Genomic DNA, 57,671 nt, shown 5'->3' with positions numbered 1-57,671 from the left:
ATATAGTGTTCAAGAGATTATTCAAGAACAAATGCCAGAAGCTGAATTTATAGTTGTTCCTTCATCATATACAGAGAAAGGACAATATGATCAAGAGATAGCATCAGCAAAAGGGTTGTATATAAATATGTTAGAATCATGTGATGCTCTTTATGTTCCTAAGTTTGGACTAGCTAAAGATGAGGAAGTTTTACGATATATTCAACAGTATACGGAGAAGCAAGTTATTCAAATTCATGTAGGAGAAATATCAACAATGGGAGGCGCAATGAATTGTTTAACGTGGTATTGTCCAAGCCATTTGTTACCTTCGAAAATGAGAAGATTGAAAAATCAGAATGAAGATTTTTCAATGAAGAAGATTTTTGATTGGTTTTAATAAATAAGTAATGAAAAGAAAATATATTCAAGGAGTATTGATATGTATACCATCGCTGAGTTTTCTCGGATTTGTAAAATGAGTACGCGGATGTTAAGACATTATGACAAAGAGGAGATATTAAAACCGGCATATGTGAATCCGGTTAATGGGTATAGGTATTATGAACAAGAGCAGCTGGAAGTAGCATTGAAAATAAAAAAGCTAAGGGAGTATAAATTTCCTCTTCCAAAAATTAAAATTGTTTTGCAGTCATCGGATCAAGATTCGTTTGTTCAACATATACAATCACAAATTATCGAGTTGTCTCATGAAGTGAAGCAAAATTTACAGGTTATTTCAGAAATGAATGAAATGGTAATGGTGAATAGTAGTCTAAATATTGCTCGCCATAGAAGTTACGATATATTAATGGGAATGAGGAACGAAGTAACGATAATTACTCAAAGAGTAAAAATAGATATAGATGATATAGATGATTATTTTTATGACTTATATGAAGAGGTACAAAAAAATAACTTTCAAATAGTCGGTTCGCCATCTGCAGTCTTTTATGATGAAGAATATATTCCAAGTAACAGTGATATTGAATTAAGAATCCCGGTTATGCAGGGGAATGATGAAGATGTAGTACAAGAATATGAAATGAAAAAACTAAGTCCACATCAAATCGTTACTACTATGCATTATGGAAGTTACGACTATATAGGTTACGCTTATATAGCGTTAGAAGAATGGGTTGAAAAAAATGGGTATGTAATAGTTAATTCGCCATATGAGGTTTATATAAAGGGACCTGAATGTGATTGTTTAGCAGAAGAGTATGTGACACAAATTTGTTTTTTAGTTACGAAAATAGAATGAGAATAAGGATTGACATTAACATTATGTCAATCCTTATTCTATGTACGAAAGCAATTTATCATAATAAAAAGGCGAAATAAAGAGTCACCTTATAAAGTTGCTACAAGTAAATGAAGATATTCCTGTTGACCTTAACACGATGTCAAAGTATAGACTGTACGTACATTCATATAAGGGGTGAACACGTATGAGAAATATAGAAAATAGTTTGTTTTATATGCCTGCGGAATGGGAGAAACATGAAGGTACATGGCTCCAATGGCCACATGATAAAGCACATAGAGGTGAAGGTTATAGAGCTAAGTTAGATGATATTTGGATATCGATGGCAAAGGAGCTTCACTATGGAGAAAATGTCCATATTGTTGTATGTGATGAAGAAGAGAAAATACATGTCCAATCGAAGTTAATGGAAGCTAATGTAAATATGGATAAAATTGATTTCTTAATTCAAGAAACTGATGATATTTGGATAAGAGATAACGGACCAATCTTTGTAACGGATAAGGAAGGGAATCGCTGCCTAACGCACTGGATATTTAATGGTTGGGGAAATAAATATCCGTACGAAAAAGACGCTAATATTCCGAATAAAATAAGTGAAATGTATCGCATTCCAAAAGTTGAATCTAGTGTCTGTCTAGAGGGCGGGGGAATTGAGATAAACGGAAACGGGACCTTAATGGCGGCGAAAACGTCTATTATAAATGAAAATCGAAATCCCACACTAAGTCAGAAAGAAATTGAAATGGAATTAACGAAATATTTAGGAGTAACGAATTTTATATGGATAACTGGTATACGCGGAGAAGATAATTATGATGAAGATACGGATTATCATATTGATGGCGCGGCACGGTTTGTAAATGAAAATACGATACTGTATGAATATGATCCTTTCGGTGAAGGAGAGCCATACCTTTTGGAGGCGTACGAAAAGCATTATCAAGAATTGCGACAAGCGAAAAATATAGATGGAAAGCCATTTCAGCTCATTCCAGTACCAGTAACAAGAAAAGTGGTAAAAGAAGCAGACTGTAAGGGTTCATATTTGAATTTTTATATTGGTAATGAAGTCGTATTAGTTCCTGTATATGGTGATGAACATGACAAGTTAGGGCTGCAAATTATTGAAGGTCAGTTTCCAGGAAGAAGAATTGTCGGTATTTATGTGAATGAATTGTATGCGTATGGTGGTATGATTCACTGTGTGACGCAGCAGCATATAGAATAGAGTAATTCAAATGAAAAAGCATGCAGAGCATATACTCTGCATGCTTTTTATAATGCTGAAAACTCCTCAACAAGTTGAGTGAATTGTTTCAATGCACTTTCAATCGGTTCTGGCGTAGTTAAATCAACACCAGCTTTTTTCAATAGGTTTAGTGGATAATCAGAACTTCCACCTTTCAGGAATTCAATATAATTTTTCTGAGCATTCGGATCACCGCTTAATAGTTTATCAGCGATTTGAATGGCAGATGCGAATCCAGTTGCATATTTGTATACGTAAAATGGGCGGTAGAAATGAGGGATTCTAGCCCATCCGTATTTTACTTCTTCATCAAATACAAGTGAATCACCGTTATATTCTTTAAATAGTTTTTCATAAATTTCACTGAAGACTTGTGCATTTAATGGTTTACCTTGTTCCGCCATTTCATGTGTGATTTTTTCAAATTCTGCAAACATAATTTGTGTAAAGAAAGTACCTTTGAATTTTTCAATAAAATGGTTAACTAAATGGTTACGCACGTTCGTTTCTTTTGCTTCTTTTAATAAATAGTGAATTAATAACACTTCATTTACTGTAGAAGCGACTTCTGCCACAAAGATAGAATAATGTGCAGAAATTCTTGGTTGGTATCCATGTGAATAGTGCGTATGCATACCGTGCCCGCATTCATGAGTAAGAGTGAACAGGCTATTTAAATCATCGTGATGATTTAAAAGAATGAAAGGATGAACACCATATACACCAAAGTTATAAGCACCAGAACGTTTTCCTGGTGTTTCTCTTACGTCTATATATTGTTTATCTTTAAAACTTTTTAATGTCTCAATATATTCTTCTCCTAAAGGAGCTAGTGATGCAATCATAATGTCAAATGCTTCACTATATGGGATGTCTTGTTTTGCACCTTCTACTAAATCGACGCCTAAGTCGTATTGTCTTAGTTCATCTACGTTTAATTTTTCTTTTCGAATTTCATTGTATGTATGTAATGTTTGAATGTTTTTTTTCGTTGTATCAATAAGGTTTTCATATACTTCTTTCGGAACCATATCGCCAAATAATGATTTCTCTAGCGCTGATGGATAGTTTCTTAGCTTCGAAACGGTAACATTATTTTTAATAGCAGCGGATAAAGTAGATGCGATGGAATTCTTTAACTGAACATATGGTTTGTAATATGCTTTATAAGCTTCTTTACGCTTTTCACGATTCGTATCTTCTATTAACTTTGCATACATTCCGCGTGTTAAGTTCACTTTTTCTCCATCGTCAGTCGTCACTTCACCAAATAATATATCTGCATTGTTTAACATACCAAATGTGTGCTGTGGAGAAGAAAGAGCTTCACCCATCTGTGATAAAATTGCTTCTTGGTCCTTATTCAATACGTGTTTTTTATAACGATATAATTCAAATAAGTCTTCTTTATAATATTGTAAGCCTTCTGTTTCTTCTATGTAAGAATGTAATGTGCTTTCGTCTATGCTAAGTAAGAAGGGGGAAAAGAAAGATTTAGCTGCACTTACTTTCACGTGTAATTGTGATACTTTATCGACAAGAGATTGCGCGTCAGTATCGCGTGTATCAAGGTCAGATTGTAATCGTGCATAAGCGAATATTAAAGATATTATGCTAGAAATTTCTTCACTCTTCGTTAAATAAGCTAATAAACTATTGCCATCGTGAATATTGCCATTAAACTCGTGTAATTCCTTCGTTAATACTTCAATTTTATGAAAATCACTTTCCCAATCTTCAATTGTATGGTAAATGTCTGTTAAATCCCATTTTTCTATATCAGCTACTTGTAATCGATCTTTAAGTTCTGTCATAATCATTTCCTTTCTAAACATGTAGTTATATTTCTATATAACTATGAAATACAACAAATTGCAAAAAATCCCTGCTGAAAATTGAAAAGCCTTGCTAAAATAACAAGGCTTACATACTTATAGTGTAATTCCAAATTTTGAATGTAAAAGGTTTGTAAATTGCATGTCTGTAACGGTTTCTTTCGTTTTTTTACCATTTTTCGCTACTGTAAGGCTATCTTTCGTTAAAGAGGCATGCCCATCTTCAGTTAGTTTTACAATAAGAGGTAGTTTATTAAAGGGTGACCCTTCATGTTCAACGATAATTTTTTGTGCTGTATTTGCTTTTTCTTCATCCACTTCTTCTATATAAAATGCATAGCCTAACGTCCAATCATCAGCAGAAAATTGATCCAAGAACTCATTGTTTTTCCGCATCTCTAAAATGTAGTTTCCCTTTTCGGTCATTTCTTTACGAATACGATAATCTCCTGTAACAGAGTGAATGACTTCACCTGAGAAAGGGACAGGGGCAAGAGGTAAGTATGATCCGAATCCTACTTCAATTAAATAAAGTTCATTATGATGTGTTAAAACGGTTGCAATATGACCAGAATCAACAGCCCATATGGAGTTTGTAGCGTTATAAACTGTTCCTGAAACGAGATGAACATCGAATCCAGAATCTTTCAGGAAGTAATACATAGTAGGATTGAGTTCATAACAAAGACCGCCACGGTTATTTACTAAAATTTTCTCTTTCAAATTTTCTTTTGATATTTCTTTAAAATTCTTTTCGAGAATATTTAAGTTTTCAAAAGGAACAGTTTGTGCCATTGCGTACATAATGTTAGATAAATCTTCAAATGAAACTGTGTCTTTTTCTTCTATATATAATCGTGCGAAAAATTGTTTTTGAAAGTCTGTCATAGAAATCCCTCCGTTATGTTTTTATAGGTAAATTGTAAACAATCTTGAATAGGATGTGAAATTAAAACTACGTTGAATATTTGAAGTGAGATTAAAAATAATGTGGGAGAGTGAGAGATTGCTACTTTACTAACGGTGGAACGAATATTATAATAATTCTGATAAACTATGCAAACGCTTTCTTAGAAGGGGATGGTGTACAGATGTTTAAAAGAGTAACAATAGTCGGATTGTCAGTTGTTATGTTTTTACCTAGTATATATGAGGGGAGTAAAGCATATGCAGATACAGTTAACAATGGAACGTTAATGCAGTATTTTGAGTGGTATGCTCCGAATGATGGGGATCATTGGAATCGTTTGCGTACTGATGCTGAAAATTTAGCGCAAAAAGGAATTACATCTGTTTGGATACCACCTGCATATAAAGGAACTACGCAAAATGACGTAGGATATGGAGCATATGATTTATATGATTTGGGGGAATTCAATCAAAAGGGAACAGTGCGGACGAAATATGGGACGAAAGCACAATTGAAGTCTGCAATTGACGCTTTACATAAGAAAAACATCGATGTATACGGTGATGTAGTTATGAATCATAAAGGTGGGGCTGATTATACAGAAACTGTCACAGCAGTTGAGGTAGACCCAAGCAATCGAAATGTTGAAGTATCAGGTGATTATGAAATTAGTGCTTGGACAGGATTTAACTTTCCAGGGCGTGGAGATTCTTATTCTAATTTCAAATGGAAATGGTATCATTTTGACGGAACAGATTGGGATGAAGGAAAGAAATTAAACCGAATTTATAAATTTAGGGGCATAGGTAAAGCGTGGGACTGGGAAGTGTCTAGCGAGAATGGGAATTATGATTATTTGATGTACGCGGATCTTGATTTTGATCATCCAGATGTTGCGAATGAAATGAAAAAATGGGGAACGTGGTATGCGAAGGAATTAAATTTAGATGGCTTTCGTTTAGATGCTGTTAAACATATTGATCATGAATATTTGCGCGATTGGGTAAATCATGTTAGACAGCAAACGGGGAAAGAAATGTTTACAGTAGCTGAATATTGGCAAAATGATATCCAGACTTTAAATAATTATTTAGCGAAGGTCAATTATAATCAATCTGTGTTCGATGCACCACTTCATTATAATTTTCACTATGCTTCAACAGGAAATGGGAATTATGATATGAGAAATATTTTAAAAGGAACGGTAGTTGCGAATCATCCTACACTTGCGGTTACTCTAGTTGAAAATCATGATTCACAGCCTGGTCAGTCATTGGAATCTGTAGTGAGCCCTTGGTTCAAACCGTTGGCATATGCATTTATTTTAACGCGTGCAGAGGGATATCCTTCTGTTTTCTATGGTGATTACTATGGTACAAAAGGAAATAGTAACTATGAAATTCCAGCGTTAAAGGACAAAATTGATCCGATTTTGACGGCACGAAAAAACTTTGCATATGGTACGCAGCGGGATTATTTTGATCATCCAGATGTAATTGGCTGGACAAGAGAAGGTGATAGTGTACATGCTAATTCTGGTTTAGCAACATTAATCTCTGATGGACCAGGAGGGTCAAAGTGGATGGATGTTGGGAAGAATAACGCAGGGGAAGTATGGTACGATATTACGGATAATCAAACAAATACTGTAACAATTAATAAGGATGGTTGGGGACAATTCCAAGTAAGTGGAGGATCAGTTTCCATATATGTTCAGCAGTAATTTGGTGATGAAAAAGAAGAGGTAGACTGAAATATAAGTTTTCCTCTTCTTTTTATATTGTGCATATTTATCCCGCTATTTGTGGTCAGTCCGATTGGTGAGGGCTTATTAAAGTTTCACTTTATTTTTCCTGAATCTTTATTGTAATAAAAGAGTTAGTCGACCTTTATAACAACAAGAGAGGCATTGGAGTATATAATGTCACCCGTGGCTTCTCTTATTCGTACTCGAAGAACATCCCCTTGATTTAAAGATAGTAAATCAGTTCTGGCGGATGTAGCTCTTATCCCAGAATCACCACCAACTCGCGTTTCGATTGCGAATTGAATGGAATCGTTTATTGTAAGATTTAATATACTAGACGATATAGCTTGTATTACAAATACAATTGAAAAGGATACAGAGTACACGCCAGTGGTATCAATTGTAATAGAATTATTTAATGGATTTATAGTAGTTCCACTAGCAGGTCCTGGAATGGTAAAATTAACATTTGTATTAACTACTGCTGAAAAACCGATTCCTACTTCAGAAGTTATTGTTCCAAATACGGGAAGGATCCCTAAACCGGTTGCGCCAGTAGGACCAGTTATTCCGATTCCGGTAGGACCTGTACCCCCAGTAGGACCAGTTATTCCGATTCCGGTAGGACCTGTACCCCCAGTAGGACCAGTTATTCCAATTCCGGTAAAACCTGTCGCACCGGTAGGACCTGTGATTCCAGTAGGTCCGGTGGGTAATGTAAATGGTGGAATTGATGGTAGTGTGGGACCGATTAAATTTGGTTCTAGAGCAGTTCCATGTAAAATACTATATTCTTCACTCATATAGTAAACCTCCTATTATTGCTTGTCATAATTATTAAATGTATCAGGGGAAGGAAATGACATTCGCAATAGCGGAGGCGCTTCTTATAATTTCTCCTCAGCGAATATAGGTCTAATTTAAGAAATATTGAAGTGTAGAGTTACGTACTACTGAAGTATGGCACCTTTACTTCTCACGTAACATATAGTATGATGATTTCAATAAATTAGATTTCAATGACTATAATATAAATTAATGAGAGGTGCTTTTTGTGAGTGCGGTAGGTACTAAATAGGAAAAATTTAATGAAATAAATCAGATAAGAACAGGGGATTTTTATGTATACCATACCCCTAGCTTTGTCATGGATTTATTTCAATACCTATGAAGATACCTACAATACTTTATAAAGCGTGTAATAAGGGGATTGCCATCTGTTTTTTATGGCTTATTTCCTCATATGTTATTACTCATGCCTTGTAAATGTAAAAGCTGCGGTATCCCCGCAGCTTTTTTGTATATATTTTTAATGTATAAAAATGGTAATTAAATAATGTAGAGCTCATTGGAATCTAATGAGTAGGTATCTTCATTTATGATAAAAATCAATCATAGTGAGGAGAAACAAAATGAATACGATGACTTTTGAAAAGTTACAATATAACGAATTAAAGGATATAGTGAAATCTTATTGTGTAAGTGGATTAGGTAAGGAATTAGTAAACAAATTAGAGCCGAGTACGAGTATAAAAGTAGTGAGAAATCGCTTGAATGAAACGACAGAAGCACGAGCTATATTAGATGCAGAAGGGCATGTTCCTTTCTTCGGCATTTCTAATATTGCTAGTACAATTCAAAAATTAGAAAAAGGAATGATTTTAGATCCAGAAGAATTAGTAAGTGTTTCAGACTTTTTACGTGGGTGTAGAAAGATTAAAAAGTTTATGTTAGATAAAGAATTTTTTGCACCAGTATTAGCTTCTTATGCAAATTCAATGACTGAATATAAAAGTATTGAAGAGGAAATTAACTTTTCAATTAAAGGAAATAGTATTGATGTAGCTGCAAGTAAAGAGTTAAAACGAATTCGAAATAATATCGATTCTGTAGATGGGAAAATAAAAGAACGTTTAACGAAGTTTTTAAATAGTAGTGCAAATAAGAAATTCATTCAGGAATTCTTTATTAGTAAAAAGGATGACCGTTATACGATTCCAATTAAATCTTCCTATAAAAATCAAGTTGCTGGAAGTATTATTGAAGCCTCGGCAAAAGGTTCTACTGTATTTATAGAACCGCATACGGTTACGAAATTGAATGCAGAATTAGCAGGTTTGAAAGCAGATGAAGCGGTTGAAGAGTATCAGATTTTAGCGACTTTATCAGGAATGGTGTTAGAAAACATTTATAGTATAAAGATTAACATGGAGCTAATTAGTCAGTATGATATGGTATTTGCGAAAGCGAAGTTTAGTAAATCGATTGATGGAATAGAACCGAAGTTAAACGATCATGGCTACATTCATTTAGTGAATTGTAAGCATCCGCTTTTAACAGGGCAAGTTGTACCGTTACATTTTAAAATTGGTCAAGAGTATCGTAGTTTAATTATTACAGGGCCGAATGCGGGCGGAAAGACAATTGTGTTAAAAACGATTGGATTGTTAACATTAGCTACAATGTCAGGTCTTCATATTGCAGGAGATAAAGGTACAGAAATCGCTATTTTCGAAAATGTATTCGTAGATATTGGTGATAATCAAAGTATTGAAAATGCACTAAGTACATTTTCGTCTCATATGAAAAATCTTTCTGAGATTATGAGGATGTCAAATAATAATACGTTACTTTTATTTGATGAAATAGGGAGCGGTACAGAACCAAATGAAGGTGCAGCACTTGCAATTTCTATTTTAGAAGAGTTGTACTTTGCGGGATGTATTACCGTTGCGAGTACGCATTACGGAGAAATTAAACGATTCTCAGAAATGCATGATGACTTTATGAATGCAGCGATGCAGTTTAATAGTGAAACGCTAGAGCCGCTTTATAAATTAGTTATCGGAAAATCAGGAGAAAGTAATGCACTTTGGATTGCGAATAAAATGAGCGTAAAAGAACATGTACTGAAAAGAGCGAAAGAGTATATGGGAAATAAAGAGTACGCATTAGAAAAAGTGAATGAAAGTAAAATTAGAAAACCGAAATTTGTACAAGAAAAAAGAGAATCTCATTATGAGTACAAAATCGGCGATCGTGTTAATTTATTGGATCATGATGATTTTGGTATCATCTATAAGGAAAAAGATAATTTTTATAACGTTGTTGTATATTATAACGGTGAATTCGTTGAAGTAAATGTAAAACGTATTACTTTAGAAGTAGCAGCGAAGGAGTTATATCCAGAAGGATACGATTTAAATACACTATTTGTTGATTATAAAGAAAGAAAAATGCAACACGATATTGAGCGCGGATCGAAAAAAGCACTGCGTAAAATTCAAAAAGAAATAAGAAAGAATAGAGGATAAGTTAAAATGGTAACGATTAGACAAGAACAAAAAAATGATTATAGAAAAACAGAAGAAGTCATAAAAGAAGCATTTTTAAAGGAAGAATTTAGTGATAAAACAGAACATGAACTTGTAAAACGTATTAGAGAATGTGACGCGTTTGTTCCAGAGTTATCAATTGTTGCGGTAGATGAAGATATAGTTGGTCACATTATGTTATCGAAAATTACAATAGAACAAGATGGAACTTCTGTAGAATCGTTAGCACTTGCACCAGTTTCAGTTGCTAGGGGTCATCAGAAAAAAGGAATTGGTGGAAACCTGATTGTAGCTGCATTAGAAAAAGCGAAAGAACTTGGATACGGATCAGTTGTAGTATTGGGACATCCAGAGTACTACCCGAAATTTGGTTTTAAGAAAGCAAGTGAGTGGAATATAAAAGCACCGTTTGAAGTGCCTGAAGAGGTATTTATGATAATGGAATTAACAGAAAATTCTCTTCGAGGTGTAGAAGGAATTGTACAATATTCGAGTGCTTTTGCTGAGTAGGAGTAACGGTTAAGAAATGTAATCATAAAAGATGCTATCTTTTTGTATGGATATACAGAAAGATAGCTTTTTTATTAAGCGGATCTACTGACGTATATTTTGCTCAATGAATAATTGAGGTGGTAAAATTGATATAGAAACGTAAAGGGAGAGAATGAAATGAATAAGCGAGAAACAGATAGCAATGAGAATGCAGTTACTTTATATGTTACAAGACACGGTAAAACAATATTAAATACGAATCATCGCGCGCAAGGTTGGGCTGATTCTCCATTAGTAGAAAAAGGTGTTGAAGTTGCCACAAATTTAGGAACAGGATTAAAAGATATTCATTTTATGAATGCGTATAGTAGTGATAGCGGCCGAGCGATTGAAACTGCTAATTTAGTATTAAAATATAGTGAGCAATCAAAATTAAAACTTGAGCAAAGAAAAGATTTGCGAGAATTAAATTTCGGTATTTTTGAAGGTGAAAAACTTGAGAATATGTGGGATGTGGTTGGAAAAGCTGCAGGCGTTCCATCACCAGAAGAACTTATGAAGTTTTCTATTCAAGAAGTGATTAATCTTATTAGAGTAGCAGATCCTACAAAACAGGCGGAAGATTGGGAATTATTTTCTACTCGCATAAAAGCTGAGATAGATAAAATTAGTGAAGAAGCTGCTGGAAATGGTGGCGGTAACGTTTTAGTTGTCGTTCATGGGCTTTTGATTACTACCTTAATAGAAATGTTAGACAGTAGCAAAACAAAACTTGGGGTGGAAAATGCTAGTGTGACGAAGATTGTATACCAAGATGGAACATATACAGTCGAGTCGGTTGGAGATATGAGTTATGTTGCAAAAGGGAAAGAAAGTGTGGAAATATAATTAAATCTCAAATAGAAATAAGAAAAGGAAGGTAGAGAAATCTAGCTTCCTTTTCATTTTGTGAATTATGGGATTAATAAAATCTTCCCTGTGCTTTTACGGCTCTCTAATAATTCATGAGCAAGAGCACCGTCTTGTAAAGAGAATGTAGTAGGATTTGAAATGTTTAATTTTCCAGTTGTGATCCAATCGAATAATTGAGTAGATCGTTTTTTACGTTCTTCATAAGTGGTAAGCACGTTCCAAAGGTCTCCACCAGTTAAAGTTTTTGAAGTATCCATAAGCATACGCGGATCAACTGGCGCAGGATTACCACCAGCCATTCCGTAAAATACGACAGTACCGCCAATTTTAGTAGCGTTAAAACTTTCCCCTAATGTAGAACCTACTGATTCATACACAACATTTACTCCAGTTCCATTAGTCATTTCAAGTACTTTCGTATGCCATTCTTCGTTATATAAAGATACGCGATCGGCACCAGCTAATGTAGCTATCTTTGCTTTTTCTTTTGATGATGTAAGACCAATTACTGTTCCGCCCTGTAGTTTAATCATTTGAATAAGAAGTTGACCGACGCCACCAGCTGCAGCGTGTACTAAAGCTATATCACCTTGTTTTAGTTGATAGCTATCGTGCGTTAAATAATGTGCAGTTAATCCTTGTAATAAGACAGAAGCGGCTGTTTCAAAAGAAATAGAATCTGGTAGTGGGATTACTTTTTCAGATGGAACGGCAACTAGTTCTGCATTTGCAAATGGGACGTCCGCAAATGCAATACGGTCTCCTAGGTTGATAGTAGTAACGTCAGCTCCTACTTTTTCAACAATTCCAGCTCCTTCATAACCTAATACATAAGGCGGATTGCCAGCAAGATGATAATCGCCGCGGCGTCTATAAATATCAGCGAAGTTTAATCCGATTGCTTTCGTGCGGACAAGAATTTCATTTGGACTTATGATTGGATCGTGTATTTCTTTATAGTGTAGAACATTAGCGTCTCCGAATGTTTCGAAACAAAGTGCTTTCATATGGAATACCTCCATTTATATTGTTTATAGATGTTCTTTATCATACAATACAAATATCAATAGACAAAGAGGATTATTTCGATGGAATCAATCGAAAATATCGATTGAAAAGAGGGATGATAAATGGAAATAAAACAGTTAATTACATTTAAAGTAGCGGCACATACTTTGAACTTTACACAAACTGCGAAGAAATTAAACTTTGCCCAATCGAGCGTTACAGCACAAATTAAAACATTAGAGGCTGAGCTCGGTACACCACTATTTGAGAGATTAGGGAAACGTCTTTTCTTAACTGAAGCAGGTAGGAAGTTTCAACTATATGCCGACAAGATGATTGCACTCAGTAACGAAGCGAAAATGGCTGTGAAAGATGATGAAGAAATAGCAGGTACGTTAATAATTGGTGCACAAGAAAGTCAATGTACATACAGACTGCCTTCTATATTAAAGAAGTTTAAAGCACAATTTCCTCAAATAAAACTTATATTTAAACCAGCACACTCCAATAAAGATGCGAAGGAACAATTGATGGAGGGGAAAGTAGATCTTGCATTTATTTTGGACGAATGTAAAACAGAAGATGTTTTACATGTGGAACCACTTATGAAAGAAGAATTAAAAGTAGTAGCTGCTCCTATGCATCGTTTACTTGAACAACCTTCAGTTTCTATAAAAGATTTAGAGAGTGAAACACTTTTACTAACAGAATTAGGCTGCTCGTATCGGACTTTATTTGAAGAGCTATTTCGCTGGGAAGATGTATATCCAGCAAATAAAATTGAATTTGTTAGTGTTGAAGCAATTAAACAATGTGTTATTGCAGATTTAGGTATAGCCGTTTTACCAGCGATAGTAGTAGAAAAAGATATACGGGAAGGGACGTTAAAGGAGTTAATGTTAAACGAAACAATATCTCCAATTTATACACAAATCGCTTGGCATAAAGACAAATGGATGACAGTGCCACTGCGACAATTTATTGATGTAACGAGGGAGTTTTTTGTAACGGATTAAGTGGAGAAATATTTATTTTATATAAAAGAAAAAATGGCAATTTTGTATAAAGAATCGATGCTTGAATATAACAAGTATCGGTTCTTTTATGTTTTAAATATAGAATGCTATAAAATGTGTATTTCTCAACTTTTTTTCTTACAAGGATAAGTAAAATTCTTCGTATATTCCAATAATCATAAGGGAATTTACAACGTTTATTCGTTTCTGTAAGATGCCTCTAGGAAGCGTGAAAGGAGGACTTACATAGCAGTATAGCTTGTCTTTAGTATACGTACTTATTGTGAGGAGGAATTTAAAATGTTTAAAAAGTTAATGAAAGTATGCGTGTTAAGTGCGGCAAGTATAGGTGTATTATTTAGTTTTCAAGGAAGTACATTTGCAGCTACTGATTTAAGTAGTTATTATGATGGGAAAAATCCAGCAACAACGAAAGTATACGGGGGAAGTACGACGTGTGATGCAGATGGATTTAATGCAAAATCTACAGCTGTATATGAAGGTAGTAAAAAAGTAGGGACAGTGTATTTACGTTACAGTAATAAATGTCATGCAGCATGGGCTAAGTTTGTTTTAAATCAACCAGCACCAGCTGTTTCGGGAGGAGTGTACGCGTACGCTGTTGTGAATAAATACAAAAATGGTGTATTCCAAAAATCAGTTACTTCTAATCAGGGGAACGGCACAATAAAAACAGGTCAAACGAGCACTTATACAGGAATGGTATTTGATTTAACTGCTGATTTCGGATACACAGCAGATGCTGAAGCAGTTACGTTTAATAACGGTTACGGGAAAACAGCACGTTATTAATAAAGGAGTGAAATGATATGAAACTTTTAAAAAAGACGAGTGCATGTTTATTGCTATCTTTACTCGTTGTAACTAGTATGTTTAGCGCGACTAATAGCGATAAAGTATACGCAGAAGACCATTCATATGATGGGAAAAGTCCTTATTATAACAGCTGTGATCAATCTGCAGTAACGAAAGAAAAGAAGTGGATTGATTCAAATTCTTATGTGGAATTAAAATTTAGCACGACGTGTAAGACAGCGTGGGCAAAAGTTACTGTAACTCGCCTGGCAGTTTATAATAACGAAGCTGATGCAAGGATTGTTAGAAAAACAGATGGAAAGGCATACACTTGTGGAAGTGCTGGAGGAAATGGTGTTGTAAATAAAGGGCAAACATCATGCTATACGCCAATGGTATATGACTTAGATCCAAGAAAGGCACAAGCGCAGGGGAAACATGCAATACCAAATAGTGATGCATATAATTATGCTGAGACTATTTGGTATTGATGAGGATATGGAGATTGTAAGATAGAATATTTTAAGAGCATGTTTTGATTGTATTTCAAAATATGCTCGATTTGTATTCATTCTAATTTTTTCGGTAATCATGGACCATTGAATTAACTAAGGTCTGTATCAGGAGGATTGTATCCAAGGTGACGAGCCATAGATACAATTTGTCCTTTATGGTGAAATTCATGCGTCTCCGTATGAGTTAAAAGCCATAGCGGAGTTGTGCTCCAAGGTTCTTTTTGCCATTTCACTTCATTTGCTATATTTTCGAGCCAACGGTCATTGTATTCATCTAAAAAACGTTGTACAGTTTCGTCTACTAACTTAAATCTAGCACGGACTTTTTCCACATCTGCATGCTCAATTTCGTAATCGCTAGCAAATGAAAAATCTGCTCTTTTTTGCTTGAATGCGAATGATCCAAGCCAGTATTGATAGCAATCGGCTACATGAATATGAGTCTTTATAATGCTACCGCTTCCGAAATTAGGAACTGTGCTATGTAATTTTTCTACTGGGATTTCTTCCAAAAACGAAAATAGAGTTTCTCTTGTAGAGCTAATAAGATTATATTGTTGTTTTAAAATATGTAACATGCAAGTACACTCCTCTTTTATTTACATAGTAAGTAATTCTATATTTACGAGGAGTGAACCTTTTTATTATTTTTAATAAGCATATTAGATGTATTTCTTATTTGTTTCTGATAGATTAAACAAGGTGAAACTTTAATAAGTTGAACATTATTAGTTCATAATAAATTGTACATCAAGAAGGGGAACGATAAAATGAATAGACTAGTGGGTTTAAAACAATTTGAAATAACGCGCGGGGCGTTACTTAAATTTATGGAAACGTTAGATGATAAAACTGCGGATACGCAGCCAGAGGGTTTTAACAATACAATTCGTTGGCATATCGGTCACGTGTTAACAGCAGCAGAAGTTTTCATGTTTGGAAAAGAATTCAAACAATTACCAACTGAATATCCAGGTATGTTTGGGTATGGATCACGACCATCTAAATGGAAAACAGAAGGACCATCGTTAGAAGTGTTAACGGCTCAATTAAAAGAACAAGCAAAACGTATTAACGAAATTCCAGCAGAAGCATTTGAAAATAAACTGCCAGAGCCATTCCTAGGATTGGAAACAGTAGGGGAGCTTTACGGTATGATGCTTTATCATGAAGCTGATCATATTGGGCAAATGAAAGCGATGGAACGTATTATTAAAGCTCTCTAGTCTTAATTGCATATAACAAGCGATACAGTTGTAATGTTAAATAATATATACAAAAAAGGTAGATAAATTATTATCTACCTTTTTTGTATAACTTCTTGAAGGATTAGGGATTATCATCGTGGTGCTGATGAAGAAGGATAAGAGAATTTTATAATTTTTATGGTGTGATTATTAATTGTAGTATTCCTAAATATGGAATATATGTATAATGATAGAGAAGAACTAGAAATAGGGGTGAATACTATGATTACATTAGAGCAAAAGTTGGAGCAATATAAACATACATATGTACAGTTAAAGGGAGAACTAAAATGGAAAACGAGTGATTCTCGAACAGGAATGATGATTGCTGCTATGTATGCAGGTAGTGATAAATTGTTTGATCTCGGACGTTTTTTAGAAATTAGTAGTTATATTAAGAATCAGGTAGGGATGTTTTCATACTTAAAGTCTTATCATCGTTTTGTAGTGGCCGCAACATTAGATATTCACTTTACAGATTACAAGGAAGCTTTTCGGAAGTTTTTAGATTTATATGAACAATTGGTCACTGGTGGCTTTAGCCGGAGTATATTTACTTATCTCGCAGCAGCTGTGCTTTTAACAGAAGAAAATGAACAGCATGACACACATATTCAGCGTTCGATGCAAGTATATAAACGCATGAAAAAGGATCACCTCTTTCTTACAAGTACAAATGATTATCCGCTCGCAGTTTTATTAGCAGGACAATCAGAGCATGTAGAAACACTTATGGACCGAGTGGAACGTCTTTATCAGAAACTAGCGACAGCTGGTTTGCGTAAAGGGAATGATCTTCAATTTTTGAGTCATATTCTTTCACTAAAGAAGGATGTCAGGGAAGAACTATTAGTTGCAAAATGTACAAATATATGGAATTTGTTAAAGCAAGAAAAGGTAAAAGTAAAACAGATGCATTACCCAGCTATCGGGCTACTAGCGTTACTCGAGGACGGAGAAAAAGAGATTCATTCTATTCGAGCATTTATTGAAAAATTGCAGGGGGATAAATTGTTCCGTTGGCATACAGATACAACTATTCTTATTGCTATTCAACTGTTCGTCAGTCAGAAAGGTGAGGAAAGTAAAGCTACTAACACAGGTTTACAAACAATGATAGAAGTCCTCATACAAGCACAACAGGCAGCCATGATGGCAACGATTGCCGCTTCATCTGTAGCAACATCTTCTGCTAGTAGCAGTTCATAATGTGTAATTGCTTATACTCTTGTAAATTATAACTCCCTTGATAAGGACGGTTTAAAAAATATTACTAAAAACAGTTAGCTCATCACTCTCTAATGAGTGATGGGCTAACTGTTTTTACATAATCAGCATTATCTTTTTGATTCCTTCAAATGTTTGAGCTGCGTGACAATCATAATGCTAATAACAACGAGTAAAAACCATGAACTAATTTTGCTTAAGTGAACGAGACTCCATGCTTCCCGTTGATTTGGATATTGCCATGCTCCGAAAAATGTTGCGATGTTCTCTGCAATCCAAATGAAAAATCCGATAAGGAAAAAGGAGAGAACGAGTGGCATTTTATATGTAACGCCTTGTAATGAAAATTGTACAAATGTGCGAGAGAAAACAATGAATAGTAGTAAAGTTAATATCCATCTAAAATCGTATGTAAAGTGGTGTGTGAAAAAATTGAAGTAAATCATAGCTCCTAACGGCACGGCAAAAATAGCTTTCGGCCAATGATGCATTTTTAAATGCAACCTTCTCCACGCTTGACATATGTAACTCGCGACACTCGCATACATAAAACCGCTGTAAAGTGGAACTCCAAAAACCTTCGAATATGCCTCTTCGGGATAACTCCATGAACCGAAATGTACTTTATATATTTCTAGTAAAAGGCCGATGAGGTGGAAGATGGTAATTACTTTTAGTTCGTCTTTTGTTTCAAGACCCGTCTTGTACATAATCCACTGCATAAGAAGGCATACGATGAGTATGAAATCATAGCGGTATAACCCTGGGATTGAAACAATTTTTGAAAGGGCTAGTGTTAAGAAAATAATGACTGGGAATAAGCAAGATAATGCTTGTTCGTAAGTGAAATGTAGTAGTTGTTTTATATAGAACATTGTGTCACCTTCGATGTTTTTATTGGGAAAATCAAAATAATCAATAAGTATACTACAATTTAAAAAATAATCCAGTAGTCTATTTTGCATGTATTTGTAAGTTTTAGAAGGGAATTGTAATGAGTATTTTAATATTGTAGAAAAGTGAAAAAATAGTTTGCTATTTAAAAAAAGTGGGGATATAATATCTAAATGAAAATGATAATTATTATCAATAATAATTATAAATAAAAAATAATTACAAAAAACAACTGAATATAAAGGATGAAATGAAACATGTTACATAAGTCTACTGTACATGCTGGTAATAACCGCTGGATACATATTAAGTTCATATGTTTCATGAGCTTAACAATTTTATGTTTAATTGGATCTATATTTTTAGCCATTTCATTTGGTGCAAAGGATATTCATTTACAAACGGTGTGGACTGCGGTTTTGGATTACAATCCGAAATTAACGCAGCACCAAATTATTTATGAATTAAGGCTCCCGAGAGTAATTGGAGCAGCAGTTGTAGGGGCAGCTTTTGCGGTCGCTGGAGCGGTTATGCAAGGAGTAACACGAAATCCTTTAGCTGATGCAGGTGTACTTGGCATAAATGCAGGAGCGATGTTTGTAGTAGCACTTAGTTTTGCTTTTTTTCCGCATATGCCGTATTCCTATTTAATGATTGTTTCCTTTATTGGAGCAGTCTTAAGTACAGTACTTATTTTTGTTATTGGATCAGCAACATCAGGTGGGTTAACACCAATGAGGTTAACGATTGCTGGAGCTGTAATGGCAGCGCTTTTACATTCATTAAGTTCAGGTGTTGCGATTTATTATGATTTAAGCCAAGATTTAGCGTTTTGGTATGCTGGTGGTGTTGCAGGGGTTAAGTGGGAACACTTGAAATTTTTAGTCCCTATTATTCTTATAACGATTATTTTTGCAATAGTGTTAGGGAGATCTATTTCACTCATATCAATGGGGGATGATGTTGCTACAAATTTAGGAGTGAAAACGAACCGAACGAGAATACTAGGGATGATTATAGTAGTTATTCTAGCAGGTGTTTCTGTTTCAGCTGTTGGTTCTATTGGATTTGTAGGACTAGTTATCCCGCACATTGCTAGAAAATTAGTTGGTGTGAATTATAGACTCATTATTCCTATGTCAGCATTATTAGGAGCTATGTTATTAGTTGTAGCTGACCTAGGAGCTAGAACAGTAAATCCTCCTAAGGAACTTGCGATAGGGATTATGGTAGCTCTTGTTGGAGTTCCATTCTTCCTCTATATAGCACGTAAAGTTGGGAGGGCGTTATAAGTGAAAGATCTTTTTAACACGGATAAAAAGAGAGCTATTACTATAACTACAATATTCGGATGTGTAAGTATCGCTGTAATTTTAATCAGTCTAAATACAGGGACACTGAGTATAGAGCCACTTAAAGTAATTCAAACACTTTTTGGTTATGGTGATTTTGAGAGCGCAACCGTGCTATATGATTATCGTATGCCAAGAATTATAATCACCATGTTAGCTGGTATTGGCCTTGGGATTTCCGGTGCGATTTTGCAAGGATTATCCCGTAATGCACTTGCAGACCCTGGTATTCTTGGACTGCATTCAGGTGCATCTTTCGGGCTAATTATATTCGTTACATTCTTTCATTCTATTAATGAAAGTGCATCTATTTTAATACCGTTATTTACATTTGGCGGAGGAGTATTAGCTGCATTTCTTATTATTTTACTTGCGATTGATCGGTCAAATGGTTTACTTCCCATTAGACTTATTCTCGTTGGTATTGCAGTTTCAGCTGGTTTTAGTGCAATTTCGTTATTTTTCTCTCTCAAGTTAAATGATGAGACGTATACATTCGCTTCTAGATGGCTAGTTGGTAACGTGTGGGGAAGGGATTGGATTCATGTCCTTGCATTATTACCTTGGATTTTCATACTAACCCCTTATGCGTGGCTAAAATCTAAAACGTTAAATGCATTGTCACTAGGTGATAGTGTAGCGGCAGGACTTGGTGTTTCTGTTCAAAAAGAACGGTTATTACTTTTAGCTACAGCGGTTGGATTATCTTGCGCAAGTGTATCGATGGCAGGAGGGATTGGTTTTATCGGTTTAGTTGCTCCGCATATCGCAAGGAAGTTAGTAGGTACTACATATCAACACTTTCTTCCTTTAGCTGGCATTATCGGAATGATTATTTTAGTGCTAGCAGATGCGATAGGTCGTTCTATATTTGAGCCAAACTCTATTCCAGCTGGTGTAGTAGTGGCGGCATTAGGAGCACCGTATTTTCTTTATTTACTTACAAAAACAAAATAAATACTTCAAAGAGGAGAACATATGAAAAAGAAACTTACTATTTTATTTAGCATGATGTGTATTTTAGTATTAGCAGCATGTGGTCAAACGAAAGCTAATGAAGAGGCAACGAAAAAAACGGAAAAAAGTAATGATCCAAAAATCGCCTCTATGTCCATTCATTTAACAAATAATTTACTTGCATTAGGAATTACACCAGTAGGTTCTGTTATTGGCGGAGATTTAAAAGATTTCTTACCGCACGCAAAAGAGCAGTTGAAAGATACGAAGAAACTTGGTGTTGTAACAGATCCGAATATGGAAGCGTTACTTCAATTGAAGCCAACTGACATTTATGTGGATGAAAAATACGCGGGCAAAGATTTAGCGAAATACGAAAAAATTGCAAAAACACATGCTTTCAATTTAGATGAAGGTACGTGGAGAGATCATTTAAAACAAGTTGGTAAACTTGTAAACCGTGAGAAAGAAGCAGATAAATATATTCAAGATTACGAAGAGCAATCAAAACGAGTAAAAAGTTTAATAGATAAAGAGCTAGGTAATAACGAAAAAGTAATGGCAATTCGCGTTACTGCAAAAGAATTACGTGTATTTAGTACAAAAAGACCGATGGGACCAATTTTATTCCAAGACTTAGGATTACAACCTGCAAATGGTGTAGAGAAAATTGATGGAAACCGTCCTTTCGAAGTCATTTCACAAGAAGTATTACCTGACTTTGATGCAGATGCTATTTTCGTTGTCGTTAACAGAGATGATAAAGCGAAAGCTGCATTTAAACAACTTCAAGAAACACCAATTTGGAAAGACTTAAAAGCTGTTAAAGGTAAGCACGTATACATTATTAATGACCAACCATGGCTTGACTATTCTGCTTTAGGTAACAAAATGGCAATGGATGAAGCGGAGAAAATGTTTACGAAATAATATAGTTTCGCTATTAGGAAAGGCCCTCTAAATTTGGAGGGCTTTTTATTATTGTTAGAATAAACGAAAAATTATACAATGAAGTTAATTTCGTGTAGAGGAGATGTGCCAATGTCAGCGCTTATTGTAAGTATCCCGTGTATAAAGCAGTTTATAGAATAAGGGAATAAATAGGCTAATAATTATCCCTGTTATTAAAAAAGGGGGAGTTTGAAATGACAATGAATCTTTTTCAAAATAAAACGATTAAATTATCAGCTATTAGAGAAGCAGATGCTGAAGTAATGGCTATGTGGCAAGAAGATAGTGAGTATTTAAGGAATGTAGATACAGATGTAGCATTCCCGCAATCGATACAAGAAATAGCAAGTGATGGGCTATTAAAGGGACGGAGATCGAATAGTGTTTCTTTCATGTTAAGGACAGTTCAAGATGATCGCTTAATTGGTTTTGTTGCAATTCATGGCATAGAGTGGAATAACAGAACGGGTTTATTAGCTATTGGTATAGGAGATGCGAATGATAGGGGGAAGGGATATGGAAGAGAAGCGATCTATCTTATCTTAAAATATGCTTTTTATGAATTGAATTTACAACGCGTCGGTCTTGATGTTATTTCTTATAATAAAGCTGCTATTGAGTTGTATAAAAAGATGGGTTTTCGGATGGAAGGCTGTATGAGAGAAGCGGTTCAAAGAGATGGGAAGTATTTTGATCGTATCATTATGGGGATATTGCGGGATGAATGGATAGAGCTGCAAGGTTAGAAAGTACATTCAAAATTATATATGTAGTATGCAGGAGATATAATGATAATTGGCGAATTTTTACAATGTACTGATTGAACTTATAAGGAGTCATGAAAAATGAATTTAGAAAAAAGTAAACCAGTAAATGAAGAGGTCGCTGAATTAAAGGAATTAATTAAAGAATTACACGGAAGTGTACATCAACTTCAAAGTGAAGTGCAGCAATTAAGGCATGAAAGACCGGTTGTTGAAGTAAGAAAAGGTGTTCAATTATCACCAGCAATCGTTGGACAAATTGGTGGTATGATATTGGGTGGATTAGCAATTATCGGTATATTTTGGTGATAAAAAAAGGTTTGCAGCACGATGCTGCAAACCTTTTGTATTTGACGATATAATTTCATGCAATACAACTTTTACATTAAATAACGTAAATATATATAAGCATGTGATAACAAGAGTGCAACAATAGTTAATGGTAAACCAATTTTTAAGAAGTCCATATAAGAGAAAGCATGTCCTTCACGTTTTGCAATACCAGCAACGACTACGTTTGCAGATGCTCCGATTAGCGTTCCATTTCCTCCTAAGCAAGCTCCAAGAGATAACGCCCACCATAGTACTTCGATTTGCGGAGAATCGACAGATAGTCCGAGTCCTGTAGCTAAGTCTTGAATAAGAGGAATCATCGTTGCAACAAATGGGATGTTGTCGATTGTCGCAGATGCGATGCCAGATACCCATAAAATAAGTATAGATGCAAATCCGATGTCACCGTTTGTTACGTCGATTACTTCTTTTGCAAGTGAAGAGATAAGTCCGATATCAATTAACCCGCCAACGAGAACAAATAATCCGGCGAAGAAGAAAATGGTTACCCATTCAACGTGGGCAAATACATCTTCAATATCATGTTCTTTCACGCCGATTAACATAAGAAGTGTAGCGCCTGTCATCGCGATAACAGCAGCGTCTACATGAATAATCGAATGAAGTACGAAGCCTAAAATAGTTAGTCCTAAAATCGAAATAGATTTTAAAAGGAGGCTTTGATCTTTAATGTAATCTTTTTCGTTTAATGCCATTAGTTTTTCGATTTGTTCAGGTGTTGTTTTTAGTTTGTTACGATACATGAAGTAAATAATGCCAAGTGTCACGATAGAAATAATAATTACGATTGGAGCTAAGTTAAGTAAAAAGGCGTTAAAGTCTAAATGCTTGTTTGCTGATCCAATCATAATATTAGGTGGATCACCGATTAATGTTGCTGTTCCGCCTATATTTGAAAACAGCACTTCTGAAATCAAATAAGGCACAGGATTTACTTTTAAAATACGTGTAATGGATAATGTAACAGGAACGATTAATAAAACAGTCGTTACATTGTCCAAAAATGCTGATCCGACAGCAGTTAATAGGGATAGTAATAATAAAATGCGAATCGGTTTTCCGCCAGCTGCTTTTGCCGCTTTAATGGCCACAAATTCAAAGACGCCTGATTGACTCGTAATATGTACGAGAATCATCATCCCAATTAAAAGGGTAATCGTTTCCCATTGAATATGTGATGTGAAAGCAGTATGTAAATCTACAACTCCAAAAATAATCATAATAGCAGCACCGAATAGTGCGATTACAGCACGATTCAATTTCTCAGAAATAATAAATCCGTACGTGATTAAAAATACGGCAATTGCAAAATAATATTGCCAATTTGCTACTTCATGTGCTGACTGTTCCAATCATGTCACCTTCTTTAAATTATGTATTCAATTGTCGAAATGTATCTCGCTGCAATAATACGGGATAAAATATATTGTAGCAAATTCAAAAAAGAAAGAAAACTATTTAACAAAGTGAAGGAAAAAATGTATTTTTTACATATCATATAAAAAATATAAAAAACACAGTGCAAATTATTAGGAAAAGTGAGCGTTGTCCTCTAATATAGAGATAGCAATTTACATTATTTTTGCGTAAAATGGTTTAAAGAGGTGAATTCCGATGGAAATAGTAAAAGATAGTTCTCTTATTCAAAATGAAATTGAACGTTTTGTAAATAAAGATGTATATATTCATTTAGAAACGACAAACGGAGCGTATGCATCACACATAAATGAAAAGATGATGACAGTTGGTGCTTTCATTCGAAATGCAATTATCCGTTTTGAACGCGGGAAGATAACTGGAACAAATCCATACCGAGTTGGTCTGAAAATGGATCACGGTTGGGTATATGCTGAAGGTATTACGCACTGGGAAGTAGACGATCAAGAGCGTTTATTACTGGCTGGACATGATAATTTAGGTCGCTTAGCAGTTGCACTTGAGTTGAGCTTAACACCATTTAAATAAGAAGGAGGGAAACTTATGGAGAGACATGTACTTGTTGTATTTCCGCATCCAGATGATGAAGCATATGCTGCGGGAGGAACAATTCGCTTATTAACAGATCAAGGAGTACCTGTAACATATGCATGTGGTACTCTAGGACAAATGGGACGTAACATGGGTAAGAACGTATTCGCTAACCGTGAAACGATTCCAAATATCCGTAAGAAAGAATTGAAAGATGCTTGTGAAGCGATGGGTATTAAAGATTTAAGAATGCTTGGCTTCCATGATAAAACGTTAGAATTTGAAGATGTTGATTTCGTTGCTGACAAAATTGAAGCAATCATTCAAGAAGTAAATCCATCTCGAATTATTACATTTTATCCAGAGCACGGTGTACATCCAGATCATAATGCATTTGGCCGCGCTGTCGTTCGCGCTGTATCACGTATGCCAAAAGAAGAGCGCCCAGTTATCCATGCTGTTGCGATTACGAAAAATCGTGAAGCAGTATTAGGAGAACCGGATGTTGTAAATAACATTAGTGAAGTATTTGATCATAAATTAACTGCATTAGGTGCGCACCGTTCACAAACAGAAGCAATGCTGGAAGACACGCATGCAAAAATAAAAAACAAAGATGCAGCAACATTAAAATGGCTGCAACTTGAACAGTTTTGGACTTATAAATGGGAGTAGGCTAGAAGGATACCTTCTAGTTGCTCTTACATAGAAAAAGCGCCGTCACTTGTGATGGTGCTTTTTCTTGTTGAAGACTATATATTTCTTAGGGTGCTTCAAAAATTTTAAATTAACGTGCAGTATAGCCTCCATCAACAAGAAGTGTTGTACCGTTAACAAAACTAGCATCATCACTTGCTAAAAACAAGACAGCTTTAGCGACTTCTTCTGGTGTTCCAAGTCTGCCTTGTGGATGAAGTGAAGCTAAATATTCTTTTTGTTGAGGATTAACACTACCTAGTAAAGGGGTGTCAATATAACCAGGGCACACCGCATTAATACGTATTCCATATTTAGCGTAGGCAGTACATAAATTTTGAGTTAATAGTTTCACACCACCTTTTGCAGAGGAGTATGCTGTTGGGGTAGGTAATGAAACAAAACTATGAATCGAACCAGCGTTAACGATGACACCACCTGTACCTTGTTTAAGAAATTGTTCAATTGAATATTTATCAGAAAGGAATACCCCAGACAAATTAATATCAATAGTTCTTTTCCACTTTTCATAGGATAATTCGTTTGCCGGTGCATCATCAGCAACGCCGGCATTTGCATACATAATATCTAATTTACCGTATGTACTTACTGTCTCATGAATTAGCTGTTTAATATCTGCCTCATTTGTTACATCGGTTTTAATAAATAACGTATTGTATCCATGTGCATTCAATTCATCTGATAGTTCTTTTCCACGTTCAGAAAAATCAGCAATAACTACTTTTGCACCTTCTTTGATAAAAAGACGAACAGTAGATTCGCCAATTCCACTTGCACCACCAGTTATGATTGCTACTTTGTCTTTTAATTTCATATAAACCTCTCCATTCATCAATGAATTTAAGTCGAATTTTTAAATCAGGTTATATCATTATTAACCTTAAATAGTAAGTAGATAGAAGAAACAGTTTGCGTTTACTTAATTGTGAGAGTGCTATTTTTTTATTGTAATTTTTTATACAGTGATGGAAGAAAATATTAATTAGGTCAATTTTATCATCAGATTGAATATTCAGTAAAGTATTCTTGAATAGAGTGAGTGCTGAAGTTAAACTACTAATCTACATAGATAGAACGAGAGAGACTACATATAGTTGCTCTTTTTATTTTATTAATTAACAAATTTTCAAACTTGCTGATGATGTAGTGGACTTAAATAAGTCACTTGTTTTTAAATTGAATCAAAAATAAAAAACAGTAAAAATAAAACGCTTAATAATAATTATTTATTGAAAAACAATAAATAAAATGATATTATCAAATTGAAAATTAGTAAGAGAGGTGCTTTTTATAAAATGTAAAACGAATGTTATGTATTAAAAAGAAATTGATGTAAATTAGATAAATTATATATATTAATAGATAAATAAGAAAAGGGAGTTAGAGCATGATTAATAAAACAGTAAAGAAAGTTATCTTGATTGCGGGTGGTTTGTATATTACATATTTAGTAGGTGTAGTTATTTTAGCGGAATCTATACCGTATCCTACATCTCAACAACTTAAAGAAGCCGAAAGAGTAGTTGAACGCTATGTAGGTGAAAATAATGGAGTAAAAATGATAAATACATCTAGCAGCTTCACGGCTGAGATGTTCAATCATACAATTCATATTGAAGGAAATTCAAAAGAAAATCCGGAACAATTATATCGAATGAATTTAGATCAAGTTTCTAATGAAAGTGAAAAAATAACCGAAAAATCGATAAATACAGTTTGTAAATCAAATGATGGAGGAAAGAATTTTACGTGTGCTGATACTGAATAGCTAAAAGTAGGATCCGTAGCAGCATAGTAACAGTTGATAACCATTACTCTAGTTAAATAGGAAAAAGCCTCGCAGGGGGGCGAGGCTTTAAACAGGGTATTAAAAATTATCGATTCATTAAGAATAACTTCTTTTGAATAAGCTAATTTTAGCATGATAACTCATCTATATGTGTTACGAATTTATGAACAAAAAATCAATGATAAAAATACAGAAAAGACAATAATTTATTTGGAATCTGTATCATTACATAAAGTTTGAGTGAAAAAGAAAGTATACTTTTGTATTGAGGAATAAAGATATAGTCTGCCTACGGAAATAGGCAGGCTATTTTTTTATAAAGAAAAGACAACTTGAGGTAGAGTCCGTGTTAAGAAATAAGATCGTTCAAAAGATAAAGATATTGTATTGAAACACGTCATTATTCGTGGAATAAGTTATATTTTTGATAAAAAATCTTTAAAAAGCATTATAATCCCTAGAAGAGATAAGACTTCAATTGAAAACCAAAATACACTTTTTTGAGGTTTTTTAAACTCCATTAGTATGGAGAAAAATAAAAAGATAGCAATGAGAAATATAATTAAGAGACGAAGTATATCAAACATAAATAGCACTCCTAATAGTTAATTTGTTTTACTATATAGTTATTTCCAATTTTACAGAATGTAAGAAGCGACTTATCAATATTAAAGCAAAAAGTTCTCAGAAGCTATGAATTAAAAATAAAATTTTTTTTGAATCACTGAGCACAGGGGGATTATCTATTAATTAGCTTGGTGATTGAAAGAGTAATTTTTTAATCTCTTAAATGTCCGATTGGTTTAACTAAATAATCAGCGGGGAATGGACAAACCACCTACTGATTAGAATTTCACTTTATTTGTTTTCTTTTTTATCTAAATCCTTAGAATTGATATTTAGTAGTGATTTATAAGAAACATATATTTTGAATTATTTAATAGAATAATATATATTTATATTGATTTAGTGATTTTAGTTTGTTAAAAATGGGGAAATCGATATGAAAGTTAAATTTGCCGTAATAAAAGATGAGAATTTTGATTGTAGTATATTGGAAACAAAATTATTGAAAACTTTTAAAGAAGTAGATTGTGAAGCAGATATTGTAAAGGTTGAGGATGAAATTTTTGAAAACAATGATATACAAACGCATTTATCAGAAATAACCATTCATGTTACTGGAAAAAATATTGGATATAGATCCGTTTCAGCCAGTATATTTATTGTTCTAGAGAGTTTATCAATACAGCTATTTCGTATTCATATTAGTATACTTTAAGCAGTTCAAAAAGTGGATTCTTCAGAAAATCATACTGATTATATTGAGTTGTAAATATGAAAACAATAGAAATTATCGTAGGTGCTCCCGAATGGTGGATTGCACCTTGTTTGTTGTTAAATAAACAAGGGATTCCTTTTTAAATTTTAATCTATCTTAACGCTAATTTATAAATAGAAGAATGGAAACATGTGAGTAATTCAATTAGATTGTACAAATAATTTGGTACGCGGATATACGCAATGTATTCACAGGTAAGAGGGTTGTCTCATAATATATATAGATTTTTCTATTAAGATGAACAGAGGGTGTGAATATATGGAAGATGTTTACGCTAAAATTGACAGTCTCAAGGCGGAGCAAAAAGAAATGATGAGAGACATTCGAAATTTAGAAACGCGTACTACTATTAATGAGAAAGACATAGCAACAATCAATAAGCAATTAGAAAAAATAAGTACAAACACTACTTGGATTTTGCGAATTATTATTAGCGCGATAATAATGTCAGTTTTAGGATTGATATTAAAAGGGATGATTTAAAAGAAAGAGGGGAGCTCCCTCTTTCTTTTATGTAAATGAGAAACTATAAATTTTCCGTTTCCTTTTCGTCTGCATACTTATCCTCTAAGGAAATTAATAGAGGGATTGATATAGTTACAAGAATGATTAAAGTGGTGATAAAAGATTTAGAAAGAGAAAAAGAACCTTGAATTAAAGGTGATAAAAACTTGAATGAAAGTATACTTGTTATGAAGGAAATTACTAAAAAGCTCAAAAGAGATATATTTTTATTCTTTATAGATGTCTCTATAAAGTCTTTAACACAGGTTATTACGACAAATATAGTTAATATGATAAGAGAAACAAAATAATGTGTTAAATTCGTCATATTAATAGTAGGATCGTCTATTATGTAAGCAAGTAACTTAGATACTAATATTCCTCCAAACAATAAAATAATAAAAGAAAGTAATCCTTCCAATATATAAGTGCTGAAATTGTCTTTCTTGTTAAAGAGTTTATAGTTTAGAGTAGATTGGGTTATTTGAATTAGGAATAGGGTAATAATCCATACATAATATACAAATGGTAATTCTCCTGAGAATAGAGAAATTAGAAAGTTTACTACTGTCCTTAAAATTTCAATCATTACGAAAGTCCTCCTACTTGTTCAGCTTTATGACATTAGTAATATATGAGTATATCATTTTATAATTAGGTTTATAGATTCAAACTATTTCTAATTATTCCATAATAAGGTGGTTATATCAAGTAGTTATCTTCTATGGCGTGTATTAGTTGTTCACTAATATAAAAAGAACATTTGAACGTTAATACTAGAAAAATAAAAGTAATATGTAATATAATTGAAAAAGTATATTTAAAAATCGATGTTAATATTACCCTCCTATAAGTATTAACATACGTAATTGAGGTGTTTTCTTTGTTGTTTTATGACCGGATTTCTATAATGGCCCCTCCTGTTCCGTAGCTAAGGAAAGTCTTTTTATTTCTGGGATTTTCAAAGTTATAGGAGGGTATGAAAAATGAAAAAAGTCTCAGTACCATCACTTTTGTTAATGATTGTTCTTGTCGCATTTCCGCAAATTAGTGAAACGATTTACACACCGTCTTTACCTGATATTTCAAAGGCGTTACATGTAAGTAATAATGAGGTGCAGTTAACGCTTAGTGTGTATTTTGCTGGATTTGCTTTAGGTGTATTTTTTATTGGATGGCTATCAGATATAATTGGCCGTCGCCCAGCAATGTTATTTGGAATTGTAATATATGGCGCTGGGAGTTTCTTATGCTATATTGCAAATTCCATTGAATTTTTATTGGTAAGTCGTTTTATTCAAGCGTTTGGAGCAAGTGCAGGATCAGTTGTGACGCAAACGATTCTTCGTGAAAGTGTAGAAGGGCATAAGAGGCATGTTATGTTTGCTCAAATCTCGGCAGTCATTGCTTTTACACCAGCGATAGGACCGTTAATTGGTGGCTTTCTTGATCAAATGTTTGGATTTAAAATAGTATTTTTAAGTTTAGTAGTTATGAGTATCGGTATTTTTCTGTATACGTTTGTTTCTCTTCCTGAAACAAAAACGGGCTCAGTAACGAATAAAATAAATGTGTTTTCAGTCTTGAAGAGGCTAATTACAAATCCGAAAGTAGTAACATATGGGCTATTAATTGGAGGAGCAAATGGTGTTTTATTTAGCTATTATGCAGAAGCGCCGTTTATCTTTATTGAATACTTTCAATTATCGCCTAGTATGTATGGATTTCTAGGAATTGTTGTAGCGTCTGCTTCTATTGTTGGAGCGAAAGTTTCGAAACGTTTACTTGCTACTTATAAACCAGAGAAAATTATATATATCGGTTGTCTCGTAATGACAGGAGGAGCTATCCTTTTATCTGTTATTACGTTTGTTGGATCAAATCCAAACATAATATATATGATTGGATTTTTAGTAGCGATGTTTATATTGCTATTAGGAATTGGAGTAGCGTTGCCTAACTGTTTAAGTTTAGCATTAGTAGATTTTCAAGATGTTATTGGTACAGCAGGTGCATTGTTTAGCTTAGGGTACTATGTAATTGTAACGATAACAATTTGGGGAATGAGTCAACTGCATACGGGCTCGTTACTAGTGATGCCACTTTATTTTCTAGTTATTGTAGTTATAATGGCAGTGTTTACTAGGGTGTTTATCTTTGGTAAGCAAACTTTGAAATCGGTTTAAATATGAAATCGTAAAAGAGTCTCATTTTTAAATGAGGCTCTTTTATATTTTGGCTGGGGTAAAGAAGTTAGTAGTTTATTAATATATTAAATTTCTTATTGGTATATAAATCGAATGTGTGGGAAATTACGTTATCAACTATAAAGGTTGAAGTATTTGACATATGAAACCGAGGAAGAAATGCTCTCCTCTGTTATTTATATTGTAATAATATACATGTCGGAATCATATTGAATAGATGTATTTTATTGTTAATTTAGTTAAAAATTAACCAGACTTATGTATAATAATTTATTGAAAAAATAATTGAATTTTTCAGATTAATGAATTAATATAAGGTAAGTAATTTTAAGATTTATAGAATATTGGAAGATGAAAGGTTTTGAGAATTTTATTAGGAGCACAAAACGATTTTAGGATAGCTTTAAAGCTAGTGTAAAATGACGTTTGCTTCATCATTTTCAGGGCCGAAAGGAATTAGGGGAAAGCATCTTGTGTTAAAATGCGGTTATGAATCATCTAAGAGGGGGAAGTGAAGTGGCAAACAAAGAATTGAAAAGAGGTTTAGAAGCACGTCATATTCAAATGATTGCTTTAGGCGGAACGATTGGTGTTGGTTTGTTTATGGGGTCAGCCAGCACAATTAAATGGACAGGTCCGTCAGTAATGCTTGCTTATGCAATTGCAGGTATTTTCATCTTCTTCATCATGCGTGCCATGGGAGAAATGTTGTATATGGAGCCAAGTACAGGCTCATTTGCGACATTCGGTCATAAGTATATTCATCCACTAGCTGGTTATATGACAGCGTGGAGTAACTGGTTCCAGTGGGTTATCGTTGGGATGTCAGAAATTATCGCGGTTGGAGCGTATATGCAATATTGGTTCCCGGATTTACCAGCTTGGATACCAGGTATAATTGCAATGGTTATTCTTGGTGCAGCTAACTTAATTTCTGTTAAGTCATTTGGTGAATTTGAATTTTGGTTTGCGATGATTAAAATCGTTACGATTCTATTAATGATTATTGCAGGATTTGGCCTTATTTTCTTCGGAATTGGTAACGGCGGAGAAGCGATTGGCATATCTAATCTTTGGTCAAATGGCGGTTTCTTTACAGGTGGTTTTTCAGGATTCTTCTTTGCATTATCACTTGTAGTTGGAGCGTATCAAGGTGTGGAATTAATCGGTATTACTGCTGGTGAAGCGAAGGATCCGAAGAAGACACTTACAAGAGCGATTCAAAGTACAATTTGGCGTATTTTAATTTTCTACATCGGTGCTATTTTCGTTATTGTAACTGTGTATCCGTGGGATCAATTAAGTACAATTGGTAGCCCGTTCGTAGCAACTTTTGCGAAGGTTGGTATTACGGCTGCTGCGGGATTAATTAACTTTGTTGTTATCACAGCAGCAATGTCTGGTTGTAATAGTGGTATTTATAGTGCTGGTCGTATGCTGTATACGTTAGGTGTAAATGGACAAGCGCCGAAATATTTCACGAAACTTTCTGGAAATGGTGTACCTTTATTCGGAACAGTTGGCGTAATTATCGGTTTAGCGGTTGGTGTTGTTTTAAGTTACATCGCACCGAAAAACTTATTCGTATATGTATATAGTGCGAGTGTACTTCCTGGTATGGTACCATGGTTTGTTATTTTAATTAGTCAAATTAATTTTAGAAAAGAAAAGGGAGCAGAGATGAAAGATCATCCGTTCAAAATGCCGTTTGCTCCTGTTACAAACTATTTAACAATTGCCTTTTTAATTATGGTATTAATCGGAATGTGGTTTAACGATGATACGCGCATTTCATTAGTTGTAGGTATTATTTTCTTAGCTATCGTTACAATTAGTTTCTATGCTTTTGGAATAGGAAAGCGAGCTCCGTTAGACGTTCAAAATAATAAAGAGATTTCAAGTAAATAAAGAAAAGGCTGTTCATCTGGAACAGCCTTTTCATATTGTTGCTATTTGTCGATAAATCGATATAATTTGATTTGTGATAGATATATTTGAAAAATCGTTGATATATTGTACGTTATGATAGATATATTCGAAAAATCGTTAATATAATTTCACATACTATCTGTCACTATCATGATTAAAATTTCTCTAATACGATTTTCCCAATGGTGTGCCCGCTTTCAAGTAGTGCATGTGCTTTCTTTAAGTTTTCAGCGTTAATCGGTGTTAATGTTTCATTTAAGGTAGTCTTTAAAATGCCTTCATCTAGTAGTTCGCTTACTTTATTTAATAGTTCGTGCTGCGTAATCATATCGCCAGTTTCATACATCGCTTTTGTAAACATAAACTCCCAAACGAGTGTAGCACTTTTACTTTTTAAAATACTCATTTCAAGAGGGTGTTCATTTTCTACGATAGAGCAAATTTTGCCTTGTGGTTTAATGAGGTCACATATTGCTTGCCAATGTTGATCTGTATTGTTTAAGCAGAAAATATAATCTACATCGCTGAATCCAAGGCTTTGTAATTGCTCTTTTAAAGGGGTATGATGGTCAATTGTATGGTCAGCTCCAAGCTTTTTAACCCAGTCTATCGTTTCGCCGCGGGAAGCAGTTGCGATTACATTTAGTCCAGCCCATTTTGCAAGTTGAATTGCGATTGAACCGACACCACCAGCTCCGCCGATAATTAAAATGTTTTTAAATGAATTCGTATCTTTTTTAGTATGATCAATGCCTAAACGCTCAAATAAACCTTCCCATGCTGTAATCGCTGTTAAAGGAATTGCGGCAGATTCAGCATCATTTAACGTTTTTGGTTTCTTACCGACAATTCTTTCATCAACTAAATGATATTCACTATATGTACCTTGTCTCGTAATGCTTCCAGCGTAAAATACTTCGTCGCCTTCTTTAAATAATGTACAACCTTCGCCGGTTTGTACAACAACACCACTAGCATCCCAGCCAAGCATTTTCGCTACATCTTCTTTTTTCTCTTTTGGAGATCGAACTTTTGTATCAACTGGATTAACGGAAATAGCGTTAATTTTTACGAGTATATCTCTTCCTGTGGCAACAGGTTTTTCAATTTCCAGATCAATTAAACTGTTTTCTTCTTCAATAGGTAAGTATTCATGTAAACCAATTGCTTTCATTTGTAATCCCTCCATTAAAGTAAGAATCCTTTATTTCTATATTATAGTTGGTGGAATACTGCTATGTAAAAAAATACCCTCTTTTTTATGCAAGCTGTACTGATAGTCTAGAAGGAGTTTATTTCTAAAAAGAAGAATTTTTTAATGTATTACTTTATCCAAAACTAAATGTAAAGGTGGATACATAATGACAGTAAAGAAACTTTATTTCATCCCAGCAGGTCGTTGCATGTTGGACCATGCGTCTGTTAACAGTACGTTAACACCGGGGAAACTATTAAACTTGCCGGTTTGGTGTTATCTTTTGGAGACGGAAGAAGGTCCTATTTTAGTAGACACTGGTATGCCAGAAAGTGCAGTTAATAATGAAGGGCTTTTTAACGATACATTTGTTGAGGGACAGATTTTACCGAAAATGACTGAAGAAGATAGAATTGTCAATATTTTAAAGCGTGTAGGGTATGATCCAGAAGACCTTCTATATATTATTAGTTCTCACTTACATTTTGATCATGCAGGAGGAAACGGTGCTTTTACAAATACACCGATTATTGTGCAGCGAACGGAATATGAGGCAGCACTTCATAGAGAAGAATATATGAAAGAATGTATATTACCGCATTTGAACTACAAAATTATTGAAGGGGATTATGAAGTGGTACCAGGTGTTCAATTATTGTATACGCCAGGTCATTCTCCAGGCCATCAGTCGTTATTCATTGAGACGGAGCAATCCGGTTCAGTTTTATTAACAATTGATGCATCGTACACCAAAGAGAATTTTGAAGATGAAGTGCCGTTCGCAGGATTTGATCCAGAATTAGCTTTATCTTCAATCAAACGCTTAAAAGAAGTTGTGATAAAAGAGAAACCGATTGTTTTCTTTGGTCATGATATAGAGCAGGAAAAGGGTTGTAGAGTGTTCCCTGAGTATATATAGTGCAAAAAGTCATGAGTTCGCGTGCTCATGACTTTTTCGTTTAAATAATTTTTTTAAATAAATTATAAACTTTTTTTGAACTATCTTCGTTTAACTGATAGTACGTAAGGTTTACATCATCAGGAGTATCTTGCTGAGCAATCATCACTTCGCTGCTGTGATGATCAACTACCCATATGAAATATTTTTTATAAGTTCCATCCTCGAAAGTAATCCACATATCACAATCTATTAAGTCTGATCCTTCTTCATCTAATGTTAATTTACCTTTTTTTGCGGTATTCATACTGTTAATAAACGTTTTTAATTCATCTGTTTTTGTGAGAAAGATATCCTGTTTTGTTTTAATTGATTCTACATGTATATCTTTTATTTCCTGTTTTCCCAAAAAAACAGGGGGCTCATTTGGATCTCGCGAGCTTGAAATAATAGTAGCTTTCTTTTTCGGTTTATTTGCAGTATAGAGATCTTGAATAGATTTTCCTGAGTTTATAAACCATGCAATTCCAGAAATAATTAATACGCTACCTAGCAATAAAATAATTTTTTTAATAGGATTTTCTCCTCTCTATTACTTCGTGTGAAGAGCTTTTCTATTAATATATGATAGGTAAGCGTAAAGTATTATAGTTGAACTTGGTTATGCTTCACAGTTTTTATCGGGCGATCTATGAGTAAATTGTAAGTGAGCCCAATTAATACGAAAATGCCACCGATAACTTTACCAATTGAGAGTTCATTTGTCAGGAAGAAATCAATAATAGTCCCCGCAAATAATTGTCCGATAAAGATGAGTAATGTTAAATAGAAGGCTGATATTTTAGGAGTAATATAGTTGGATAATGAAATAACGATAACTCCTACTAATCCGCCTAAGTATACGGCGATAGGAATAGATTGCAACTTATGAATAGGGATATACAATGAATCTGAACTGAAAATTAAAAATAACATAGAGAAAAATAATCCAGTAATATAATTGAAAAACGTGCCTTCCCAGTTTCCAATTTCCTTTGCTAAATTCGCGTTAATAATTCTAGCAACAACGATAGAAACACCAGCTAAAATAGCGATCGTAATATATAACATTTTCTTGCCCCCATTAATAAATTGTCATGATTATAATTCCAGAAGAGATGAAACATAATCCAATTAGTTTTTTCTTTTCAAACTTTGCAACTTTCATTCCTAATAAGCCGAAATGATCAATAACGATGGAAGCAATAGATTGACCGAGTAAACTTAATGCGATCGTAATAGAAGCACCAAGTACGGAGAAACTTATATTGTTAAAAAGAACAGTGAATACTCCAATCGCTCCAGCGCTATATAAAAAAAGTGGAATACTTTTATCGAAACGAATTTTATTTTTGTTTATGATTAAAATGAAGATAACTGCAATTAAACCGACAAGGTGAATGACCACGCTTGCTGTGTACTTGCCAATTAACTCAGATAAAATCCCATTCAATGGAAGCATAACGGCGATGAGCACACCAATAAAGACAGAAAGAAAGTTATACAATGTAATATCCCCTTTGTATTTCATATTTGTAATGACTGTATCATGCTGAAATTGTGTATTGTTATGACATATGTCATAGTGGAAGAAGAAAATTTTGATTACAATGGGGATGAGTTGTAAAGGTGGGGAACTATGAAGAAAGTATGTAATTCTATTAAATTAGCAGAGTATATGAAGAAAAATAATATTGATTCATTTTTTAGTCATGATATGAAGCCATATATGGAACTTATATTTTTTAAAAAGAATGAGTTTATTTGTAGAGAAAATGAAGAGATAGATTATTTATATTTCTTTGTTGAAGGAAAAGCGAAAGCGTTTAACACATTAAGTAACGGGAAATCCGTATTACTGTGTTTTTATGATAGTTTGCAGTTACTTGGAGATGTGGAGTTAATTCATTCCCAAAGGATTACTTCAAATGTACAAGTGATGGCAGATTCATATTGTGTTGGTTTACCATTAGGAAAAGTGAGAAATCAGCTATTTCATGATGCGAAATTTTTAAGATGTATTTGTGGATCGTTAGCACATAAGTTAAATCGACTTTCAAAAAATAGTACAATTAATTTATTGTATCCGCTTGAAAATAGACTTGCGAGTTACATGTTAGCAGCAGGGGAACGAGCAGTTCAGCATGAAAATAGAATTGTATTTAGTGGGAATTTAACGGAAATAGCGGAATTGTTAGGAACGAGCTATCGGCATTTGTTGCGAACATTAAATATTTTTTGTGATAAAGAGATAATAAAGAAGAACGATGGATGCTATGAAGTAGTAAACGTGGATGTTTTGAGAGAATTGGCAGCAGATGTTTATAAATAGGAGGAGAGTATAAATGATAACACCTATATTTAGAATTTTTGATATTGAAAAAGCAAAACTATTTTACTTAGGTTTTTTAGGATTTAAACTGGATTGGGAACATCGGTATGAGGAAAATATGCCATTATATTTGCAAATTTCGTTACAGGATGCTGTGATACATTTATCAGAACATCATGATGATGCCTCACCAGGTGGTGCGATTCGGATCAAAATAGATGATGTAAAGGATTATCATTCTGTATTATTAAATAAAGAATATGCTTATTCGAAGCCGAATATAGAAAAAACACCTTGGGGTACAATTGAATTAACTGTAATTGATCCGTTTTCAAATAGAATTACACTGTACGAGGAAAAATTGTAGAAATGGAATGAAGAGTAGTTCATAGAGCAGTGAACTGCTCTTTTTTATTTTGAGTAGATATTGAATCATATAAAAAGAAAATGTTATGATTATGGAAACGTATGAATATATGAACAAGTATTCATATGTTTAAGAAGAGGAGGGATTAGAATGAAAGATCTAATTATTATTGGGGCGGGTCAAGCTGGATTAACAATGGGATATTACTTGAAGCAAGAAGGGTATAATTTTTTATTACTTGAGGCAGGAAAACGAGTTGGTGATTCATGGAGAAATCGATATGATTCTTTGCAGCTTTTTACCCCAAGGTCTTACAGTAGCTTGCCGGGTATGGCGTTAATAGGTGAAAAAAATGAATTTCCATATAAAGATGAAATTGCAACTTATTTAGAAGAATATGCAAGACATTTTCAATTACCGGTACAATTACAAACGGAAGTTTTAAAGATAAAGAAAGAAAAAGAAATATTTGAATTACACACTCCTACAGAAATTTTACAAACGAAAAAAGTTATTATCGCATCAGGTGGTTTTCAGCAACCGTTTATTCCCTCAGTTTCAGCAAATCTATCATCACATATTTTTCAAATACATTCATCACAATATAAATCACCATCACAAATTCCTAAGGGAAAAGTACTAGTAGTAGGTGGTGGGAATTCAGGAATGCAAATTGCAGTAGAACTGGCAAAGACTCATGAAGTTACGGTGTCTATTAGTCATCCTTTAACGTTTTTACCGTTACAACTTTTTGGAAAAAGTATTTTTAATCTGCTAGAAAAAGTGGGTTTATTGTACGCTGAAATAAATACAAAGAGGGGAAGATGGTTTCAGAAGAGAAAGGACCCTATTTTCGGTTTTGAAGGTAAGAAACTTATTCGTAATGGAGCAATCAAACTGCAAGAAAAAGTAGTAAGTGCATCAGGAAATAACATTATGTTTCAGAATGGTGATACTTATAGTGCAGAAAGCATTATATGGTCAACTGGTTTTGTTCAAAATTATAATTGGATTGAAATTGAACAGGCAGTGAATGAGAAAGGATTTCCTAATCATATAAAGGGAATCAGTCCAGTAAAAGGATTGTATTATATCGGTTTACCATGGCAATCTCAAAGGGGTTCCGCACTTATTTGTGGTGTAGGAAAGGATGCAGAGTATGTACTTTCTGAAATCAAAAAAATAGATCAGTAGCAATAACTACTGATCATCCATATGTACATGAATTAGGAGAGGTCAAACATTTATTAACTTTATTATAATAGATTTTCATAGAATTAAAAACTGAAAATTCAAATTTAATGTTGAGAAAGTTTTTTGTATCGAAATATATGAAAAAATAGGGATTTTTATTAAAACAGAAAAAGATATTTCTATTTTAGTAAATTATGATATAGTCTAAATAAGCGTGTTTTTCCATAAATGTAATTATTTTCATTGTAATTTTGTTTATATGAGGGAAGGAGAAGTAATTATGAAGTTTGATGATCAACGCTTACTAGGAGTCCGATTAGGTTCTGTACTTGTGACAGAGGAAAATCAATATTTAGTAATTAAGAAAAAAGATCATTATGCACTGTTAAATATACATAATTTAGAATGCACTCATGTTGAAGTGCAGTTAGAACATTTGGAAGAAATGTTGCGGGAAGATTTCCAAGAAAGTATAACGGAGATTATCGCACCAGAACATATAAAAATTGTTGCGAAAAATGTTATATAGATAAAGAAGCTGGAAGGAACAGCTTCTTTATTTTCATTATAAGGATAACGTTTTTACAACCTCACCAATGATCCCTTCCATTTGATGAACACCTAAATCGGAATTAGTCATAATAACAGCACCATTCCCGCAGTATGGATAACAAACCATCATACATTGAAATCCAACGCCCCATCCGAGTGAATAAATCTGTAATTCTTCATTAGAATCATCTAGAAAAACACCTAATCCAGTCCATTTTGAGCAACCTTGAGGAGAAATCATGTCTATTACTAATTTTTGAGAAAGTTTTAGTTTGCCCTTTCCTTGTAAGGAATGAATGATTTCAATAACTAAAGCTGATAAGTCAGTTGGTGTTGTCCAAATACCTGAAGCAGCTGCGAATGGATAAAATGGATACTTCTCATTTGTTACAGTTCTATCTTTATTATGTCCGCAAGCAAAAACATCGGTTTTATCTATGTCTTTTGGAGAAAAAAGTGTACTATTTTTCATTTGTAATGGCTGGAAGATGTGTTCTTCTAATAACTGACTAAATAATCTTCCTGTAATATCTTCTAGTAGTAGTTCGATTATACAAAAGTTTGCGTCTGAGTAGTGAAATTCACTTTCTGGTTTATAAGTTACCTCTATAGGTACGGGGCAATATAGTGTTTTACCGGAAAGGAGCTCAGACATATTAGGTAAGCCTTTTGCAGGTGTATAATGTTCAAAACTATTAGGTGGATCAATGAGTCCAGATTGATGGCTTAATAAGTTTCTCAAAGTGATGCTTTTTTGTGAAGTAAATAGATTAGTAGGAATGTTCCAAGATGTGAGTTTATCATTTACGTTTTCATCTAAATATACGATACCTTGCTCTGATAATGTTAGTACGAGCATTGTAGTGATGAATTTGCTGATAGAACAAGAATTAAAGAGAGAATTTGTAGTAATAGCTCTAGTTGTTCCAGCTTCAAGTGTTCCAAAGGCAGTCGCTTCATCTAGTTTGCCATTACATATAACAGCGAGGCTTAAACCTGCAACGGAATATTGGTTCATTTTCTCGTATATATTGCTAATTTTTAAGTTCATGGTGACTCCTTTCTTTAAAGACAGAATATTATTTTTATTATACAGTAGTAAAAAAAAGAAAACACTTCGTAATTCACCAATGAAGTGTTTTCTTTTTTAGTTAGTTTGAAGTGAACTTTTGAAAAAATTTGTCTCGGTACATGTACATAACCCAAGAGATTGTTATTAAAGAAATGATGATTTGTTTGTTTTTAATTGTTGCATTGAGAACAAGCCAACCAACTATATCAAATAATAAATGTAGCACGATTGAAAGAACTACAAATTGAAGTAACGTATTTAAAAATCTTTTCATAAAGTGTCCCCCTAAAATAATAGGTTTTATTAACAGTTTGATATAGTAGTATTATACATTAAATGCTTTATGTGGTAAAATTTACCTAAGTTAGTGAAATAAAACAAACGAAAGTTAGTAAGGGGGAACATTCATGGAATTCTGGATGGTTATACTAATATTAGCCTTTGGTTTCATTTATATCGCTGAAAAATTAGCTACAATTGAAAAGAAAAATGATGCGCGTTTAAAGAGAATTGAAGATAGATTACAATTAATTACGAAAGAAATGGGAATTGTAGAAAGAGAACCTGAAATTAATAAAGAACTACGCCAGCTTGTAGAAGAAGGAAAAAAAGTTACAGCAGTTAAGAGAGTAAGAGAAGCTTTTGGTTTTTCCTTACTAGAAGCGAAGCAATATGTTGATAAATTATAAAAAAGATCATCCATTTGGGTGATCTTTTTCACTGCACCATGCGTGTATTTACATAAGCGGCGATAATAAAGTGTCCAATTAGAGTGATAGGAATAACGATTGTGACATTAGGCGTAGTGAAGACACTACCGATTGTCGCAATGACACCAGCAATTAAATTATAAAGACCTACTATTTTTGATAGTTTCACTTTATCAGGCACGCGGCGTTCGTTGAATCCTGATAAGAGCCAAGTGTACTGCTTTACTCCGATGAAATAAGCTAGTGCAAATGAAATGATTGCTACTATAAATAATGTTGGTGAAGCGAAGAGAGTCATTGCAAACACCTCCGTTAATGGGCTATAAATAAATTATAGTCCGAATGTTATAATTTAACAAAATATAATTTTGGTTTTAAGTGTAATAGAAAAATAGAAAAGAAAAGTATATTGATTTGAATGTATTTTATGGGAATGAGGAAGAGTTTGAGAATTATGGAATGGAAGATTAAGTTTTAAAGCGTACAAAATTTTGTACGCTTTTTTGTTAATTACATAAAAGTATGCAAATGAAGATGGAACAAGCATTTGAGATGAATTGTCTAATATAGGTAATTACTATTTAGCTTGAAAGAAAGGGTTGATAACATGAAAAAGAATACGTTGTTAAAAGTAGGATTATGTGTAAGTTTACTAGGAACAACTCAATTTGTTAGCACGATTTCTTCTGCACAAGCATCGCAAAAGGTAGAGCAAATAGTAATCAAAAATGAGACGGGAACCATTTCAATATCTCAGTTAAACAAGAATGTATGGGTTCATACGGAGTTAGGTTATTTTAATGGAGAAGCAGTTCCTTCGAACGGTCTAGTTCTTAATACTTCTAAAGGGCTAGTACTTGTTGATTCTTCTTGGGATAACAAATTAACGAAGGAACTAATAGAAATGGTAGAAAAGAAATTTCAGAAGCGCGTAACAGATGTCATTATTACACATGCGCACGCTGATCGAATTGGCGGAATAACAGCGTTGAAAGAAAGAGGCATTAAAGCGCATAGTACAGCATTAACCGCAGAACTAGCAAAGAACAGTGGATATGAAGAGCCGCTTGGAGATTTACAAACAATTACGAGTTTGAAGTTTGGCAATACAAAAGTAGAAACGTTCTATCCAGGGAAAGGACATACAGAAGATAATATTGTTGTTTGGTTGCCACAATATCAAATTTTAGCTGGAGGCTGTTTAGTAAAATCTGCGGAAGCTAAAGATTTAGGAAATGTTGCGGATGCGTATGTAAATGAATGGTCTACATCGATTGAGAATGTGCTGAAGCGATATGGAAATATAAATTCGGTAGTACCTGGTCATGGAGAAGTAGGAGACAAGGGATTACTTTTACATACATTGGATTTATTAAAATAAGAAATTGTAGAAATACAAAAGAAAGGAGAAATAATTTTCTCCTCTCTTTCTTCTAACTATATTTAAATGCTGAATCTGTCGATTACGTCAGCATATATTACTGAGATTTTAATTCCAAGTATACAAATACTAGTACTGTCATAATTGCAATAACAACGTAAGTAGCATCAAGCATTATAAGTGTTTTTAAAGTTTCAGTCATCGTAATTCACCCCTGTTATAAAAATATAACATGATCTTTTTATTGATTAGATAAGAGATCATAAAGATAAAATGTATATGAAATTTCTTAAGTAGCTTCTATATAAATATATCATATAAATAATGTAAGTAATGTTAAGATAATGTAAATGCATTGTAAATAAAAAGGTTTACAATAAAGACTTTAATAAAAAATGATAGTTCCTTAAAATGACAAATGCGCTCTTCTTTCTATTGAATGATAGAAAGAAGAGCGTATTTTTATATCTATTTCATATGTGATGAATTGCAACTATTTGTACATTTGATTCAAAAATTTTTTTCGTTGTATATATTTCTCCAAATTAATTAGCTATTTAAAAGTATCGAAAGATGTGTGTACACTAATGCATATTTTTTAGTGTCAATAAAAATATTATGTCAACAATATGAACTGTCACAAATCTTTATATATTATTGTGATTGATATCACATCACTTTTTTTCAATGGGTATTATGCTTAAGGTGTAATGAATGATTGGGAGAGGGTGGGATGATATGTTTTGTTATCAATGTGAACAAACGCCAGCAGGCGGATGTAAAGTAATGGGTGTGTGCGGCAAGAATGAAACGATTGCGAGTTTACAAGATACGATTGTGTTTGGGCTAAAAGGAATTGCAGCTTATCGCACACATGCTGCTCAGCTAGGATATACGGATGCATTTGTAGATGCTACAACACAAGAAGCTTTATATATGACATTAACAAATTCTAACTTTAACGAACAAGAGCATATTGATATGGCTATGAAAGTGGGGAAATCAGCTTTACGGGTGATGGAATTATTAGATGAGGCACATACGAATCATTTTGGTGTGCCAGAGCCTGTACAAATTACACAAAATCGTGTAGAAGGTAAAGCAATTGTAGTTACGGGTCATAATTTATTTGCACTAGAAGAACTATTAAAGCAAACAGAAGGAAAAGACATTAATATTTATACGCATTCTGAAATGCTACCAGCACACGGATACCCGCAGCTGAAAAAATATAAACATTTAAAAGGAAACATCGGTAAGGCATGGTATGATCAAAGACGCCTTTTTGAAAAATTTACTGGTGCCATATTAGCTACAACGAACTGTGTTATGCCAATTAAAGGCTCGTACTCTGATCGATTCTTTTCATATGACATTGCAGGTTTAGAAGGTGTACAAAAAATTGAAAATGATGATTTTACACCATTAATTCAAAAAGCACTAGAACTTCCAGAAGTACATATGGAGTCGGATGAACAGTTAGTGACAGGGTTTCATCATAATACAGTATTATCATTAGCTCCAGAAATTATTGATGCAGTAAAAGAGGGGAAAATAAAGCGTTTCTTTGTTATCGCCGGTTGTGATGCACCGGGAAAAGGCGGAGAATATTATCGTGAATTAGCAACGTCACTTCCGCCAGAAACGGTTATTTTAACAACTTCTTGCGGAAAATTCCGCTTTAATGATGTGGATTACGGTGTTGTACCTGGTACGGAAATTCCGCGTTACATTGATTTAGGACAGTGCAATAATTCAATTTCTACAGTGAAAATAGCGGCTGCTTTAGCTGATGCTTTCCAATGTGAAGTGAATGAATTGCCAGTAAGTATTGTGCTATCATGGTTTGAACAAAAAGCGGTTGCCATTTTACTCGGGCTATTTAGTCTTGGGATTCAAGATATTCGCATCGGTCCAAAGGCTCCTGAATTTATTTCACCTGGCGTGCTTGATGTATTACAAGAAACATTTGGTTTAAAACTAATTACAAATGCAGCAGAAGACATGGCTATGATGTTATCGTAACGGAAAAGATGTTTTCACTTAATTGTAGCTTTATAAATCATTTGTATGTGTGTGAGTAAACGTACATACAAATGATTATTAATAAAGAAAATCGCTATATCTATAAATTTTATAAAGCTTTTAAAGTGTAACACCACATGCCCATCACCTTAAGATTTTAAGTATCCCCAAAACGAAATTTCTACATGAATATCTATAATTTTACCTCTTTTTCATTTGATTTGAAAATAAGCTTTCTATTTTTAAAAACCAACGATACCACCTCAAATTATATGAATAAAATCCATTCATTTATTAGGAAAATGGATTGAAAATAATAAGGTAGACTAAAAAGTAAAATATTATTTATGATAATCATTCTTTTATAAAATTTAAATTGGAAATAGCCCTACTCATTTTGATTGCGCATCTTCAAAATGGAGGGGCTTTTCTTACTGTAAAATCAATAACTGCAGCTTATTTTGTTGAAAAAATTCTCATTCTTATTTTGAAAGTGATAGGGGTACATTTACATGCACATCAATCTTTTATGATGAAGTGGCCCTTGAATATATTATTTTTTATTGACAGACATAAAAACGATTTATTTGCTATATTGATAATTTATAGACGTTATAATAAAATGTTTACGTATATATAAACTTAATTTATTCTTGTTTGGTTTTGTTGTGAGGTTAGGCAGTGTTGATAACAATAAAATAATGAATATATCACCTGCAAAAAGAATGAAACCAATACGGAGAAGATGATTTCGTTAAAAATTCGAAAAATAAGCGTTATTAGCTCTTGAAGAAAAATGACTAGAAAAATTATAAGCATATGGAAAATAGGGTTATACAAAAAGTCCTAAAGGGGGACGGAATTATGGAGAAAAGAAAGTATTCAGTAACACCACAAGATCGAATGAATTATGTATTAGGTCTTTATTCTGCAGATCAACAAATTAATGCAGTTCTTTATTTTCCTGTAGGTATATCCAAGGAAATACTTGAAGAATCAGTAAGGATAACGTTGCAATTGCAACCAGTTTTGAACAGCCGGTTTGTAGAAAATGATATTCCTTACTGGGAGGAACATTCATCTGACACTAACTCATCTATTTGCTTTTTTGCAGAAGGAAATAATCAAGAACTTGAAATAATGGCAATAGATTTTATTAAGGAACCTGGTGATCGTATTCAGGGGCCTATGGTTCAAACGAAATTATTACGGGGCACTACAACAGATATGTTAGTTGTGAAATTGTCTCATCTATGTTCAGATGGTGCAGGAGTCAAGGAATATATTAAATTGCTTGGAATGATATATACTCACCTTTCATTGGGACGGTCTAAGAAGCAAATTATAAAGGAATTTGATAAGGGAAATGAGAGTTGTCGAGATCAATCACATGTATTCAAATACGCTGGAATATCGGACATAAAAAGTGCGTATCGTCCTAACCAAGAACAACAGGCATCGTTATGGTCTTTTCCATCTCAACCTAACAAAAATAAATTTCCCCAAATGTCCGTACGGCGATTGAGCCATGAGCAAACTCTACGTTTAACCCAATGGACAAAAGCTCAACAGGCTACCTTGAATGATGTAATCATGACTGCATACTTCCGAGCTTTATCACATTTCACTGTGTATGCAGAACCTCGCACTGCAGAAAAAATGATTGGCTTGACAATTGATTTACGTCGATATCTGCCTAATAATACAACTGGTGCTATTTGCAACTTATCCGGTATGGAAATGCCAGTGATTAAAATGGAAGACGATGAAACATTTAAGCAGACTCTTGTTCGAGTTAAACAATCAATGGATAAAATAAAGTCTCAAAATCCAGGTCTTTCTTCAGCAGCAGGAATGGAGTTACTGGCAGAAATGAAGCTATCTACAGTGAAGGAAATGTATAATCAGCAATATGAACAGGCTGTACAGATGGGGATGGCGTTGCCATTACTGACAAATTTGGGAGTAATCGCTGAGGAACCTATTCAGTTTGGTGAAATTCAAGCTGAGGACGGGTATATGACATCACCTATTATGTATGCACCATTCTTTTCAATGGGAGCAAGCTCTTATAATGGAAGGCTTACATTTACGATCGGTTATCATGCGCCGGATACATCAAAAGAAAAGGTAGAAAAATTTTTAGATAGTGTTGCTAATCAACTATCAGAAATAAAATAAAAGAGAATACAGAGAACAGATTTCTAATAGAATTGTATTTTGGGAGCTCGTATCATGTACGGATAATCTCTGGAAATTTTCTCTGACCGCACTTGCCTTTATGCTTTATATGCAATGGGAATGGTAGGGAGAAACAGTTTGTATCGTGAAAAAACAAGATATAACGGTATGAAAACAATAAAGCAGAGCTGATTTAAATTACACTTTGAATCAGCTCTGTTTTACTAGTTTGATGGCCCTTACAACAAAAAAGGAGGCTGTATCCGGTTAGGGTAAAGCGGATTTTTAATTTTTTTGAAAATAAAGTTGACATTCACAACTACTTAGTCATACAATGTAGTTGTAATAAGTGATACTGAATAGTGTGGTTTTACTCAAAAGCTATTCAGTAAAAAAATTCGCCTTAGTACTCTGTGATACTGAATATAAGTCAGACAGAATAGGGGGTAAAGGAGGATCAGGACATGGAAAATTTAACTGAAATGCTAAAAGGTTCACTGGAAGGGTGTGTACTGGAAATCATCAGTCGCCGTGAAACGTATGGCTATGAGATTACCCGCCATCTGAATGATCTTGGGTTTACCGAAGTTGTGGAAGGTACGGTGTATACCATCCTTGTACGATTAGAGAAGAAAAAGCTTGTGAATATTGAAAAGAAACCATCAGATATGGGACCGCCTCGTAAGTTTTATTCATTAAATGAAGAGGGCCGCCAAGAGCTTGAATTGTTTTGGAAAAAATGGGATTTTGTATCGTCAAAAATTAACGTCTTGAAGTCAAAATAGGTTCATAAGATAAAATGTTCCGGCCGATACTTTGGGAATTTCTTGTTCGGTTTTATAAAAAAGGAGGAAAATAAGATGTTAGAAATGTTTAAAAAGTTAATTGGTGATAAAAAAGAGTACAAAATGATGATGGCACGAGTTGAGGCTCTGCCAGAGGACTACCAATTTGTATTTAAGAAAATTCAAAACTACATGTGGAATTTCTCAGCGGGTAACGGGATGGATATGTTACACATACAGTATGAATTAATCGATTTGTTTGAAGCTGGTGCAGCAGAAGGAAGACAAGTGCTTGACATTACTGGGGATGACGTGGCTTCCTTTGCTGACGAACTAGTGGCAAATGCTAAAACTTACGTCTCCAAGTATCGTGAAGATTTGAATGAAAGTATTATGAAGAAATTGAGAAAAAAATAAATGGAATAAGTAATACCGACTGATTAGCTGGTTACACATATGAATTGCCACCATAGCTATTCAGTTATATTTTTAGCTTGGTACTAAGTGATACAGAATATCAGTGGTACTAAATAGATAGAGGTAAATAAATTATCTCCGCAAAACATTTTTATAGGGAGGAAAAAAGTATGAGTAATGCAGCGATTTCTGTAAAAGGCTTGAAAAAATCCTTTAAAGACAAGGAAGTTTTAAAAGGGATAGATTTTGAGGTGCAGCGTGGAGAAATTTTCGCGCTGCTAGGCTCAAATGGAGCGGGAAAGACGACAACGGTCAACATCCTTTCGACGCTAATGAAGCAAGATGGCGGTGAAGTAAGTATTTGCGGATTTGATGTACAGCGTCAACCAAATCATGTTCGTCAAAGTATCAGTTTGACAGGGCAGTTCGCAACTTTAGACGGTATGCTGACTGGGAGGGAAAACTTGATAATGATAGCTAGGCTACGTGGTGTTTCCAATCCCGCTCAAGTTGCTGACAATCTACTTGCAAGATTTAGCCTGACTGATGCGGCAAACCAAAGGGCAGATCAGTATTCAGGTGGGATGAAGCGCCGGCTTGATATCGCGATGAGTTTGATTGGGGCGCCAGCAGTTATTTTTCTTGACGAACCAACGACTGGACTCGATCCTGAAGCGCGGATTGAAGTGTGGGATACAGTCAAGGAACTTGCTGATAGTGGTACAACTATTTTGCTTACGACTCAGTACTTGGAGGAAGCAGAACAACTGGCAGACCGTATCGCTATTTTGCATGGCGGAAAAATTATTACGACAGGTACTCTTGCTGAACTAAAAGAGATGTTCCCGCCAGCAAAAGTGGAGTATATCGAGAAGCAACCGACATTGGAAGAAATATTCCTTGCGATCATTGGCAAAAAGGAGGAGATGTAAATGAAAAGTAAAACAGGTGTATTACTAGGTCGTTTAATGCGTAACATTATGCGCAGTCCGGATACAATTATTACAGTAGCGATTACACCGATTATGATGATGCTATTATTTGTCTACGTGTTTGGCGGCGCAATAAAAACTGGAACGGAAAACTACGTTAATTATTTATTGCCGGGAATTTTGCTAATGGCTATCGCATCCGGTGTAGCTTACACTTCCGTGCGACTCTTTACGGATGTAAAGAGTGGGCTGATGGCACGTTTCATTACGATGCCTATTAAGCGCTCATCGATATTGTGGGCTCACGTTCTAACCTCTCTTGTTGCTAATGTACTTACTATCGTGGTGGTTATTCTTGTTGCACTCTTAATGGGTTTCCGTTCCAGTGCTAATATTCTAGATTGGCTCGCGGTAGCTGGGATACTTGGGATGTTTACGCTGGCGCTAACATGGCTAGCTATCATTCCAGGATTGAAAGCGAGGTCTATGGAAGGGGCGACTGCTTACTCGTACCCGCTAGTTTTTCTTCCATTTATTAGTTCGGCCTTTGTGCCTACCGAAACGATGCCAAAAATTGTTCGTGCGTTTGCAGAGAATCAGCCTGTAACTTCAATCGTGAATGCGATTCGTGCTCTTTTATATGAAGGAACTGTTGGAAACGATATTTGGATTGCGCTCGCTTGGTGCGTAGGTATAATGGTCATCTCTTACTTTTTCGCCAGTAAAGCATTTAAACGTCAGTTAGGGTAAGAAACGAGATAAACGAAACCTTCAGGAATAATATATATTTAGAAAAGCACGGGAGATTTTCCGTGCTTTTATTATTTATCATGCTCTCATTGTAGTAAATGAAATGGTATTTAAAAATAGAATAATTGTCCAGTGATAAAGCTTAATATTTGAGGCTCACTGCTTATGGAATGTATAAGCACACTCGTTTTTGTAAATCTGCTAATACTTCATCGGGTATTTCTTTGATTTTAATATCCTTCCCTAGAAAAAGCAGCCAATTTATTATTTCCGTCACTTCATCGGGATTGTTAACATTGATAAAAGTTTTTAAAATGGCTGTGGATTGGTAAGGATTAGTATAAGATATTGAAATTTTTAAAGGATGGTATTTTTTGAACTGGGCAATTGCTGTCGGACCAAGTTCAAGTACAAGGTTAATTGCTTCAGCCTTCTTACTTAGTTTTTCTAAAATCTTTTTCTTATTGAGTCTTTTATTCGTCGTGTATGGTTCGATATTGATGAGATCATCGACAGGAAACATTAACTTCTTTTCTTCTTTTAAGTCAAATCCTTCAATAATCCAATGGCTTTTTTCTTGATAAAGGTGTAATAGATAAATTGGATAAGACTTAATTTCTTCATCTTTTTTAATGGTAATCAATAAATGGTTATCCAAAAGAAGGATTTGAATGAGTTTTTCTAACATAGGATGGGGGAGATCAGAAAGCTCAAGTAGATCGGGATTATGAGGATTAGTTCCTTGGAACAGCAAGAGTTGATTTAAAAGAACAAGGTCATCCTGCTGGGTTTCTGAGATGAGTCCTAGTAGTTTTTCGGCTAAAGATTGACGACTCTTTAGGTAGGGAAGTTGTTGATTCCTCGTAGCCATAAAGGCAATAAAAAGAGCTTTCACTTCATTATCAGTAAAGCGAACAACGGGCAGGATAGAATTATGCATAACAAAATATCCACCCGTTCTCCCAACTTCAGCGACAAGTGGCATTCCCATAGCTTCAATTTCTCTAATGTCTCTAATAGCTGTCGATCGTGATATGTTAAATTCTCGTATGATTTCAGAAATTGTAAAGTGAGAGCGGTTGTTAATATATCGCATAATTGTATTGATCCGTTCAACTTTTTTCATTTTGGTCTCCTAAACAGTATCATTTTTTGACATGGTTTAAAGATATTATAAACGTATCAGATGAAAAGATAAATCGTTTGATTAATAAAAAAAGAGGCAGGTTTTGAATATGAAAAATTATACTATAGAAGAAAAAGATAGCTTTATTGTGTTAGGTATTGGAACTGAAATTAAGAGTGAATACACAAACTTTGCTGGAATAAATAAAGAAAAGGAACACTTTTGGTCGGCTGTTAAAGAAGATGGAAGGCTGGACACTTTAAAAGCTTTAGCTACAAATGAATACATTTTTTCCGTGAGCGAAGCGGTGAATAACAAAATGATGTATTATGCGGGTGTCATGACAGAAGCACAAATAGAAGAAGAATCTAGAGTGATTCAGTTTCCGAGGGGAGAATACTTAGTAGTGAAAGGGGAAGACAAAACGGCTAAAGAGCTAAGTAATAAGCTTACTGGCATCGCCTTCGGTCAAGCTTTACCAGAAGCAAAGGATTTTGCCTATGTTGGTGGACCGAATACAACGGTTGAGATGGGACAGAGAAATGGCCTAGTATTTGGTGAAATGTGGATTCCGGTTGTTAGGAAGTAAAGTGATAAAAGGTGCGAATATGGAAAGTAGAGGCTAACGATCTTGTATTGTTGGCCTTTTTGAAATGAATATAATATTCATATACTGCTACACAGTATGTTCTGATAAAATGGAATAAAAGGGAATTGTTGTAAGGTGGTGGCAGATTGAATAAAAAAAGATTATTTGAGCTATTCATAGTAACGTTTGTTTTTCTATTCCTTCATGTAAGTACATTTACTAATGAAAAATTTAACGATAAATTGGGATCTTTTACTTTCATTGTGCTACTTCTTATGCTTTCTATTTACACTGCATTTATAGAAAAGTATTTTGATGATATACAAAAGTGGATTCGAAATATTACATGTTGCTTTGCTTTATTCGTAGTGGTTTTAGTAGCTCTATGGATAGGTTATTTTTAGTCCTTACTTAAGAGAATGAGAAATATGTGATTACACTACATTCGATCCGATACTATTACTTAGCTGCATCGGTTTATATTAATTTTTTCTCTCCTCAATCATGATAAAATGTACAATAGGAAATTTTATGTAACATAAAGAAGGAAGGTTTATGGTGAGCCTGAGTACTTTGCTAGCTTTTGCGCTTGTTTCACTTAGTATGGTTTGTTCACCTGAGCCTATTTTGATTTATCTTATTTCTCATTCCATTACGTAGGGGCGTATGGCAGGATTTATTTTTTTATTGAGCATCATGCTTGAATTTGTAATTCATATAAATGAAGCAACTTTAGTATTCACTCAAAAATCCATTGTCTATGAAACAACTAGATTTGTAAACGGCTTTAATAGAAAGATGTCTATTGTATTTTTTGCGGCAAGATTAAATAGCTTTTTTGTTACTTTACAATAAAGTATACTTAATATCAGTAATTCATGTAATTAGGGGTGGTTTCTATATTTAGAGAAAATACAAAAAGGATACTTCTGTCATTAGTAACAAATCCAATACTAATAATTGTATACGGAATTTTTTGCTATGAGTTGGCCTTATACTGTAAGTACGGAAGAATGAATTATAATATTTACATTTTGTTATTATGTATAGTACTTTTTATATCCATAACTACATTTACTACAATACGGATGATAAAAAATAGAGAATATGAATCTAAAAAATTAACTAATTCAATAGCATGGAGATCCATTTCTATTATCATTATTGTTGCAATTACATCATTTTATGGGATGCAGATTTATAAAAGTGCAATAAATTACAATGGTAAATTGGCATGGTTTATAGAAAAGTTAAAACATGAAAGGTCAGTTAAACTTAAACATAATAATATATATAAGTCTGGAGTAGAAGGTATTTTTGAAGATATAAATAAAAAATATCCTTTGCCAAAGAAATTGTATATGGCAACTGATTTTGATCTTACATTTCATTCAGATGGAACAATCATAGCGTTTGATACATTTGTTTATGGGAAAAATGATGATGGGAAAGAAGAAACTTATTTAATCTCTTATAATAAGAAGAAGTCAGAAGATATTACTATAATACGAGACAGATACGCAAAGCCTGATTATAATGATGATAAATTAGTAGAACCTTTAATTGAAACGGTTAAGGCGATTCCAGTTAAGCAAACGGTTAGAAAATGGAATGAAAGTAAGTATGGGTTGATTTATTATGGAAAAAGAAATTGGGGATCCAATACAGAGGGAATTATTAATATTACTGAGGATGGTAAGGGGCAGAGTCTTAAAAAAGCAGCTTCTGATATCATTGGATATACTGTATCTATATTTGTCCCTGGAAAAGAGCAAGAGCTAGTCCCTGCTAGATATAATTTAATAAGTGACGCAAGTTGGAGTAAATCAAAGACGCCTCCAAAAGAAGATATGCTTAAAGAGAAGAAACAACAAGATTTAAAGAATGAAAAAGAACAGTTTTTCCTATCGAAAGAAGTTGGTTATAAACTAAATATGACAGATAAAGCATTAGGGAGCGCCTTTTATTCATTAAGCAAGACTAGTGATGAAGGGAAAACATGGGAGGTTATCAATCCAGATCCATTTAATGGGGGGATTGGTAGTGTATCAGGAATCACTTTTATAAATGATAAACTTGGGTTTTTAGGAGCAATTAGGCCTTCTGGTAATGAAGGAGAGTTATATCGCACAGATGATGGGGGAGTATCTTTCAAAAAGGTAGAATATCCGCCGCATGAAGTGAAATTAGATCATACACAGTCCACAATAAGTCCTTTTGATTCACCTAGTATGCCATATGAGAAAGATGGGGTTTTTAATATGTTAGTTGGACAAGGGGCAGATGGAGACTACAATGGCGATAGTAGTGCACTTTATCAATCAAAAGATAACGGAGAGACATGGGAATTTGTAGAAGAAGTGAAAAAGAAATAATCAGAATGTTTTTTTTAAAATAAGGTAACTACTCAGCTATACATTTCATGACGGACAGGAAGAATTTACGAGTGAAATAATTAAAGTTCTTTCTCATGCTGGAGATTGGTTAATATGGTCTATTATTCTTGCATCTTCCATCATGTATACTGTTACTTTATATAAGAATCATCCAGATATCAGAAAAATTATACATGCTCGTTTTGAAGAAATAAAGCAACGAATAAAATATTAATGTAACTAATAAAAAACGTTATTCTTTCTAGTAATTTTGCTTATTTAGAAAGAATAACGTTTTTATTTTTTAATACTCAAGTAATAGTTTACCTGCAGTTCCTATCATATAATTTATTGAATTTTAATATACGTTATGTATAACAGATATTTACCTTATAAAATAAGGGGGGAATATTATGACTGAGACAAACGAATCTTCAGGAGTTAATTTGAAAAAAGATGTGAAGTTTTCTATTATAATTCCTGCGCATAATGAAGAAAAGTACATTAGAAAATGTTTAGATTCAATTGCAAAGGCATCAGAGGCATATAAAGAGCAAACGGAAGTTATAGTTGTTTTAAATCGTTGTACAGATAAAACAGAGGAAATAGCAAAATCTTATAATTGTGTTACATTGAAAAATAACGATAAAAACTTATCTAAAATTCGAAATGCAGGGGCTAAAATAGCTAGTGGAGAAATAATCGTTACTATAGACGCTGATACCATAATGACAGAGTCTATGTTGTTTAATGTAGATAAATATTTAGCTTCAGGTACATACATTGGTGGTGGGGTGAATGGTAAGTTTGAAAGAATATCTTTAGGAATATTTCTCTCCGCAATGTTAATCATAATCCCCTTACTTTTTAAGTACGGAGCTATATCTGTAGGGATTTTTTGGTGCTATAGAAAAGACTTTATGGTAATCAACGGATTTAATGAAAACATGCTTATGGCAGAAGATGCAGATTTCGCTAAACGTCTAAAAGAGTGGGGAAAGAAAAATAATAAGAAATTCGGTACTATTAAAAATGGAATGATAACTTCATGCAGAAGATTTGATACATATGGAGACTGGACTTTACTTAAAAATCCAAAAGTAATTTTAGCTTATCTAAAAGGAAATGATAGAAAATACGCAGATAAGACATATTATGATAACCAAGAAAGATGAAAATAGAGAAAATCGGCAGAGGATAGCTAGTACTTTTTTAGATATAATGAGAATCCAACTTAATTTAATAGATATTATAAGAAAACCATCAATTTGATTATCTTTTTTCAAATTGATGGTTTTTATTTTTGAAATAAATATGTATTTTTTTATGAAAATATTTTTTGACCCCCATAAAACTATGTATTCCTCCGAATATGTATAGTGAAGAAAATAAATAGAAGAAAAATGACTATGAAAGAATATAGAAGCATTAATAAAATTACTAGATTAAGTGGGCATCCAAAATGGAAGGATGAAATTACCAATTATATAAAGAAGAGTTATTCAAGGATTGCAGATAAAATAGAAAGAGAATAAGCAAAACGAACGGTAGAAAATAAGAAAGTAGATAAAAATACAAACTTAACTGTAGTGCTGAGAGAAAAGGAAAAATCATTAAGAAAACGTTAGACTCTAAAAATATAACTAACAGCAAGAAAACAAGACCGAAGAAAAGTACCAAGAAAATCTGGTTAAATGGTCACTTGTGTAGTGGCCATTTTGCTATTTGAAGGAGGCTGGGAGATTACAAGTGTTGAGTTTAGTAATGAAGATCTTAAGAAAACCGAAAATAGAAGATATCGTATGTAACATACAAAACAACGAAGAAGATAAAGAAGCATTTATCGTACAGTATCAGCCTTTTATTAGAAAATCAATCTCATCTGTCTGCCGCCGGTATATTACAGAACAGGATGATGAATATAGCATTGGATTGTTTGCGTTTAACGAAGCAATTGAACAGTATTCATATACAAAAGGAAAATCCTTTTTAGCGTTTGCTGATCTTCTTATAAAAAGAGATGTAATTGACTATATACGTAAGGAGTCTAAACATAACTTTGTCTTTTTAAAAGAAGATGAGCAAGAGGAAATGTTAGAAATGCAAGTGTCGCTTACAGAGTATATGAAAGAGATGGAAAATAGTAACCGTAAGGAGGAAATTCTTCATTTTCAAAGTGTGCTAGCTGAGTTTAAAATCACATTCTCAGAGCTTGCTAAAGAATCTCCTAAGCATCGTGATACGCGTGAGCACTTAATAGAAATTGTAAAAGTTATTATAAAAGAAGAGGAAATGATGGAAGAGCTGTTCCGAAAGAAAAAGTTACCGCTTAAACATATTGAACCGCGTGTTAGGGTAAGTCGTAAAACGTTGGAACGACATAGAAAATACATTATTGCAATGTGTATTATTTTTGCAAACAACTATACATATATTCTGGATTACATAAGAGGGGAAAAGCATGATGAATAAAGGAATTGTGATGGATATAAAAAAGCATAGCGTAGTTGTTTTAACACCAAATGGAGAGTTTATTACGTGTAAAAGAAAAGGGGATTCTTGCATGATTGGGGAGGAAATCTCATTTGATGAGCAAGAACAAAAAGCATCGCATTTTTCGATCCCTTCCTTTTTAAAACCTGCATCAATACTTGTTGCTTGTTTTCTATTTGCAGTGCTGTTTTTCTACAACCAACCAGAAGAAAAAGTATTTGCTTACGTCTCAGTTGATATAAATCCAAGTTTAGAGGTGAGCGTAACGAAGGATTTTCGTGTTATAGATTTACAGGCTTGTAATGATGATGGAAGGCGTATTTTAAAAGAATTGAAGCAATGGGAAAATAAACAATTGCAAGAAGTAGTACGTACTATTATACAGCAAAGCCAAGAGGATAAGTATTTAACGAATGATAAGCAAGTTATGCTAACAGCAGTTGCAAAGGACAAGGCGCTAGAACCACAGTTAGAAAAGGCAATGAAAGAATTGAAGAAAGAATATGAGTTAAAACATATTACAGTTGAATATCAAAGTAGCACGATGCAAGTACGAGAGAATGCTAGAAAAGCTGGAATTGGCACAGGTGTCTATATAAAGCAAGAGAATGAGAAAAACAAATCGCTTACGCCTCCTGCCACGCCGCCTAATCCGGTGGAAAATGAAGAAGAGGTGCAATCACAGCCGGAGTCATCTCCTGATGCATCAATGGATTTATCTCCTGTAGACGAAAAAAAATATGAAAAGCAAGAGCAGAAAGAACAAAAGAAAACAGAGGAACAGTCATCGAAGCAAATAAAAGAAAACAATGGAAGAGGATCTCAGCAAGAAAATAGAGGGAATCAACAGGAGAATAAAAGTAGAGAATCTCAAAAAGGAAATAATGGGAATCAGCAAGGGAACAACGGAAGAGGATCACAACAAGGGAATAATGGAAATGGGCAAGGAAGCAACGGAAGAGGATCACAACA

60 protein-coding genes and 3 pseudogenes (1 of these 63 only partly in view) are annotated in these 57,671 nt (G+C 33.9%); 46 read left to right on the top strand and 17 right to left on the bottom strand.

Annotated features, from left to right (window positions below; genetic code table 11):
- From AC1Q8L_RS19125 to AC1Q8L_RS19115, 3 genes are all read left to right on the top strand, one after another.
- Positions 1-379: the end of an agmatine deiminase family protein gene (locus AC1Q8L_RS19125; RefSeq protein WP_492339479.1), read on the top strand. 599 nt of this gene lie to the left of the window's left edge; 379 of the gene's 978 nt are visible here — the last part of the coding sequence; the start codon falls outside the window, past its left edge; it ends in the stop codon at positions 377-379.
- Positions 380-421: 42 nt separating this feature from the next.
- On the top strand, positions 422-1,243 hold the full coding sequence (locus AC1Q8L_RS19120) for a MerR family transcriptional regulator (protein WP_000287980.1): 822 nt from the start codon (positions 422-424) through the stop codon (positions 1,241-1,243).
- A 187-nt stretch (positions 1,244-1,430) separates the two neighbouring features.
- Positions 1,431-2,477: an agmatine deiminase family protein gene (locus AC1Q8L_RS19115; RefSeq protein ID WP_001244187.1), complete on the top strand. Its 1,047-nt coding sequence runs from the start codon at positions 1,431-1,433 to the stop codon at positions 2,475-2,477.
- Positions 2,478-2,524: 47 nt separating this feature from the next.
- On the opposite strand, the gene pepF is transcribed toward AC1Q8L_RS19115, so the two are convergent.
- A complete protein-coding gene (gene pepF / locus AC1Q8L_RS19110) occupies positions 2,525-4,312 on the bottom strand; it encodes an oligoendopeptidase F (protein WP_025117953.1) in 1,788 nt (595 codons plus the stop codon).
- Between the two features lie 117 nt (positions 4,313-4,429).
- Complete coding sequence (locus AC1Q8L_RS19105; RefSeq protein ID WP_000129219.1) at positions 4,430-5,221, bottom strand: arylamine N-acetyltransferase family protein; 792 nt, start codon at positions 5,219-5,221, stop codon at positions 4,430-4,432.
- Between the two features lie 203 nt (positions 5,222-5,424).
- Between AC1Q8L_RS19105 and amyS the strand changes: the two genes are divergently transcribed.
- Positions 5,425-6,966 carry an alpha-amylase gene (amyS, locus tag AC1Q8L_RS19100; protein WP_000476898.1) on the top strand — a complete coding sequence of 514 codons (1,542 nt, stop codon included), beginning with the start codon at positions 5,425-5,427 and terminating at the stop codon, positions 6,964-6,966.
- A gap of 155 nt (positions 6,967-7,121) precedes the next feature.
- Here the strand turns inward: amyS and betA are convergent, their stop codons facing one another.
- The gene (betA, locus tag AC1Q8L_RS19095) at positions 7,122-7,793 is read right to left on the bottom strand and encodes a collagen-like exosporium glycoprotein BetA (RefSeq protein WP_065229147.1); all 672 of its coding nucleotides are present in this window, start codon (positions 7,791-7,793) and stop codon (positions 7,122-7,124) included.
- A gap of 609 nt (positions 7,794-8,402) precedes the next feature.
- On the opposite strand from betA, the gene AC1Q8L_RS19090 reads away from it, so the two are divergent.
- From AC1Q8L_RS19090 to AC1Q8L_RS19080, 3 genes are all read left to right on the top strand, one after another.
- Positions 8,403-10,304: an endonuclease MutS2 gene (locus AC1Q8L_RS19090; protein ID WP_072939237.1), complete on the top strand. Its 1,902-nt coding sequence runs from the start codon at positions 8,403-8,405 to the stop codon at positions 10,302-10,304.
- A 6-nt stretch (positions 10,305-10,310) separates the two neighbouring features.
- Positions 10,311-10,835 (top strand): GNAT family N-acetyltransferase, encoded by a 525-nt coding sequence (locus AC1Q8L_RS19085; protein ID WP_000256462.1) that lies wholly within the window; start codon positions 10,311-10,313, stop codon positions 10,833-10,835.
- Positions 10,836-10,994: 159 nt separating this feature from the next.
- On the top strand, positions 10,995-11,705 hold the full coding sequence (locus tag AC1Q8L_RS19080) for a histidine phosphatase family protein (protein ID WP_001042048.1): 711 nt from the start codon (positions 10,995-10,997) through the stop codon (positions 11,703-11,705).
- 65 nt (positions 11,706-11,770) lie between these two features.
- On the opposite strand, the gene AC1Q8L_RS19075 is transcribed toward AC1Q8L_RS19080, so the two are convergent.
- Positions 11,771-12,736: a quinone oxidoreductase family protein gene (locus AC1Q8L_RS19075; RefSeq protein ID WP_000645270.1), complete on the bottom strand. Its 966-nt coding sequence runs from the start codon at positions 12,734-12,736 to the stop codon at positions 11,771-11,773.
- Between the two features lie 123 nt (positions 12,737-12,859).
- On the opposite strand from AC1Q8L_RS19075, the gene AC1Q8L_RS19070 reads away from it, so the two are divergent.
- From AC1Q8L_RS19070 to AC1Q8L_RS19060, 3 genes are all read left to right on the top strand, one after another.
- Positions 12,860-13,753, top strand: a complete 894-nt coding sequence (locus tag AC1Q8L_RS19070) for a LysR family transcriptional regulator (protein ID WP_000403893.1) — start codon at positions 12,860-12,862, stop codon at positions 13,751-13,753.
- A 300-nt stretch (positions 13,754-14,053) separates the two neighbouring features.
- A complete protein-coding gene (locus tag AC1Q8L_RS19065) occupies positions 14,054-14,566 on the top strand; it encodes a YjfA family protein (protein WP_492339478.1) in 513 nt (170 codons plus the stop codon).
- A 17-nt stretch (positions 14,567-14,583) separates the two neighbouring features.
- On the top strand, positions 14,584-15,060 hold the full coding sequence (locus tag AC1Q8L_RS19060) for a DUF2690 domain-containing protein (protein WP_000771159.1): 477 nt from the start codon (positions 14,584-14,586) through the stop codon (positions 15,058-15,060).
- Positions 15,061-15,173: 113 nt separating this feature from the next.
- Here AC1Q8L_RS19060 and AC1Q8L_RS19055 read toward each other — a convergent pair whose 3' ends face one another.
- Entirely contained in the window at positions 15,174-15,662 is a 489-nt protein-coding gene (locus AC1Q8L_RS19055; RefSeq protein WP_000902401.1) for a DinB family protein, read from the bottom strand.
- A 192-nt stretch (positions 15,663-15,854) separates the two neighbouring features.
- On the opposite strand from AC1Q8L_RS19055, the gene AC1Q8L_RS19050 reads away from it, so the two are divergent.
- Together AC1Q8L_RS19050 and AC1Q8L_RS19045 are read left to right on the top strand one after the other, a co-directional pair.
- Positions 15,855-16,310 (top strand): DinB family protein, encoded by a 456-nt coding sequence (locus AC1Q8L_RS19050; protein WP_001081119.1) that lies wholly within the window; start codon positions 15,855-15,857, stop codon positions 16,308-16,310.
- Between the two features lie 192 nt (positions 16,311-16,502).
- Positions 16,503-17,540, top strand: coding sequence for a DUF4003 domain-containing protein (locus tag AC1Q8L_RS19045; protein WP_025117957.1), 1,038 nt, complete (start codon positions 16,503-16,505; stop codon positions 17,538-17,540).
- Between the two features lie 128 nt (positions 17,541-17,668).
- On the opposite strand, the gene AC1Q8L_RS19040 is transcribed toward AC1Q8L_RS19045, so the two are convergent.
- Positions 17,669-18,433: a DUF817 domain-containing protein gene (locus AC1Q8L_RS19040; RefSeq protein WP_000499377.1), complete on the bottom strand. Its 765-nt coding sequence runs from the start codon at positions 18,431-18,433 to the stop codon at positions 17,669-17,671.
- 276 nt (positions 18,434-18,709) lie between these two features.
- Between AC1Q8L_RS19040 and AC1Q8L_RS19035 the strand changes: the two genes are divergently transcribed.
- The 5 genes from AC1Q8L_RS19035 (at position 18,710) to AC1Q8L_RS19015 (ending at position 22,785) form a co-directional block, all read left to right on the top strand.
- Positions 18,710-19,744: a FecCD family ABC transporter permease gene (locus AC1Q8L_RS19035; RefSeq protein ID WP_000902726.1), complete on the top strand. Its 1,035-nt coding sequence runs from the start codon at positions 18,710-18,712 to the stop codon at positions 19,742-19,744.
- Positions 19,745-20,761 carry a FecCD family ABC transporter permease gene (locus AC1Q8L_RS19030; protein ID WP_000653811.1) on the top strand — a complete coding sequence of 339 codons (1,017 nt, stop codon included), beginning with the start codon at positions 19,745-19,747 and terminating at the stop codon, positions 20,759-20,761.
- A gap of 21 nt (positions 20,762-20,782) precedes the next feature.
- The gene (locus AC1Q8L_RS19025) at positions 20,783-21,691 is read left to right on the top strand and encodes an iron-hydroxamate ABC transporter substrate-binding protein (RefSeq protein WP_098312081.1); all 909 of its coding nucleotides are present in this window, start codon (positions 20,783-20,785) and stop codon (positions 21,689-21,691) included.
- 215 nt (positions 21,692-21,906) lie between these two features.
- Positions 21,907-22,458, top strand: coding sequence for a GNAT family N-acetyltransferase (locus AC1Q8L_RS19020; RefSeq protein WP_025117958.1), 552 nt, complete (start codon positions 21,907-21,909; stop codon positions 22,456-22,458).
- 99 nt (positions 22,459-22,557) lie between these two features.
- Positions 22,558-22,785 (top strand): coiled-coil domain-containing protein, encoded by a 228-nt coding sequence (locus AC1Q8L_RS19015; RefSeq protein ID WP_001047523.1) that lies wholly within the window; start codon positions 22,558-22,560, stop codon positions 22,783-22,785.
- Positions 22,786-22,856: 71 nt separating this feature from the next.
- Here AC1Q8L_RS19015 and AC1Q8L_RS19010 read toward each other — a convergent pair whose 3' ends face one another.
- On the bottom strand, positions 22,857-24,182 hold the full coding sequence (locus tag AC1Q8L_RS19010; RefSeq protein WP_000437985.1) for an ArsB/NhaD family transporter: 1,326 nt from the start codon (positions 24,180-24,182) through the stop codon (positions 22,857-22,859).
- Positions 24,183-24,444: 262 nt separating this feature from the next.
- Between AC1Q8L_RS19010 and AC1Q8L_RS19005 the strand changes: the two genes are divergently transcribed.
- Complete coding sequence (locus AC1Q8L_RS19005; RefSeq protein ID WP_000407045.1) at positions 24,445-24,795, top strand: YojF family protein; 351 nt, start codon at positions 24,445-24,447, stop codon at positions 24,793-24,795.
- Between the two features lie 15 nt (positions 24,796-24,810).
- Positions 24,811-25,473: a bacillithiol biosynthesis deacetylase BshB2 gene (gene bshB2 / locus AC1Q8L_RS19000; protein WP_000439489.1), complete on the top strand. Its 663-nt coding sequence runs from the start codon at positions 24,811-24,813 to the stop codon at positions 25,471-25,473.
- A gap of 112 nt (positions 25,474-25,585) precedes the next feature.
- Here bshB2 and AC1Q8L_RS18995 read toward each other — a convergent pair whose 3' ends face one another.
- On the bottom strand, positions 25,586-26,329 hold the full coding sequence (locus AC1Q8L_RS18995) for an SDR family NAD(P)-dependent oxidoreductase (protein WP_000768026.1): 744 nt from the start codon (positions 26,327-26,329) through the stop codon (positions 25,586-25,588).
- Positions 26,330-26,902: 573 nt separating this feature from the next.
- Here AC1Q8L_RS18995 and AC1Q8L_RS18990 point away from each other — a divergent pair.
- From AC1Q8L_RS18990 to AC1Q8L_RS18980, 3 genes are all read left to right on the top strand, one after another.
- Entirely contained in the window at positions 26,903-27,283 is a 381-nt protein-coding gene (locus AC1Q8L_RS18990) for a hypothetical protein (RefSeq protein WP_000608950.1), read from the top strand.
- A 1,024-nt stretch (positions 27,284-28,307) separates the two neighbouring features.
- Positions 28,308-28,586, top strand: coding sequence for a hypothetical protein (locus AC1Q8L_RS18985; protein ID WP_000865000.1), 279 nt, complete (start codon positions 28,308-28,310; stop codon positions 28,584-28,586).
- A gap of 318 nt (positions 28,587-28,904) precedes the next feature.
- Positions 28,905-29,129: a hemolysin XhlA family protein gene (locus AC1Q8L_RS18980; RefSeq protein WP_000390469.1), complete on the top strand. Its 225-nt coding sequence runs from the start codon at positions 28,905-28,907 to the stop codon at positions 29,127-29,129.
- A 43-nt stretch (positions 29,130-29,172) separates the two neighbouring features.
- Here the strand turns inward: AC1Q8L_RS18980 and AC1Q8L_RS18975 are convergent, their stop codons facing one another.
- Positions 29,173-29,739, bottom strand: coding sequence for a DUF5823 family protein (locus tag AC1Q8L_RS18975; RefSeq protein WP_000570042.1), 567 nt, complete (start codon positions 29,737-29,739; stop codon positions 29,173-29,175).
- Between the two features lie 397 nt (positions 29,740-30,136).
- Between AC1Q8L_RS18975 and AC1Q8L_RS18970 the strand changes: the two genes are divergently transcribed.
- A complete protein-coding gene (locus AC1Q8L_RS18970) occupies positions 30,137-31,336 on the top strand; it encodes a multidrug effflux MFS transporter (protein WP_492339477.1) in 1,200 nt (399 codons plus the stop codon).
- A gap of 537 nt (positions 31,337-31,873) precedes the next feature.
- Positions 31,874-33,265, top strand: a complete 1,392-nt coding sequence (locus tag AC1Q8L_RS18965) for an amino acid permease (protein WP_001284404.1) — start codon at positions 31,874-31,876, stop codon at positions 33,263-33,265.
- A gap of 175 nt (positions 33,266-33,440) precedes the next feature.
- Here AC1Q8L_RS18965 and AC1Q8L_RS18960 read toward each other — a convergent pair whose 3' ends face one another.
- Positions 33,441-34,460 (bottom strand): zinc-binding alcohol dehydrogenase family protein, encoded by a 1,020-nt coding sequence (locus AC1Q8L_RS18960; RefSeq protein ID WP_025117960.1) that lies wholly within the window; start codon positions 34,458-34,460, stop codon positions 33,441-33,443.
- A 187-nt stretch (positions 34,461-34,647) separates the two neighbouring features.
- On the opposite strand from AC1Q8L_RS18960, the gene aiiA reads away from it, so the two are divergent.
- Positions 34,648-35,400, top strand: coding sequence for a quorum-quenching N-acyl homoserine lactonase AiiA (gene aiiA / locus AC1Q8L_RS18955; RefSeq protein WP_098312083.1), 753 nt, complete (start codon positions 34,648-34,650; stop codon positions 35,398-35,400).
- Positions 35,401-35,440: 40 nt separating this feature from the next.
- Here the strand turns inward: aiiA and AC1Q8L_RS18950 are convergent, their stop codons facing one another.
- The 3 genes from AC1Q8L_RS18950 to AC1Q8L_RS18940 all read right to left on the bottom strand — a co-directional run bounded on the left by AC1Q8L_RS18950 (position 35,441) and on the right by AC1Q8L_RS18940 (position 36,949).
- A complete protein-coding gene (locus tag AC1Q8L_RS18950; RefSeq protein WP_000901701.1) occupies positions 35,441-35,935 on the bottom strand; it encodes a hypothetical protein in 495 nt (164 codons plus the stop codon).
- A gap of 89 nt (positions 35,936-36,024) precedes the next feature.
- Positions 36,025-36,489 (bottom strand): DMT family transporter, encoded by a 465-nt coding sequence (locus tag AC1Q8L_RS18945; protein ID WP_000965811.1) that lies wholly within the window; start codon positions 36,487-36,489, stop codon positions 36,025-36,027.
- A 13-nt stretch (positions 36,490-36,502) separates the two neighbouring features.
- A complete protein-coding gene (locus AC1Q8L_RS18940) occupies positions 36,503-36,949 on the bottom strand; it encodes a DMT family transporter (protein ID WP_002039063.1) in 447 nt (148 codons plus the stop codon).
- A gap of 108 nt (positions 36,950-37,057) precedes the next feature.
- Between AC1Q8L_RS18940 and yeiL the strand changes: the two genes are divergently transcribed.
- The 4 genes from yeiL (at position 37,058) to AC1Q8L_RS18920 (ending at position 39,840) form a co-directional block, all read left to right on the top strand.
- Positions 37,058-37,750 carry a transcriptional regulator YeiL gene (gene yeiL / locus AC1Q8L_RS18935; protein ID WP_000754830.1) on the top strand — a complete coding sequence of 231 codons (693 nt, stop codon included), beginning with the start codon at positions 37,058-37,060 and terminating at the stop codon, positions 37,748-37,750.
- Between the two features lie 13 nt (positions 37,751-37,763).
- Positions 37,764-38,117 (top strand): glyoxalase superfamily protein, encoded by a 354-nt coding sequence (locus tag AC1Q8L_RS18930; RefSeq protein WP_025117962.1) that lies wholly within the window; start codon positions 37,764-37,766, stop codon positions 38,115-38,117.
- A gap of 150 nt (positions 38,118-38,267) precedes the next feature.
- A complete protein-coding gene (locus tag AC1Q8L_RS18925) occupies positions 38,268-39,311 on the top strand; it encodes a flavin-containing monooxygenase (RefSeq protein ID WP_025117963.1) in 1,044 nt (347 codons plus the stop codon).
- A 280-nt stretch (positions 39,312-39,591) separates the two neighbouring features.
- Positions 39,592-39,840 carry a hypothetical protein gene (locus AC1Q8L_RS18920; RefSeq protein WP_000666948.1) on the top strand — a complete coding sequence of 83 codons (249 nt, stop codon included), beginning with the start codon at positions 39,592-39,594 and terminating at the stop codon, positions 39,838-39,840.
- Positions 39,841-39,876: 36 nt separating this feature from the next.
- Here AC1Q8L_RS18920 and AC1Q8L_RS18915 read toward each other — a convergent pair whose 3' ends face one another.
- A complete protein-coding gene (locus AC1Q8L_RS18915; protein WP_071714613.1) occupies positions 39,877-40,914 on the bottom strand; it encodes a serine hydrolase domain-containing protein in 1,038 nt (345 codons plus the stop codon).
- A gap of 100 nt (positions 40,915-41,014) precedes the next feature.
- Positions 41,015-41,209, bottom strand: coding sequence for a hypothetical protein (locus AC1Q8L_RS18910; protein WP_025117965.1), 195 nt, complete (start codon positions 41,207-41,209; stop codon positions 41,015-41,017).
- 133 nt (positions 41,210-41,342) lie between these two features.
- Between AC1Q8L_RS18910 and AC1Q8L_RS18905 the strand changes: the two genes are divergently transcribed.
- Positions 41,343-41,624: a hypothetical protein gene (locus AC1Q8L_RS18905; RefSeq protein ID WP_006929472.1), complete on the top strand. Its 282-nt coding sequence runs from the start codon at positions 41,343-41,345 to the stop codon at positions 41,622-41,624.
- Positions 41,625-41,652: 28 nt separating this feature from the next.
- On the opposite strand, the gene AC1Q8L_RS18900 is transcribed toward AC1Q8L_RS18905, so the two are convergent.
- On the bottom strand, positions 41,653-41,943 hold the full coding sequence (locus AC1Q8L_RS18900; protein WP_000171773.1) for a DUF3784 domain-containing protein: 291 nt from the start codon (positions 41,941-41,943) through the stop codon (positions 41,653-41,655).
- 92 nt (positions 41,944-42,035) lie between these two features.
- Here AC1Q8L_RS18900 and AC1Q8L_RS18895 point away from each other — a divergent pair.
- The 8 genes and pseudogenes from AC1Q8L_RS18895 to AC1Q8L_RS18860 form a co-directional block, all read left to right on the top strand.
- Positions 42,036-42,116 (top strand): annotated as a pseudogene (locus tag AC1Q8L_RS18895) (GH25 family lysozyme); the annotation flags it as partial.
- Positions 42,117-42,252: 136 nt separating this feature from the next.
- Entirely contained in the window at positions 42,253-43,026 is a 774-nt protein-coding gene (bla2, locus tag AC1Q8L_RS18890) for a BcII family subclass B1 metallo-beta-lactamase (RefSeq protein ID WP_000742481.1), read from the top strand.
- A 738-nt stretch (positions 43,027-43,764) separates the two neighbouring features.
- On the top strand, positions 43,765-45,051 hold the full coding sequence (gene hcp / locus AC1Q8L_RS18885) for a hydroxylamine reductase (RefSeq protein WP_016512509.1): 1,287 nt from the start codon (positions 43,765-43,767) through the stop codon (positions 45,049-45,051).
- A gap of 864 nt (positions 45,052-45,915) precedes the next feature.
- Positions 45,916-47,232: a condensation domain-containing protein gene (locus tag AC1Q8L_RS18880; RefSeq protein ID WP_000415483.1), complete on the top strand. Its 1,317-nt coding sequence runs from the start codon at positions 45,916-45,918 to the stop codon at positions 47,230-47,232.
- A 464-nt stretch (positions 47,233-47,696) separates the two neighbouring features.
- On the top strand, positions 47,697-48,017 hold the full coding sequence (locus AC1Q8L_RS18875) for a PadR family transcriptional regulator (RefSeq protein ID WP_000429488.1): 321 nt from the start codon (positions 47,697-47,699) through the stop codon (positions 48,015-48,017).
- A 75-nt stretch (positions 48,018-48,092) separates the two neighbouring features.
- Entirely contained in the window at positions 48,093-48,434 is a 342-nt protein-coding gene (locus tag AC1Q8L_RS18870) for a DUF1048 domain-containing protein (protein ID WP_000891986.1), read from the top strand.
- A gap of 170 nt (positions 48,435-48,604) precedes the next feature.
- Positions 48,605-49,366: an ABC transporter ATP-binding protein gene (locus tag AC1Q8L_RS18865; RefSeq protein ID WP_000063326.1), complete on the top strand. Its 762-nt coding sequence runs from the start codon at positions 48,605-48,607 to the stop codon at positions 49,364-49,366.
- Positions 49,367-50,116, top strand: a complete 750-nt coding sequence (locus tag AC1Q8L_RS18860; protein ID WP_000837816.1) for an ABC transporter permease — start codon at positions 49,367-49,369, stop codon at positions 50,114-50,116. It begins immediately after the preceding gene.
- Between the two features lie 163 nt (positions 50,117-50,279).
- Here the strand turns inward: AC1Q8L_RS18860 and AC1Q8L_RS18855 are convergent, their stop codons facing one another.
- On the bottom strand, positions 50,280-51,242 hold the full coding sequence (locus tag AC1Q8L_RS18855; protein ID WP_000755059.1) for a helix-turn-helix transcriptional regulator: 963 nt from the start codon (positions 51,240-51,242) through the stop codon (positions 50,280-50,282).
- Positions 51,243-51,351: 109 nt separating this feature from the next.
- Between AC1Q8L_RS18855 and AC1Q8L_RS18850 the strand changes: the two genes are divergently transcribed.
- From AC1Q8L_RS18850 to AC1Q8L_RS18815, 8 genes and pseudogenes are all read left to right on the top strand, one after another.
- Positions 51,352-51,831: a GyrI-like domain-containing protein gene (locus AC1Q8L_RS18850; RefSeq protein WP_000801053.1), complete on the top strand. Its 480-nt coding sequence runs from the start codon at positions 51,352-51,354 to the stop codon at positions 51,829-51,831.
- A 146-nt stretch (positions 51,832-51,977) separates the two neighbouring features.
- The gene (locus AC1Q8L_RS18845) at positions 51,978-52,235 is read left to right on the top strand and encodes a DUF3963 domain-containing protein (protein WP_001036208.1); all 258 of its coding nucleotides are present in this window, start codon (positions 51,978-51,980) and stop codon (positions 52,233-52,235) included.
- A gap of 151 nt (positions 52,236-52,386) precedes the next feature.
- A pseudogene (locus AC1Q8L_RS18840) lies at positions 52,387-52,552 on the top strand (LysE family translocator); the annotation flags it as partial.
- Positions 52,553-52,721: 169 nt separating this feature from the next.
- Positions 52,722-54,206, top strand: coding sequence for a WD40/YVTN/BNR-like repeat-containing protein (locus tag AC1Q8L_RS18835; protein WP_080017633.1), 1,485 nt, complete (start codon positions 52,722-52,724; stop codon positions 54,204-54,206).
- A 40-nt stretch (positions 54,207-54,246) separates the two neighbouring features.
- Positions 54,247-54,441: pseudogene (locus AC1Q8L_RS18830) on the top strand (hypothetical protein); the annotation flags it as partial.
- Between the two features lie 178 nt (positions 54,442-54,619).
- The gene (locus tag AC1Q8L_RS18825) at positions 54,620-55,381 is read left to right on the top strand and encodes a glycosyltransferase family 2 protein (protein WP_000141008.1); all 762 of its coding nucleotides are present in this window, start codon (positions 54,620-54,622) and stop codon (positions 55,379-55,381) included.
- A 574-nt stretch (positions 55,382-55,955) separates the two neighbouring features.
- On the top strand, positions 55,956-56,678 hold the full coding sequence (gene sigI, locus AC1Q8L_RS18820; protein ID WP_002094101.1) for an RNA polymerase sigma factor SigI: 723 nt from the start codon (positions 55,956-55,958) through the stop codon (positions 56,676-56,678).
- On the top strand, positions 56,668-57,671 hold a 1,004-nt coding region (locus AC1Q8L_RS18815), incomplete at its 3' end, for an anti-sigma factor domain-containing protein (protein WP_416084213.1). The genes sigI and AC1Q8L_RS18815, both read left to right, overlap by 11 nt.

Source organism: Bacillus sp. GW823-FHT06A11 (assembly GCF_058795355.1).
Note: the sequence above shows the minus strand (reverse complement) of the source record. Positions and strands in the feature narration are given on the sequence as shown.

What these genes read in the sequence shown, in the direction of transcription:
- AC1Q8L_RS19120 (WP_000287980.1), top strand. Translation starts at nt 422, where the DNA reads ATGTATACCATCGCTGAGTTTTCTCGGATTTGTAAAATGAGTACGCGG.
- AC1Q8L_RS19115 (WP_001244187.1), top strand. Translation starts at nt 1,431, where the DNA reads ATGAGAAATATAGAAAATAGTTTGTTTTATATGCCTGCGGAATGGGAG.
- pepF (WP_025117953.1), bottom strand. Translation starts at nt 4,312, where the DNA reads ATGACAGAACTTAAAGATCGATTACAAGTAGCTGATATAGAAAAATGG.
- AC1Q8L_RS19105 (WP_000129219.1), bottom strand. Translation starts at nt 5,221, where the DNA reads ATGACAGACTTTCAAAAACAATTTTTCGCACGATTATATATAGAAGAA.
- amyS (WP_000476898.1), top strand. Translation starts at nt 5,425, where the DNA reads ATGTTTAAAAGAGTAACAATAGTCGGATTGTCAGTTGTTATGTTTTTA.
- betA (WP_065229147.1), bottom strand. Translation starts at nt 7,793, where the DNA reads ATGAGTGAAGAATATAGTATTTTACATGGAACTGCTCTAGAACCAAAT.
- AC1Q8L_RS19090 (WP_072939237.1), top strand. Translation starts at nt 8,403, where the DNA reads ATGAATACGATGACTTTTGAAAAGTTACAATATAACGAATTAAAGGAT.
- AC1Q8L_RS19085 (WP_000256462.1), top strand. Translation starts at nt 10,311, where the DNA reads ATGGTAACGATTAGACAAGAACAAAAAAATGATTATAGAAAAACAGAA.
- AC1Q8L_RS19080 (WP_001042048.1), top strand. Translation starts at nt 10,995, where the DNA reads ATGAATAAGCGAGAAACAGATAGCAATGAGAATGCAGTTACTTTATAT.
- AC1Q8L_RS19075 (WP_000645270.1), bottom strand. Translation starts at nt 12,736, where the DNA reads ATGAAAGCACTTTGTTTCGAAACATTCGGAGACGCTAATGTTCTACAC.
- AC1Q8L_RS19070 (WP_000403893.1), top strand. Translation starts at nt 12,860, where the DNA reads ATGGAAATAAAACAGTTAATTACATTTAAAGTAGCGGCACATACTTTG.
- AC1Q8L_RS19065 (WP_492339478.1), top strand. Translation starts at nt 14,054, where the DNA reads ATGTTTAAAAAGTTAATGAAAGTATGCGTGTTAAGTGCGGCAAGTATA.
- AC1Q8L_RS19060 (WP_000771159.1), top strand. Translation starts at nt 14,584, where the DNA reads ATGAAACTTTTAAAAAAGACGAGTGCATGTTTATTGCTATCTTTACTC.
- AC1Q8L_RS19055 (WP_000902401.1), bottom strand. Translation starts at nt 15,662, where the DNA reads ATGTTACATATTTTAAAACAACAATATAATCTTATTAGCTCTACAAGA.
- AC1Q8L_RS19050 (WP_001081119.1), top strand. Translation starts at nt 15,855, where the DNA reads ATGAATAGACTAGTGGGTTTAAAACAATTTGAAATAACGCGCGGGGCG.
- AC1Q8L_RS19045 (WP_025117957.1), top strand. Translation starts at nt 16,503, where the DNA reads ATGGAATATATGTATAATGATAGAGAAGAACTAGAAATAGGGGTGAAT.
- AC1Q8L_RS19040 (WP_000499377.1), bottom strand. Translation starts at nt 18,433, where the DNA reads ATGTTCTATATAAAACAACTACTACATTTCACTTACGAACAAGCATTA.
- AC1Q8L_RS19035 (WP_000902726.1), top strand. Translation starts at nt 18,710, where the DNA reads ATGTTACATAAGTCTACTGTACATGCTGGTAATAACCGCTGGATACAT.
- AC1Q8L_RS19025 (WP_098312081.1), top strand. Translation starts at nt 20,783, where the DNA reads ATGAAAAAGAAACTTACTATTTTATTTAGCATGATGTGTATTTTAGTA.
- AC1Q8L_RS19020 (WP_025117958.1), top strand. Translation starts at nt 21,907, where the DNA reads ATGACAATGAATCTTTTTCAAAATAAAACGATTAAATTATCAGCTATT.
- AC1Q8L_RS19015 (WP_001047523.1), top strand. Translation starts at nt 22,558, where the DNA reads ATGAATTTAGAAAAAAGTAAACCAGTAAATGAAGAGGTCGCTGAATTA.
- AC1Q8L_RS19005 (WP_000407045.1), top strand. Translation starts at nt 24,445, where the DNA reads ATGGAAATAGTAAAAGATAGTTCTCTTATTCAAAATGAAATTGAACGT.
- bshB2 (WP_000439489.1), top strand. Translation starts at nt 24,811, where the DNA reads ATGGAGAGACATGTACTTGTTGTATTTCCGCATCCAGATGATGAAGCA.
- AC1Q8L_RS18995 (WP_000768026.1), bottom strand. Translation starts at nt 26,329, where the DNA reads ATGAAATTAAAAGACAAAGTAGCAATCATAACTGGTGGTGCAAGTGGA.
- AC1Q8L_RS18990 (WP_000608950.1), top strand. Translation starts at nt 26,903, where the DNA reads ATGATTAATAAAACAGTAAAGAAAGTTATCTTGATTGCGGGTGGTTTG.
- AC1Q8L_RS18985 (WP_000865000.1), top strand. Translation starts at nt 28,308, where the DNA reads ATGAAAGTTAAATTTGCCGTAATAAAAGATGAGAATTTTGATTGTAGT.
- AC1Q8L_RS18980 (WP_000390469.1), top strand. Translation starts at nt 28,905, where the DNA reads ATGGAAGATGTTTACGCTAAAATTGACAGTCTCAAGGCGGAGCAAAAA.
- AC1Q8L_RS18975 (WP_000570042.1), bottom strand. Translation starts at nt 29,739, where the DNA reads ATGATTGAAATTTTAAGGACAGTAGTAAACTTTCTAATTTCTCTATTC.
- AC1Q8L_RS18970 (WP_492339477.1), top strand. Translation starts at nt 30,137, where the DNA reads ATGAAAAAAGTCTCAGTACCATCACTTTTGTTAATGATTGTTCTTGTC.
- AC1Q8L_RS18960 (WP_025117960.1), bottom strand. Translation starts at nt 34,460, where the DNA reads ATGAAAGCAATTGGTTTACATGAATACTTACCTATTGAAGAAGAAAAC.
- aiiA (WP_098312083.1), top strand. Translation starts at nt 34,648, where the DNA reads ATGACAGTAAAGAAACTTTATTTCATCCCAGCAGGTCGTTGCATGTTG.
- AC1Q8L_RS18945 (WP_000965811.1), bottom strand. Translation starts at nt 36,489, where the DNA reads ATGTTATATATTACGATCGCTATTTTAGCTGGTGTTTCTATCGTTGTT.
- AC1Q8L_RS18940 (WP_002039063.1), bottom strand. Translation starts at nt 36,949, where the DNA reads ATGAAATACAAAGGGGATATTACATTGTATAACTTTCTTTCTGTCTTT.
- yeiL (WP_000754830.1), top strand. Translation starts at nt 37,058, where the DNA reads ATGAAGAAAGTATGTAATTCTATTAAATTAGCAGAGTATATGAAGAAA.
- AC1Q8L_RS18930 (WP_025117962.1), top strand. Translation starts at nt 37,764, where the DNA reads ATGATAACACCTATATTTAGAATTTTTGATATTGAAAAAGCAAAACTA.
- AC1Q8L_RS18925 (WP_025117963.1), top strand. Translation starts at nt 38,268, where the DNA reads ATGAAAGATCTAATTATTATTGGGGCGGGTCAAGCTGGATTAACAATG.
- AC1Q8L_RS18920 (WP_000666948.1), top strand. Translation starts at nt 39,592, where the DNA reads ATGAAGTTTGATGATCAACGCTTACTAGGAGTCCGATTAGGTTCTGTA.
- AC1Q8L_RS18915 (WP_071714613.1), bottom strand. Translation starts at nt 40,914, where the DNA reads ATGAACTTAAAAATTAGCAATATATACGAGAAAATGAACCAATATTCC.
- AC1Q8L_RS18910 (WP_025117965.1), bottom strand. Translation starts at nt 41,209, where the DNA reads ATGAAAAGATTTTTAAATACGTTACTTCAATTTGTAGTTCTTTCAATC.
- AC1Q8L_RS18905 (WP_006929472.1), top strand. Translation starts at nt 41,343, where the DNA reads ATGGAATTCTGGATGGTTATACTAATATTAGCCTTTGGTTTCATTTAT.
- AC1Q8L_RS18900 (WP_000171773.1), bottom strand. Translation starts at nt 41,943, where the DNA reads ATGACTCTCTTCGCTTCACCAACATTATTTATAGTAGCAATCATTTCA.
- bla2 (WP_000742481.1), top strand. Translation starts at nt 42,253, where the DNA reads ATGAAAAAGAATACGTTGTTAAAAGTAGGATTATGTGTAAGTTTACTA.
- hcp (WP_016512509.1), top strand. Translation starts at nt 43,765, where the DNA reads ATGTTTTGTTATCAATGTGAACAAACGCCAGCAGGCGGATGTAAAGTA.
- AC1Q8L_RS18880 (WP_000415483.1), top strand. Translation starts at nt 45,916, where the DNA reads ATGGAGAAAAGAAAGTATTCAGTAACACCACAAGATCGAATGAATTAT.
- AC1Q8L_RS18875 (WP_000429488.1), top strand. Translation starts at nt 47,697, where the DNA reads ATGGAAAATTTAACTGAAATGCTAAAAGGTTCACTGGAAGGGTGTGTA.
- AC1Q8L_RS18870 (WP_000891986.1), top strand. Translation starts at nt 48,093, where the DNA reads ATGTTAGAAATGTTTAAAAAGTTAATTGGTGATAAAAAAGAGTACAAA.
- AC1Q8L_RS18865 (WP_000063326.1), top strand. Translation starts at nt 48,605, where the DNA reads ATGAGTAATGCAGCGATTTCTGTAAAAGGCTTGAAAAAATCCTTTAAA.
- AC1Q8L_RS18860 (WP_000837816.1), top strand. Translation starts at nt 49,367, where the DNA reads ATGAAAAGTAAAACAGGTGTATTACTAGGTCGTTTAATGCGTAACATT.
- AC1Q8L_RS18855 (WP_000755059.1), bottom strand. Translation starts at nt 51,242, where the DNA reads ATGAAAAAAGTTGAACGGATCAATACAATTATGCGATATATTAACAAC.
- AC1Q8L_RS18850 (WP_000801053.1), top strand. Translation starts at nt 51,352, where the DNA reads ATGAAAAATTATACTATAGAAGAAAAAGATAGCTTTATTGTGTTAGGT.
- AC1Q8L_RS18825 (WP_000141008.1), top strand. Translation starts at nt 54,620, where the DNA reads ATGACTGAGACAAACGAATCTTCAGGAGTTAATTTGAAAAAAGATGTG.